Below are 48,406 nucleotides of genomic sequence, written 5' to 3' on the forward strand. Positions count from 1 at the left end.
TGAATGCGGCAGCGATCGTCACTGCTGCGATAGCTGGCCCGGTATTCGTAGCGCCAGCCGTCCTGCTGAGTTTCCCAAGTGGTGGTGCGTGGGTTCCCGCTTCCTTCCTGATAATTTTGGGTCGAGGGCGATCCGGTGTAGTTGATTTCACCGTCCGGCGGCACCTGGCTGCTGCACCAGCTGCTGGTGACGTCATAGGTCGTGCTGATCGTGCTCCAGCCGCTCGTGCTGCCCTGCTGAATGTTCGGGCTGCCGGTTTCGGTTGCGCTGCCCTGGCTCCACGTCGTCGAGGTCGACGTGGTGAACTGCGCCTCGCGCGACTGGTAGGGCCAGCTATCGGCGATGAAGCTGGTCGGCAGCAGCTTTCCGACGTTGACGTTGGTCGCATAGGGCATGAAGCCAAAGCGGATCTGGACCGTGCTGCTGGTCCCGCCGGATGGCGCGCCGCCTGCGCAATTCTCCGCCGTGTCGAGCCGCGCGACGATTTCGTAGAAGCACTTCACCGCCGACTTGAGCGCTTGCATCTTGGTCTGGCTGTCGGTTGAAACCGCCTTGCTGCCCATCGACCCGGTCGTATCGAGCACGAACATCACGTCGGTGTTGGGCAGGCGCATTTCGGCGTCGCAGGTGACGCTGAGCGTTTCGGTCGTCTTGCCCAGCACGCGCATCAGCGTCATCGGCAGCGTGGCGCTGGCGGTGCCGGTGACCTTGCCCGCGCTTTCGGTGAAGCTACGCGTGACCGAGGCTGCACCATAAGGGCTGGCCTGAATGTTCGCGTCAAAGAAGCGCTCGGCCGCAGTCCGCGCCGCATAGCTGTTGAACGCCCAGGTACCGCCGCCCATCTGCTTGCGCCCGGCGAGCGCGCCGGCGTCACAGGCATGTTGCAGGCGCGTCTTGACGATGTACATGCGGCTCAGATCGACACCGCCGCCGACCATGCCCGCCAGCGGGATCAGCGACGCGGCAATGATTGCAAGCGTGTTGCCGCGCTTGTCGCGCGCAAGTGCAGCCATGCTGCTGCGGGCGCTGGTCAGGACGGTTGAGCGCGACGGCATGCTATGGGATCCCCGGTTCCTGGATCCGCTATGCGCGAAATTGGGCTAACGGGGATTGAAGGCGCATGGTTAATGCTGGGGTTACCAATATGTGGCGCGGAGCGGGCCGGTGATCGACGTCGAACGGCGGTTGGTGCTGACCTATATGCCGACGCCTGAAGCGAGGGCGGCGCTGGCGGCGCTGTTCGCGCTGGACGACAAGCTCGCCGAGACACTGCGCACGACCAGCGAGCCGATGTTGGGGCAGATCCGGATGCAATGGTGGCAGGATGCGCTGGCGAAGCTCGACAGCGCGCCGCCGCCGCCCGAGCCGGTGTTGCAGGGCGTGGCGCGCGATGGCTTGCATGCCGGGGTCACCGGGGCGGCGGTGGGAGAGATCGTCGACGGCTGGCGCGTGTTGCTGGAGGCTGAGCTCGATGATGCGGCGCTGCGGGCGCATGGGGCGCGGGGGCGGGCGCTGTTTGCGCTGGCCGGGCGGGTCGCGGGGGCGGCTAAAACTGATCCGCTGGAGCTAGCGGGAGAGGGGTGGGCGCTGGCCGACCTTTCCGTGAAATTGAGCGATCCAGCCGAGGCTCTGGCGGCGCGCAGGATGGCGGATGCGGCACTGGCACAAGCCTGTTCGGCCCGGTGGAGCCGGAATGGGCGGGCGCTGGGGGCGATGGCGCAGCTCGCCCGGATGGATCTGGCAGGCGTGCCGGTCGGAGCGCCGAAGCGGACGCTTCGGGCATTGTGGCACCGGATTTCCGGACGCTGAGCGCTTGCTGCCGCTGGGGAAGGCGTTAGCCTGCTGCTGCGACGGGGGAGAGTCGGGATGTGGCGGTATCTGGCAGGCGGGGTTGCGGCGTTGTTGATGGCGGGAGCCGGGGTGTTCCTGTTTCAGAGCCGGGCGACCCCCGATCCGTTGCCGACACCGCCCCCGGCCCGAACTGCCCAGGCTGCGGCGGAACCGGAGGCTGAACTGGCCGAGGTTCCGCAAGCGCCGGACCGGACCCGGGAGGAAAAGCGGTTCGATCGCAACGACAAGGACAAGAACGGGCTGATCTCGCTCGCCGAACTGCAACAGCCGCGGCGCAAGGCCTTTGCCAAGCTGGACAAGAATGGCGACGGGCGGCTGTCGTTCGAGGAATGGACGGTGCGGACCAGCGACAAGTTTGCTGCCGCCGACAAGGACAAGTCGGGCACGCTGACCCGCGCCGAATTTGCCACCACCGCGCCGAAGCGTAAGCCCAAGACCACCCCGCGCTGCGATTGCCGGGCCGAGGTGGCCAAGGCGCTGGCCGAGGCGGAGGAGTAGCTCAGGCCGCCTTTAGCCATTCCGCAAAGGCCGCGCGGGCGCGGGCGGTGTAGAGCAATTTGCGGTCTGCCTTTTTGGTCCGACCCTCGATCGGGGGCATCAGGCCGAAATTGACGTTCATCGGCTGATAGGTCTCGACCTCCGCCCCGCCGGTGATGTGGCCCAGCAGCGCGCCGAGCGCGGTTTCGACCGGGGGTGGCGTTAGGTCGCGGCCGAGAATTTCCGCCGCGGCAAAGCGGCCAGCGAGCAGGCCGATCGCGCTGCTTTCGACATAGCCCTCGCACCCCGTCACCTGTCCCGCGAAGCGGATATGCGGGCGGCTCTTCAGGCGCAGCGTCGGATCGAGCAGCTCGGGCGAGCGGATGAAGGTGTTGCGGTGGAGGCCGCCGAGCCGGGCGAATTCGGCATTTTCGAGGCCGGGGATGGTGCGGAACAAGCGGACCTGCTCGGCATATTTGAGCTTGGTCTGGAACCCGACCATGTTCCACAGTGTGCCGGTGGCGTTGTCCTGGCGCAGCTGGACCACGGCATAAGGCCAGCGGCCATTGGGGAATTCGTCGCACGCGGTGCGCGGATCGTCGAGCCCGACACCCTTCATCGGGCCGTAGCGCAGCGTATCGACGCCGCGCTCCGCCATCACCTCGATCGGCATGCAGCCTTCGAAATAGGGGACGTTTTCCCAGTCCTTGAACTCGGACTTCTCGCCATCGAGCAGGCCCTGGTGGAAGGCGAGATACTGGTCCTTGGTCATCGGGCAGTTGATGTAATCCTTGCCATTCCCGCCCGGGCCGACCTTGTCCCAGCGCGACTGGAACCATGCCTTGTCCATGTCGATGCTCTCGAAATGGACGATCGGGGCGATGGCGTCGAAGAAGGCGAGGGCGTCGCTGCCAGTCGCCGCGCCGATGCTGTCGGCAAGGCCCGGCGCGGTGAGCGGACCGGTGGCGACGATGGTCAGCCCCTCGGCCGGGAGCTGGTCGATGCGTTCGCGCACGATGGTGATGTTGGGATGCGCCTCAAGCGCGGCGGTGACGCCGGCGGAGAAATGGTCGCGGTCCACGGCGAGGGCGGAGCCGGCCGGCACCTTATGGGCATCGCCCTGCGCCATGATGAGTGAGCCAAGGTCCCGCATCTCCTGGTGCAGCAGGCCGACCGCGTTACGCTCGGCATCGTCGGAGCGGAAGCTGTTCGAACAGACCAGTTCGGCGAGGCCATCGGTGTGGTGCGCGGGGGTCATGGTTCCGCTGCCGCGCATTTCGGAGAGTTTGACGCGGATGCCGGCATTGGCGAGCTGCCACGCCGCTTCGGACCCGGCGAGGCCGCCGCCGATGATATGGACTTGATGGTTACTCATAATGGATAAAGCGGACACTGTCCTGAGCGGAAGCAGACAATAATGCGTGTTGTCGTGCGCGCGGTTGACACTTGTCCGGCGGTGCCGGACGCTTGGCCATGCCTTACGCCAGACAGGGGCTTGTAGGAAAGGGGATGGGATGGGGTGGCTGTTCGGGGCGGCGGTGGTCGCTGGGGCGAGTTACTGCCTGGAGGCGTGGGGGCTGGTCGATCCGGGGGCGTGGGGGCCGGTGTGGAAGACGGGCGGCGTGGCGTTGCTGGCGATCTGGGCGACGACGCGGGCGCGGGGCGCGGACGGGTGGTTGCTGACGGGCGCGCTGGCACTGGGGGCGCTGGGTGATCTGTTGCTGGAGACGCATGGGCTGGTGGTCGGCGGCGCGGCATTTGCGGCGGGGCATGTGGTGGCGTGCGTGCTGTATCTGCGCAACCGGCGGGCGGAGCTGACGCCAAGCCAGAAGGCGTTCGGGTGGCTGCTCGCGCCGGCGACGATCGGGATTGCGGCGCTGTTTGCGGCACCCGGCGGCGGGGCGGTGCAGGCGGGGGCGTATTCGGCGTTTCTGGGCGTGATGGCGGCGCTGGCGTGGACCAGCCGGTTTCCGCGCTATCGTGTCGGGCTGGGCGCGGTGTTGTTCGTGGTGTCGGACCTGCTGATCTTCTCGCGCTTTGGGCCGCTTGAGGGGTCGGTGGTGCCGGGGTTGCTGATCTGGCCGACTTACTTTGCGGCACAGGCTTTAATTGCTTGGGGGGTGAGTCAGGCGCTGTCGTCGGACCAGCTTGTGCCGTAGCGGACGATCGTCGCGCAAATGGCGCCGGTCGAGATCAAGGCGAAGCCGATCGGCGTGGAGGGGGCGAAGTCGAGCGCCATCGCGCCAGCGGCTGTAGTCGCCCCGCCAATGAGCGCCCATGATGCCGGATGCGCCAGTCCAGGGTTGCGCGCTGCGATCCACCCCATCGCGGTTCCGCCCAGCCACACCGGAATCACCGCCAACATCGACCCGAGCACGATTGACGCCGCCATTATCGGCAGCATCACCGCACCATCGGCGGCGGCTGGAGGGAGTGCCATTGGTCGGGTTGCGTCGAGCGCTAGCGGCGCAAAACCTAAGCTCAACAGAAAGATCGGCCCGGCGGCGAGGGTGGCGATGAAACCACCGCGATAGAAGCGGACGTACATTGATGTTCTCCAACAATGGTCTGGCGGGCCTACGGCGCATCCCTCGCGAGATGCGCCGCGCTCGGTCAGGCAATGGCCGGCCGGGCTTCGTGCGTGAGCCAGCTGTTCACCTTGCGGCCGAACTGAGCGATCGCGCCCATGTTAAAGAAATGCATCGCGCCGAGCACGATCACCGCCAGGCCCACCTTGCTGCTGAGGAAGCGGATCGCTTCCGGAACGGTGGTCGGTTCGCTGCCGAGGCTGAGCGTCAAGGTGATGAAGCCGAGGTTGATCAGGTAGAAGCCGACAACCAGCAGATGGTTGGTCGAATTGGCCAGCGTCTCATTCTGGCCGAAGCACTGCATCAGGAACACGATGCCGTTGCGGCTCAGGGTCCGCGCGACCCAGATGGTCAGCGCGATGGTGATTGCGAGATAGAGCGCATAAACGGTCTCGATCATCGTACTTCTCCTTGCTGTTATTTCTGTAAAATAAGAAATTGATGGTTATGCGAATGTCGGGTGAGCAAAGCGATGTTCAGTCCTTCTTGGAAGCCCCCGGAATAAACCGCGCCACTTTGCCGCCCAGCTTCATCAGCGTGACCAGTGTCGGCTTGGGCAGGACGCGGACCTGGTCGTACCAGCCGCCGAGTGTGCCGATGAATTCGTGCATCCGCGTGACGCGCTCGCGGACCTGGGGCGGGGCGCTCTGGTCGGCGGCGAGGCGCTGGGCGAGTTCGCCGAGGAGGTGGACGGTGGGGTCGATCTCGCGCCGTTTGCGCTCGGCGACGATGCGCATGAGCATGTCCCACAGGTCGGTTTCGGCGACGAAATGGTCGCGGCGATCCCCCTCGACATGCACGCGGCGGACGATGCTGTAGCCCTGCAGCTCCTTGAGCCCGGTCGAGACGTTGGAGCGGGCGAGGCCGAGCGTCTCGACGATCTCGTCGGCATGCAGCGGGCGGTCGGCGAGGTAGAGCAGCGCGTGGATCTGCGCGACGGAGCGGTTGACGCCCCAATGCGTTCCCATCTCGCCCCAGTGGAGGATGAAGGCCTTGGCGTCGGGATGCTCTGCGAAACGGGTCATGATGTAATTTCTGTAATTACAGAAAATGATGGAGTCAATGGCTAGGTCGCGTAGGACGCGAATTCAGCCGCTGGCCCATGAGGGACCTGTCAATGCAAGCGACACCGGATATGATCTTCAAACGGTGCCGAGTTGTCGGCGGCCAACGGGGAGGTCTGCAATGTCCTATCAACTGAACATCACTTTTGATGAGGAGGCGCTGCAGCGCGTCTATGCTAAGGGGCAGGCGGTGACCCTAGCCCGGATTGCCGATTCCACGCCGCCGTCGTCGACGACCATCGCATGGTTGATGAACGCGCCCTTCAACAACAACGTGATCAGTTGGGACGAGGCGTATCAGATCTATGTCAACAACAGCACGCTGCTGAAACCCGGTGCCAGTATCCATCTGCTCGGTGTTACGCCGGGCAAGTTGGGTGGCCGATATAGCTTTGCCGACGGCGCATTTGCCGTCGATCCTGCGGGCGCCAACCCTGAGGGATTTGAGTTGCGCAATGAACAGGACGGTCCCGTCGTCCTGGGGCTGGCGTTGAAGGCGCGCGTCAATGGCACCGACGCGCTGGCCGCGACGAGCGCGTTCGAACTGCGCGGCGGCGAGGCGCGGAATGTGTCCCCGGGGACTATGCTGGCGATTTTTCTTGCGACCTATCTGGACGACGGGACGGTGCTCCGGATGATCCCGACCGATGCATTGAAGCTGGACCTGAGCGCGCAGGGGCCGATGATCACAATCGCCTATAACACCGCCACTGATCAGTTCGAACAGTTACCCTCTGCACGCTCTGCTGATGCTTGATCTCCCTGCATTTGGGATGGTGGTCGGTCGCGAGGTGGCCCCTATATAATCGCGATGCGCATCCGCCCGCTCTCGCCCTCGTCCCGCGTCGAAGAGGTTCACGCCGAGTTTCAGCGTGAGGTGCTCGCCGAGAAGGCCGCCACGCTCGGCCGGGCGGGGCGGGTGCTCGAGGCGGCGCTGGCGGCGCTGCGTGACGCCGGGCCGGACGCGGATCGCGTCGTGCTGGTGCAGGCGGCGGCAGATGCGGCGCACCGGTACCTGATCCAGCGCGAGGTGTGCGGTATCCACGGGCTAGGTGCACCGTTGGATGACTTTGCGGTGCCGGGTGAAGTGCGGGTACGGATCGGGGCGCGGCCTCAGCCGGCGACCGGCAATGCGACCGAGCCGTCTTCGCTGCGTTCCAGCGGCGAATAGGCGATCACGGTTTCCAGCGTCAGCGTGCCGTAGAGGTGCGGGAACTCCGCACCGCCGCGTGAGACTTCCCAGCGGATCGCGTCGCCAAGCGCCTCCAGATCGACTGCCGCAACCCACAGGTCCGGCTGATCGGCGAAGTGCTTGTCGACGGTCTCGGTCAGCTGGGCAGCGGTGGAGAGGTGGATATAGCCGTCCTGGATGTCGATCGGTGCGCCTTCGAAACTGCCCGCTTCAAGGTCGGCCATCTGGGGGGAAGTGAGCACCTTGTAGGCGGTGGAGGGGCGGGTCATTCCCCGCCCTCCGGCCCGGCGGCTAGGTCGTCGCCGGGGGTGGCATCGGGCAGAGCGGCGGTTTCGGTTTCGCCGTCGGCCAGGTTGACCTCGGCGTCCTCGTCGCTTTCCTCGATCCGGGCTGCCGAAACGACATGCTCGTTCTGTGCGACGTGGAACAGGCGCACGCCGGCCGACCCACGCCCGATGACGCGCAGCGAGCCGAGCGGCAGGCGGATCATCTTGGCCTGATCGGTGACGAGCATCAGCTGGTCCGACTGGGTCGCCGGGAAGCTGGCCAGCACCGGGCCGTTGCGGGCAATGTTGTCGATATTGGTAATGCCCTGACCGCCGCGACCGGTGCGGCGATATTCATAGGCCGAGCTGAGCTTGCCATAGCCGTTGGCGCAGATGGTCAGGATGAACTGCTCCGCCGCACGCAGCTCCTCGAACCGCTCGGGCGACAGGTCGGGCTCGCCTTCCTTCTCCGCCTTCCACGGGGCGAAGCGCAGATAGGCCTCGCGCTCTTCGGCGGTGGTGCCGACGCGGTGGAGGATCGACAGTGAGATGACCTGATCGTCGCCGAGCAGGCGCATGCCGCGCACACCGGTCGAATTGCGGCTCTGGAACTCACGCACTTCGTCGCCGGCGAAGCGGATCGCCTTGCCCGCGCGGCTGGCGAGCAGGACGTCGTCGCCCTCGTCGAGCAGGGCGACGCCGATCAGGCGGTCATCCTCATCCTCGCCCTCGAACTTCATCGCGATCTTGCCGTTGCTGGGCACGTTGGTGAACGCGTCCATGCTGTTGCGGCGGACATTGCCCTTGGCGGTCGCGAACATGACGTGGAGCTTGCCCCACTCGCTCTCATCCTCAGGCAAAGGGAGGACGGTCGAGATGGTTTCGCCGGCTGCGAGCGGCAGCAGGTTGATCATCGGGCGGCCGCGCGTGGCGGGGCCGCCTTCGGGCAGCTTCCACACTTTCATGCGATAGACGCGGCCGAGGGTGGAGAAGAACAGCACCGGGGTATGGGTCGAGGTGACGAACAGTTCGGTGATCGCGTCCTCGTCCTTGGTCGCCATGCCGGCGCGGCCCTTGCCCCCGCGTGCCTGGGCGCGGAAGGCGTCGAGCGGGGTGCGCTTGATATAGCCCTGCATGGTCACGGTGACGACCATGTCCTCCCGCTCGATCAGGTCTTCGTCCTCGATGCCGTCGGCGGCGGCGGCGATTTCGGTGCGGCGCGGAGTGGCGTAGAGGTCACGGACGGCGACCAGCTCCTCACGCAGCACTTCGTAGAGCTTCGCGCGGTTGGCGAGGATTTCGAGCAGCTCGGCGATCGAATCGGCGAGTTCCTTGAGTTCGTCACCGATTTCGTCGCGGCCGAGCGCGGTCAGGCGGTGCAGGCGCAGGTCGAGGATCGCGCGGACCTGAACGTCCGACAGGCGATAGGTGTCGCCCGAAACCTCGGTCTCGACCGCTTCGACGAGGCGGATATATGGCGCGATCTCGGCGATCGGCCAGTCGCGCATCAGCAGCGATTCGCGCGCCGCAGCGGGGCTGGACGAGCCGCGGATGATGCGGACGACTTCATCGAGATTGGTGACCGCGATGACCAGGCCGAGCAAGATGTGCGCACGGTCGCGCGCCTTGGCGAGTTCGAACTTCGAGCGGCGGGTGATCACCTGCTCGCGGAACTTGACGAACGCCTCGATGATGTCGCGCAGGTTGAGCAGTTCGGGGCGACCGCCGCGGATCGCGAGCATGTTCGCCGGGAAGCTCTGCTGCGCCGGGGTGTTGCGCCAGATCTGGTTGAGCACGACTTCGGGGGTCGCATCGCGCTTGAGGTCGATGACGATGCGCACGCCTTCGCGGCTCGACTCGTCACGGATGTCGCTGATCCCCTCGACCCGCTTTTCCTTGGCGGCTTCGGCGATCTTTTCGACCAGGGCGTTCTTGCCCTGCTGATACGGGATTTCGGTGAGGACGATCGAGCGGCGCTCACCGCGCTGTTCGGTGATGTAGCGGCTGCGCACGATGATCGAGCCGCGGCCCGACTGGTACGCGCTGCGGCAGCCCGAACGGCCGAGAATCTGCGCGCCGGTCGGGAAGTCCGGACCGGGGACGATCTCCATCAGCTCTTCGATCGTGATCGCGCCATTGTCGATGTACGCGAGGCAGGCGTCGACCACTTCGCCGAGATTATGCGGCGGGATGTTGGTGGCCATGCCGACCGCGATGCCGCCCGCGCCGTTGACGAGCAGGTTGGGGTAGCGGGCGGGCAGGACGGTCGGCTCGCTTTCGGAGCCGTCATAATTGTCCTGGAAGTCGACCGTGTCCTTGTCGATATCGTCGAGCAGCGACATCGCGACCTTGGCCAGGCGCGCTTCGGTGTAGCGCATCGCGGCGGGCGGATCGGGGTCCATCGAGCCGAAATTGCCCTGGCCGTCGATCAGCGGCACCCGCATCGCCCAGTCCTGGGCCATGCGCGCCATCGCGTCATAGATCGAGCTGTCGCCGTGCGGGTGATATTTACCCATCACGTCACCGACCAGGCGGGCAGACTTGCGATAGGCGCGGCCGGGGAGGTAGCCGCCCTCCTGCGCCGCATAGAGGATGCGGCGATGGACCGGCTTCAGACCGTCGCGAACGTCAGGAAGCGCGCGCGCCACGATCACGCTCATCGCGTAATCGAGGTAGCTGGTCTTCATCTCGTCGACGATCGAGATGGGGGTGATATCGGAAGGGTCCGCGAGGACGGTCTCGTCGGTCAAGTTGCGATGCTTTCGATGGGTTGTGTCAGTGTTGTGACCGCTCTAGCCGTCCCGTGACCACCTGCCAAGCCCGCGCACCCGCGTGCGCGCGCACGCGAGGACTGGCGGCAGGGCGTCTCATTTCGGGAGCCCGCGCATTCAAAATGCGTTCAGCAGACGGGTGCGAAAGCGCGAACCGCGATACACCGCCTTGACCGGGCGGGACGGATTACTAGAGCGGGTCGAGTCAACCGCTACGCACAGATGCGTGAGGAGAGTTCCGGATGAAGTCTGTTTCCAAGGCTGCGCTTGCCGCGGCGGTTCTGCTGGCCGTGCCCTTTGCCGCGTCGGCACCCGCCGTCGCACAGAAAAAGCAGAAGGAAGAGGCGCCCAAGTACAAGCTGAGCGACGCCTTCCGCAAGTCGGCGACCGAGATCGAGGCGCTGATCAAAGCCAAGGACTATCAGGGCGCGGCGGGCAAGCTGGATGCGCTGGAGGCGCTGGCGACCAATGACGACGAGAAGTTCTTCGTCGCCAATTTCCGCCTGACCACCTCGGCGAACCTGAAGGACAATCCGACCACCATCCGCGCGCTCGACGCGCTGATCGCCAATCCGAAGAGCGATCCGGCGAATCTGGGTCAGTATTATTTTTTCCGCGGCGACATCACGCAGGGCATGAAGAAGCCGGCTGAGGCAATCCCGTTCCTGCTGAAGGCGCGTGAGCTGGGCTATGCGCCCAACGGTGCCAACCTCAACCTGCTGATCGCACAGGCACAGTTTGATGCCGGGCAGCTGGAAGCAGCGGTGAGCAGCATCGACGCCGCGATCAAGGTCGAGGAAGCGGCTGGCCGCAAGGCGCCGGTGGCATGGTACCGCATCGCGGTCGACCGCCTGTATCGCGGCGGCAAGAAGGCAGCGGCGAGCGAGTGGCTGGGGCGTCAGATGGCGGCCCACCCGAGCGCCGAGGGCTGGCGCGCGACGCTGCTGATCTACATGGAGCAGACCCGCGAAAAGGGTGTGCCGATGGACGCCGACCTGCAGCTCGACGTGCTCCGCCTGATGCGCGCGGCAAAGGCGATGGGCGGCGAGTTCGACTATCAGGAATATGCCGATCTGGCGCAGCGCCGCGGCCTTCCGTGGGAAGCGAAGGCAGTGATCGAGGAAGGTCGCGCGGCAGGCAAGATCCAGGCGACCAACGTGGCGATCAACGAGCTGTATCGCTCGGCAGTGGTGCGCGAAAAGGCCGAAGGGTCGCTGAGCGCCGAGGAAAAGACCGCCACTGCCGCAGCCAATGGCACGGCGGCGAAGAATGTCGCTGACGCCTATCTGGGCAGCCGCAACTTCACCAAGGCGGTCGAACTCTATCGCGTCGCGCTGCAAAAGGGTGGGGTGGACGCCAATCTGGTCAACACCCGCCTGGGCATCGCGCTGGCAATGCTGGGCCAGAAGGACGAAGCCAAGGCAGCGTTCGGGGCGGTGACCGCGCCGCCGCGTAATGAGATCGCCCGCTTCTGGACGACCTGGCTCGATCAGGCTCCGGCGGCCTGATTTCACGCTTACACCGAACCATGAGGGGCGGCCGCAGTGCCGCCCCTTTTTGATTCAGTCGACCGGTACGCCCGGCTGCGATTTCGACGTGCGGATGGTGAGCGACGTGCGGACGTGCGCGACATTGGGCGCGGTGGTCAGGCGGGTCGTGAGGAATTGCTGGAAGCTGCTGAGGTCGCGTGCGACGATCTTCAGGATGAAGTCGATATCGCCGTTGAGCATATAGCATTCGCGAATCTCGGGGATCGCGGCCACATGCGCCTCGAACGCCTCAAGATCGGATTCGGCCTGGCTTTTGAGGCTGACCATGGCAAAGACGGTGATCGTATAGCCCAACCAATTGGGGTCGAGATCGGCGTGGTAGCCGCGGATCGCGCCCTTTTCTTCCAGCGCGCGGACCCGGCGCAGGCATGGTGGGGCGGTCAGCCCGACGCGATCGGCCAGTTCGACATTGGTCATCCGCCCGTCATTCTGCAGATGTGCCATGATCTGACGGTCGATATCGTCGAAAGCCATTGATAATTCCCCTGCGCCACATGATTCGGTCGCACTGCGCGGGTTAGACATAATATAATTACTTGCAAGCGCAATTGTCCCACTATGCGACGGCACGCTTTCGGGACGAATTCTCCTGTTTCCACGGGGGCTTCGCGCGGGTTAAGGAATCCTTACCGGCCGATTTCCGGCCCGACTGGGCAGACCGTTTTTTGCGTTACGACGACACCCTGGAGACCGTTCTGGCCGGCGATGTTTCGACATCGTTCGGTAAGGCGTCGGCGTGGCGTCAGCTGGTCGACCTGATCGGTCGGCGCCGGATAGCGGCGGATGCGCGCGCGTTCAACCTGCTGCGCAGGATTCGCGACGATGTGCCGATCGGCGTGCGGGCGGCGAGCGCCCGTGCGCTGGAACATGGCAACCCGCCCGCGCCGCTGGTCGCCCTGTGCGCGCTCGACCATATTTCGGTCGCCGCGCCGCTGTTGCGGACGGCGCGGATGACGTCGGGGGAGTGGGTCGAGCTGTTGCCGCGCCTGTCTGCGGCGGCGCGATCGGTGCTCCGCGCCCGCCGCGACCTCCCGCCGGGAATCGAGCGCGCGCTGGAGACGTTCGGGCCGGTCGATTTCGTGGTGACGGGGACAGTTGCGGAACCGGAAGTACTGGCACCGCACGAGCCGAATGCGGCGGCGTCCGACGCGGATCCTTTGGCAATGGTCGAACCTGACGCGGAACCTGTCGCCGAGAGCGATGCCGGACCGGGGGCGCTGCAGCCGTTGGCGGTCGAGCTCGATCCCGTCGCGGTAGATATGATCGCTGCCCCCGAGCCGGGCGCGGAATTCGACGCCGACCCGGTGGGTGTCGTTGAGCCGCTCACGCCCGTCGTGGTGGATGCGGAACCCGCGCCGGTTGCTGATGCTCCGCTCGCTGCGGTCGATCTGCCGATCGAGCCGGTCGCAGCCGTCGAAGGTTCGGACGCCGCTGCCATCGCGAGCGGCGGATCGGTGCTGGATGCGGTGGCGCGGGTCGAATCGCGGGTGCGGATGCGGTTGCGTCCCGTGCTCGAACCGGTCGAGCCGCCGCAGGCCGCCGAAGTGCCCGCCAACACGCTGCCCTTCGTCTCGGTCGGCGCGGCGGCGCTGGCGATCCCTGTGGTGGCCCGTGCGCTGGAGGGTGAGGGGCAAAGCGAGCCGACCCCCGAGTCCGAGCCGACCCAAAGCGGGACCGACGCCGAACCGTCCGTCGCATTGCCCCTTGCTGCCGAGTCCAGCGACGGGCACGGCTCGCACATGGATGACGTTTTCATTCTGGGTAGCGCGCAAGGCGATACGATTGCGCCGGACACGCCGCACGACGAACCGGCGGGGCCGTTCGAGATCGCCGAGGTCGTCGCGCGGATCGACGCCTTTTACACGTTGCAGCAGGAGCGCGCCGCACACGCGCCGCAACCGTTGCGCGTCGACGGATTCCGCTTCGAGACCGACGAGCAGGGCGTGATCCGCTGGGTCGAGGGCGTGTCGCGCGCGCCGCTGATCGGCCTGTCGCTGGAGCTCAATGCGTCGGACGGCGCTTCGCGCGCCGATGGCGTTGCGGCAGGAGCGCTGCGTCAGCGCGCCGTGTTCAGCGATGCGCGGCTGATCGTAGTTGGCGGATCGGATGCGGCCGGCGAGTGGCGGATTTCGGGTGCGCCGGCGTTTGACCGCGCGACCGGGCGCTTCTCGGGCTATCGCGGCACTGCGCGCCGCCCGCGGCGGGAGGAAAGCGCGGTGCCTTCGACGCCGCCGCCATCCAGCCCAGCGGCGGATTCGCTGCGCCAGTTGATGCACGAGCTGCGCACGCCGACCAACGCGATTGCCGGCTTTGCCGAGATGATCGAGCGCGAGATGCTCGGCGATGCGCCGCCAGTCTATCGCGAACGCGCGGGGACGATCCGAATGCACGCGCGCGCGCTGCTCGCGGCGATCGACGATCTGGATATCGCGGCGCGGATCGAGGCATCGGCGCTGACGCTCGGTTCGAGCGAGGTGACCTTACGGCCGTTGCTGTCGCGGATCGCCGACGATCTGGCGGCGCTGGCGGAGCTGCGTGGGGCCTGGATCGCGCTGCCGATCGACGACCCCGTGGTGCGCGGCGATTCGCGCGCGATCGAGCGGATGCTGTCGCGCCTGCTCGCCACCCTGTTGTCCGCCGCGCGCGATGGCGAACGGGTCGGGATCGCGATTGAGGAGGTTGGCGGGCTGGTAGCGATCGCATTCGACCGGCCCGACGCGTTGGCGGCGTATGAGGGCGACGCGCTGTTCAACCTCGATGACGAGGATGAAGACGCGGCGCTGCTCGGCACAGGCTTTGCGCTGCGGCTGGTGCGCAACATCGCGCGCGAGCTGGGCGGAAGCCTGACGGTCACCGACGACGCGATCACCGTCGAGCTTGCCGCGATGGTAACCAAGTCTTTGGAACAGGCGCGCTAAACCAGCGCCTGTGAAGAACGCAGCGCAATCCCAGCCCGAACCGGGCGGCTATCGGCCGCCTGCACCGCCAGCCGACGCTGCCGTGCTGTGGCCGGACAGCTTCGGCACGCGCTTTGCGGTGTTCGTTGACACCGAGGAAGAGTTCGACTGGTCGCAGCCACTGGCGCGCGAAAACCGGGGGACGCGGGCGATGGATGCCTTGCCCGGCATCCATAAGCTGTTCGCCGATCATGGCGTTCCGGCGACCTATATGATCGACGATCCGATCGTCCGCTGTGCGCGCTCGGTCGATATTCTGAAAGAAATCATCGCGGATGGCGGCTCCGCGATCGGGTCGCAGCTCCACCCCTGGGTCAACCCGCCGCATGACGAGACGGTGAGCCCGCGCAACAGCTTCCTCGGCAATCTTCCGCGCGCGTTGCAGGGGGCAAAGATCGCAGCGCTGACGGACGGGATTGCCGACGCGTTCGGGCGGCGGCCGTTGATGATGCGCACCGGGCGCTATGGCCTTGGCCCCGACACGCTCGGCCTGCTGGCGGCGGCGGGGTATCGCGTCGATACCTCGATGCGGTCGGGTTATAGCTATGCCGTGGAGGGCGGGCCGGATTATCGCGCGATCCCCAACCACGCCTTTGCGACGGGTGAGGGCGATCTGATCGAGATTCCGCTGACCACTATTTACACCGGCGCGTTGCGGCGCGGCGGGATCGGGTTGCATGAGGCGCTGGGCCGGGTGCCGCGCGGGCGGGGCATTGCGTCACGGCTCAAGCTTTCCTCCCGCGTCGCGCTGACGCCGGAAGACATGCCGATCGCGCTGGCGCTCGACGCGATTCGGGTGGCGGCGGCCGATGGGGTGCGGTTGCTGATGTTCTCCTACCATTCGCCATCGGCGGCGCCGGGCTACACGCCCTATGTCCGCGATGCGGCGGAGCTGGCCGGATTTCGGCGCTGGTGGGAGCGGGCGTTTGCCCTGCTGGACAAGCTTGGGATCGCACCGGCCTCGCACGATCAGATTCTCGCGGCGCTTGCGGGGGCGAGCGATCGCCCGTAATCGGCGGGTCGCGCTGGCGGGGCCTGTAGCTCAATTGGTTAGAGCTGGCCGCTCATAACGGCTAGGTTGCGGGTTCAAGTCCTGCCGGGCCCACCAGCGCATTGCCTTTAGGGTCAGACCTGTATAGGCGACCCGCTCGCGTCGGGGAGTGGCGCAGTCTGGTAGCGCGCCTGCTTTGGGAGCAGGATGTCGCAGGTTCGAATCCTGTCTCCCCGACCATTACCGCGAAAGCGTCGGACTTGCTGCACTGGCCGCTCCCGCGAACGCGCGCTATCACCGCCGCCACATCCAGTTGGGGGCATGATGGCACGGGCACCGAAGGCGGCGAATGGCGGGGATTTGGGGTTTGAGGCATAGTTGTTCGCGGCGGCGGACAAGCTGCGCGGCAATACTCTGGCCAGTCAGTATCGTCGCCCGGCTCGGCGAACAAAGCGAGTGGTGACGACGGCGTTGGGGAAATACACCCCTTCCTTCCGCCAGCCGGTCGATGTTCGGGGTTTTGAGGCCGGGCTTGAGGAACCCCATCGTGTCATGGCGCAGGTCGTCGACCAGCACGAAGACGATGTTCATTGGATTGCCCTCACGCGCGCGGGCCGGCGGGGTCTGATCCTTACCAAGGCGCGGTGCGGGCTGGTTGCTCGCCTATGCCGCGGTGGCCAGCAGGACACCCACCGCAAAGGCGGCGGTGCAAAGCGTGGCGCGCGGGCGGGTCATGATGGCATGTCCTCCTGATTGTCTCGGATGATGCAACGAAAGCCGATATGGCTGGTCGAGCTGTCCACCGACTGCGGGTGGCGTGCGGCTGGCCGATAGCGCTGGCAGTAATTGGGGGCGCAAAGATGCGATCCGCCCTTGATCACCTTGCGGCCGATCGGGACGTGCGGGGTGCAGGGATCGAGGCTTCCGCGCTCGCTGCCGCCGCGCGGGTTGGACGGCACGCAACAACTACCGGCAGGCTTCTGTTCGGGCTGGTGCAGCGCATACCAGTCCGCAGTCCATTCCCAGACATTGCCGATCATGTCGAACAGGCCATAGCCATTGGGCGGGTAGGTGCCGACCGGGGAGGTGCGCAGAAACCCGTCGGTCAGCAGGTTCTGATGCGGAAACGCGCCCTGCCAGAAATTGGCCAGCATCGCGCCCTGTGGCGCCAGTTCGTCGCCCCAGGCATAGTCGCTGCGATCAAGCCCGCCGCGCGCGGCAAATTCCCACTCGGCCTCGGTCGGCAGCGCCTTGCCCGCCCAGTCGGCATAGGCCTGTGCGTCCTCATAGGCGATATGCACGACGGGATGGTCCCACAAATCGTCCAGCGTGCTGTCCGGGCCGTGCGGATGGCGCCAGTCGGTGCCGAAGCTGAATTCCCACCAGCGCGCAAAATCGCGCAGGTCGACCGGGCCGCGCGTCGGCATGAACAGGAGCGAGCCGGGCTTGGCGAGTTCGGGGGGCATGCCGGGATAATCGGCCGGGTCCGGCGCGATTTCGGCGAGCGTGCGGTGCCCCGTCGCGTCCACGAACCTGGCGAAATCGCGGTTGGTGACGGGCGTCTCGTCGATCCAGAAGCCATCGACCCGCACCTGCCGGACGGGCTGTTCCTCAGGGTAAAATCGGTCCGATCCCATGGCGAAGACGCCGCCCGGAATATGCCGCATGGCTTCGGTCGATGGGGCGCTGATCTCATTCATCGCAGGCTGGTCCGCTGTTGGTCGCAACGGTCATGCGCTGCTGAGGCGGACCTTATCACCGCAGCTGCTCCAGTCCGCAAAGGGGGATCGACGGGGCTGTCACCGATGAAGCCGTTTATCATGCGGATGCCACCAAAGCTGATCGTTTATTGCGATGTAGCGTCACCTATCGAAGCTTCGGCGATAGTCGCCCGCGTTGGGAGGCGCGATCGATAGGCCCCCAGCTTGGACGCCATAGTGGATGTCATAATGTGGAGCGCATGGTAGAGACGTGCGCACGTCCTTGCGCGGTGTCGCTGGCGGGAAGGCGCGTAACTGGAAGGTCCATGATGTTCGCGGTCGCAGCGCAATCCCGGGTGGATGACGAAGTGCCCCTCCCCGGATTCGCGCCAGAGTTGCGGTTCGTCGTTGCGGCGGCGCGATTGGCGAGTGGCGGTGCGGCAGGGCCCACGCTGGACCGAGCTGGCGCCCAGGTACGCAATTGGGACATCGTGCATCGCGGGCTTGCGCATCATGGTCTGGTCGGTCTTGCCGTTCCCGGGCTGTTGCGCACGCGCGCGGTGCCGGCGGCGATGGCGGCGCTGTTGACGTCGGAGCATGGCGCGCATGTCGTGGGCGTAATGCACCGGATGCGTGAGCTGGTGCGGATCGGGCGCGCGCTCGATGCGGCGGGAATCCGGCATCTGTTCATCAAGGGCATTGCGCTGTCGGTTCAGCTGCATGCCGACCCACTTGTGCGGGGCGGGCGGGACATCGATGTGATGATCGAGCGATCGCGCCTCCGGGATGCCGAGCAAATTCTGCGCGACTTGGACTATGAGCTGCCGATCCATGCGACCCCCGCCGATCCGGACGTAACCGAACCCGCCAAGGAAAGCGGTTGGGTGCATCGGGAGAGCCGCATCCTCGTCGAGCTGCACGATCGGTTGTGCGATAATCATGCGCTGTTGCCGTGGGATTTCGCGACATTGTGGGCGGAGCGCGAAACCGTGACGATCGGCGGGATGGCGGTGCCGACGATGGCGCGGCGGCGGCTGCCCGTCTATCTCGCGGTGCATGGCATTCGGCATGGCTGGCAGCGGATGTTGTGGCTGGTCGATCTGGCGGCGGTGCTCGACACATCTGAAACCTGGGACGTTGCCCTCGACGATGCCGCCGCGCAGGGGCTGGAGGGCATGATGCTGCATGTCGGCTGGGCGCTGCATCACTGGCTCGGTCGGCCGGTGCCAGCCGAGATATCGGCGCGCGGGCGGCGGCGGGTCGATGTGCGGTTGCTCAACTGGCTGGTCGCACGGTTTCAGCACGGACCGGACTGGTATGAGACGCTGCCGCGCAATTCGGTGCGGCGCTTCATCGCCGGAAGCGTGTGGAGTCGGGCGATCACCTATATGATGAAGCCGTCCGGCGGGTTTTGGCGGCGTCAGCTCGCCTTCGATCTCAGCTCGCCGCAAGACCGCGCCGCATTCGCGCTACCCGATCGGCTGAACTGGCTTTATCCGCTGATCCGCCCGTTCGGCTGGGCGATCCGCCGCCTGCGTTGATAAGCTTCGGAGCATCGTGACCCATTTCTACAGCTTTGGCGGCCTTCGGATCCGCTCCGCCATCGAACTCCCGAGCCTGGTCCTGGCCGACCCGGCGGATACGGGCTGGGCGGGTGAACTCGACCTGCGGGTCGAGGTCGGCGCCCCGGTCGAGCACGCCGAGGTCAGCTATGAATGGCGCAACGGGTATCGCATGCGGATCGGCGAGAGGGATGGACGCTGGCTGATCCGGTCGCGGTTCGAGGGGAGTTTCCTGATCGACCGCGATGGGCGCGCCATGACCCTGATCGTCGACGCCTTGCCGCCCACAGTGGCAGCGATCGAGATCCTGTTGCGCCGCGTGCTGACGCGCGTGCCGATGCTGCAGGGCGCGATTGCGATCCATGCCGCGTCGCTGGTGCAGGATGGCGGTGGCATGCTCTTGATCGGGCGATCGGGCGCAGGGAAATCGACGCTGTGCGCTGCGCTGACCGTGCGCGATCGCTGGCAGATCCTGGGCGACGATACCGCATTGCTGTGGCATCCCGACGCGCCGATGCTGGGGGCAGGGGCGAAGAGCGTGTGCCTGTGGCCGGATTCGCGCGACGGATTGGCGTTCGCCCCGAACATGGCGGTGCCGCTGGCCAGCGCGACAGGGAAGGGGCGGTCGCCGGTCGCGGCTGGTGATCCGCCGCCGTTGACGCCGCTGCGCGCACTCGTCTTCCTCGACCGCCGCGACACTGTTTCCGAGCCGCATCTGGAGCCGCTGGACATTGCCGAGTCGATGGCGCTGATCGTGCCACAGATCATCCATTTCAACCCGAGCGGCACAAGCGTCGCGGAGCGCATCCATGCCGTGTCCGGGCTGCGCAGCGTCTTGCAGGCGCGCCCGGCAGTTCGATTGGTGTATCCCAGCGATTATGCGGCATTGCCCAAGGTTGCAGCGATGCTCCGCAGGTTCCTGTCCGAGGTCGCGATTGCTTCGGCGCAGCAGTCAGCTAACGATGTCGCATGACCAACCGTATCGCGCAGCTCACCGCCTTGTTGCCCAAGGTGTCCGACGATCCCCGTGCGCTGATCGCGATTGCGCGCCAGATGATCGCAGCCGGCGACCGGCCGCGCGCCGTTGCGCTGGCGGAACAGGTCCATGCGATGACCGGCGGCCGCGGCGAGGCCGGGGTGACCGCCGCCGAGATTTTGAGCGACGGCGTGTTCAGCTGGCACTTCGTCATTCCCCGCGACCGCGCGCGCAACGATGCGTATGAGCAGGCGTTGCTCCGCGCCATCCGACCCGGATGCCGCGTGCTGGAGATTGGGACCGGCACCGGGTTGCTGGCGATGATGGCGGCCCGTGCGGGCGCGACGGTTGTGACGTGCGAGGCCGACGCCGCCATCGCCTCGGCGGCACGCGATGTGATCGCAGCGAACGGCTATTCCGACCGCGTGACCGTGGTGAGCAAGCATTCGACGGACCTTGATCCAACCCGCGACATGGGTGGGCTGGCCGACATTCTGGTGTCGGAGATCGTCAGCAACGACCTGCTGAGCGAAGGCGTTCTTGGCGCGCATGAGGATGCAGTTGCCCGGCTGCTTGCCCCCGATGGCGTGGTCATCCCCCCGCGCGGCACGATCCGCGTTGCGCTCGCCCGCGATCTGCGCGACCGCGCGCCGCGCCTCGGCGAAGCGAGCGGGTTCGATCTCAGCGCGTTCAACCGCCTCGCCGCGCCCAACGAGTTGGTCCGCGTCGGCATGGATCAGGTCGCGCTGTGCAGCGCGCCGGTCGATCTGTTCAGCTTCGACTTCGCTACCGCCGATCCACGCAAGCCCGAGCGCCGCGAACTCGACATTCCCTCACTCGGGGGGCGGATCGATGGTATCGTCCAGTGGATCGCATTGGAGATGGATGCCGTTGGGCGCTACGAGAATCGCCCGGAATCGGGGACGGCGTCTTGTTGGGGGGCGCTGCTGTGGCGGTTTCCCGAACCAGTCGATACGGAAAAGAGCGATACCGTCACGGTCGGCGGCGCACATGAGCGCGATCGTGTTCGGCTATGGGTATCGGATTGATTCCTGCTCGCTTGGGTGATAGTCTTAGCCCTCAATAAAAGGTGGGCATCATGGATCAGCTTCCGCAGAACGAGCATACCGTCGCCCCGACGGAGGCCGAGGAATGGGTGAAGCCCGAGATCGCCAGCTTCCTTCCCGCAAAGGCAGCCGAGGGCATCGCCTATCGTCCGACCGACGGCCTCAGCAACCTGACCTGAACATGTTTCTGTTGTCCCTGGCGGATGACGAGCGTGAAACCCGACGCGGAGAATTATAATGACCGAGCAGACGCCTCAGCCGCAGGAAATCGCATCCGAAGTGCGCGGTGAATGGGTAAAGCCCGAGATCGCCAGCTTCCTTCCTGCAAAGGCAGCCGAGGGTATTTCCTATCGCCCGACCGACGGCCTCAGCAACCTGACGCCCTGATCCAGGCGGCTTCCCCGTGCTCGATCGGCGCGGGGTCACCGGGATGATCCGTTGACTGAATGTACCGCGTGATGACGGAGTCGGCTGGTCGCGCATCCTTGGTTGCGCCCTATGATCTGGCCTCGGCTGCTCATGACTATCCCATATGGGAGGGCCTGCCACGCCGGACGGTGTTGCTGTGCACCCACCCCCGATCGGGCAGCACCTTGCTCGGCGAAGCGCTCTACTTCGCGGGCGGGCTGGGCTGCCCGCTGGAATATTTCCATGCCGGCTTTCGCCCGTCCTTTGCGCGCCGCTGGGACGCGCCCAACTACGACAGCCTCAGCACGGCGGTGCGTCGGCATCGCACCACGTCCGACGGAACGATGGGGGTCAAGCTGTTCTGGCGTGACATTGAAGAAATCGCGCGGGACGCAGACCCCGAACTTGAGCGCTTCGCCAATATACCGCCATCCGATGTTCCCGCCGATTATTATGCAGCGCTGGCAGGTCATGTCGCGCGGCTGTTCCCCAACCCCAGCTTCATCCACCTATGGCGCGAGGACAAGTTGCGCCAGGCAGTCTCGGCGGTGCTCGCGGTCGAGACCGGACGCTGGCGATCGATCCCCGGTACGACGCAGGAGACGGCCCCTGCGACCGCGCCGTTCGATATCGAGCGGATCGAGCGCATCATGGGCTATTCGGATTTCTGTCACGGCCATTTCCGCAACCTGTTTGCAGCGATGGGTGTGACTCCGCACCGCCTGACCTATGAGGCGCTGACCGCCGATTATGCCGCGACGGTGCGCGCGCTGCTGCGCCATCTGGGCAGCACTGCCGATCCACAGACGCCGCGGATGCGACGCCAGGCGGATAGCGCGAGCGAGGCGATGGTGCTGCGCTATCTGCGCGAGCGGGCGATGCCGGTGCGGCGCGCCTAATGGCTGCCCCGATCCTTCCATATCTGCGCTTCGACGCGTTTCTGGACGCGCCGACGCGTGCCGCGCTGCTCGATTGGACGCTGGCAAATTCCGCGCGGTTCGTGCCCGCGCAGCTGATCCGTGGCGTGGTCAATCCCGATGTCCGCCGGTCACTGACGCTGCGCGACCTCGGCCCGCTGGCGGCGGTGCTCGATACCCGGCTACGCGAAGCGGCGCCGCACTGGTCGGCTAAGCTACGCGCGACGCCCTTCGTTACGAGCGAGGTGGAGTTGGAGTTAGCCGCGCATAATGATGGCGCGCATTTCACGCTCCACACCGACACCTATGCAAGCAATCAGGTTGCACGGGGCGATCGGATGCTGAGCGCAGTCTATTATTTCCACCGCCAGCCGCGCGGGTTCGACGGGGGTGCGCTGCGCCTGCATCGTCTTGGTGCCAAGGCCGGTGACCCCGGGCTCGACATCGCGCCGGACGACAACAGCCTGGTCGTCTTCCCCTCCTGGGGGCCGCATGAGGTGATGCCGGTGCGCTGCCCGTCGGGCGACTTTGCGGATTCGCGGTTCGCCGTGAATTGCTGGATCTATCGCGCCCGGCTCTAGGCTGCGATTTCCAGCACGCCGCGTTCGATCAGGTCCGCGACAAACTCGGTTACATCGCTGCGGCAGGTTTCGGCATCGACCTTGTAGCTGGCCGCCATGTGGTCGGTCAGTGCGCCCAGCGTGTGCGGCTCCTCGACGAACGCCCAGATCTTGGCGGCGGTGCGGTTGAGCTGAAAGAAATAGCCCGAATCGATGTCGAGCAGGATCGCGTCATCGGCAACATCCGCGCCGACCACCGCCGCCTTGCGTCGCAGGATCGTCGTCGCGTCGATTGTCACCGCCTGCACCATGTCGTCACCCTTACGCTTTCAGCCCGAACGCATGCTCCAGCCACATGTCGGTGGCAAGCGTGAACCAGACCGGCCCCCATGCGCCGTCGGGGATCGGTCCTTGTCCACCGGCTTGCCGCCACGCCTCAAACGGTGCGTGCATCGCCGCGATCTTTTCCGGCACGATCCAGCCGAGCTTGACCGCAGTCAGTTCATGCACCGGCTTTTGCCGGAGCAATTCGCCGATTGCATCGACCTGATGCGACACGAAATAGGATTTGGTGCGGCGCTGACGAATCTTCTCGGGCAATGTCCCCTTCATCGCCTCGCGCAGCAGGAATTTGCGCGTGTTGAACTTGCGCAGATGCTCGCCGCCCGCACCCATGAAGAAGTCGGTCAGCCGCCGGTCGTGCAGCGGATGGCGCACCTCGACACCGTGATTCTCGGCAAAAGCGAGCACGCTGTCGATCATCGTGTAGCGCCGCCCGAGCGAAAAGACGCTGTAGCGCGACTGCTGGTCCATGCCGCGCAGGCCGGCGCGCGCGATCTTCTGGTGCCAGCGATCGACCAGCCCGATCCGCTCCATCCACTCGGGCCGCACCCAGTCGGGCCGGTCGAGGCGGAAGTCGAGATGCGGGGTCAGCAGCGCCTCGCGATGCTTGCGGCTGATGATCGGCATGAGGGTGCTATGCAGCGTCCGCCGCGCCTGAACATGCCAGGGCGAGTTGGGCCACAGCTCCGCGCCATGGCGGAACAGCTTGCCCCAGCGCCCGGCCATGAAGCGGTCGGGCCAGTGCGCCAGCGATCCATTGAGCCAATCGTCGCCGCCCTCGCCGGTCCACAGCACGCGCCGCCCGTCGGACTGGAGCGCCTTGAGCACCCCGCCCATCGAATCGAGCACGTTGGGCCGCACCGGCAGCTGGTAGGAATCGGCGCACCATTGCCGCGCGACATCGGGATCGAATCGCCGCGCGCCGACGACCTCGGCGGTGATGCCGAGATGATCTTCGACCGCGCTGCTCCATTCGGTCTCGTCATGCGGCTCACCGGGAAAGCGCGCGGAGATCGCGCCGACCTGATGGTCGAGCTTGCCGGCGCGGAACAGCTCGGTCGAGCGGCAAACGATCGACGAGGAATCGAGCCCGCCCGACAGCTGCGCCGTCACCGGCCCGACGCTGCGGCTGGTTGCGATCAGCGACTGGTCGAACAGATGGTTGAACCGCTCGATATGGTCTTCGAGCGACCGGTCGGACAGATCCTCGAACGGCCCACCATGCCATGCCCAGCGCGATATCTTGCCGTTCTCGAATGCAATTGCGCCACCCTGTGGCACGCGCTCGATTCCCGCCCAGAGTGTGTCGGTCTCAGTCACGAAGCGCGCCGACAGATATTCGGCGATTGCGCCTTCGTTGAGCTTGCGCTCGAACCCCAGCCCCAGGATCAGCGCGCGCGGCTCGCTCGCAAAGCCGAAGGTGGTGCCGTCAAACGCCCACAGAAACGGCCGCCAGCCCATTGGCGAGCGGAACAACTCGATCCGGCGCTTGCGCGGCTCCCACGCGGCGATCGCATAATCGCCCGCCAGCCGATGGACGAAATTGCGCCCCTCGCGCTCGAACAGCTTGAGCGCGATCAGCCCATCCGGGGCGTCGGCCAGTCGTTCGCCATCGGTTCCGAACAGCGCGAGAAGCTCGCCACGATTGTCGAGCCGGCCGTCGAGTAGCAGCGCAATCTGGGACTCTGCGCCGATAAAGGGCTGGGTCTCGCCGCGCGCTTGCGGCGTCGTCGCATGGGCGAAGCGGACAAAGCCTGCGTGGTCGTCATGCCAGCTCTGGACCCCGTCTAATCCCCGGCTGAACGTCGATCCGGCGACCCGGTCCAGTAGTTCCTGCCCGATCGGTCGACCGTCGGTGAAGACGGCACCGGCAATCCCGCTCATGCCACAGCCTTACGCATCGATCAGCAGCCCAAGCTGGAGCGCGTCGGTGATGAATGCATCGACATCGGCCCGGATCGCATCGACGGCAATGCCATGCCGCGCCGCCAGGTCCGTCGCAATCTGCGCGACTGGTGTTTCCGCCGCGATGGCAGTCCAGATCGCCGCCGCCGACGGGTTCAACACATGATATTGACCGTCGCGCGCATCGTAAATGGCGAGTTCGCCCGCGACGGGGGGCCAGGACAGTTCGGAAGCGGGTCGGATCATGCGACTTGCTCGCACGACTAAGCCGCCCGCTTCAAGTGCTTCCGCTACAGAGCCGACTGAGTCACAGTTTGGTCTGGCAGGGAGGTGCAACGGACATGGCGAGAGGTGAAGACGGCCCGACCGACCTGTGCCTGGCGGTTCCGCCCTTCGCATCGGTCAGCTTTCCCCAGCTCGGCCCCGCCGTGCTCAAGGCGGCGTGTGCGCAACGCGGGATCGCGACCCGGATCATCCATGGCAACCTCGCACTCGTCGCACGGATCGGGCTCGATGCCTATGAGGCGGTCGAAGGGACGGCGATGCGCGCGATGGTGGCCGACCATCTCTTCCGCGACTATGCCTATCCCCCTGAAATCGTCGCAGAGCTGCCCGCGCCGCCGCCGCTGACCGCCGATGACCAGCGCGTGTTCGACGCTGCCGCGCCCGCAATCGAACCGATGATCGCCGTGCGCGTCACCTGCCCGGCTATGTCGAGAAGGCCGATGAGCTGAAGGCAAAGGGCGTGGACGAGATCAACATCATGCCGCGCTCCTATCTGACCGAGCTGCTCCCCGATCTTGCCGAGCGCGAGCCGAAGTTGAGCCTGTTCTACGAAGTGAAATCGAACCTGACCCGTGCCGAGGTCGAGACGATGGCGCGCGGCGGCGTCGCGATGATCCAGCCGGGGATCGAATCTTTATCGACTCCGGTGCTCAAGCTGATGCGCAAGGGCGTGTCGGCGCACCAGAATATCGCGCTGCTGCGTGACTGTGCGGCGACGAAGATCGGTGTCATCTGGAACATTATCTATGGCTTTCCGGGCGAAGCCGCCGCCGATTACGCGGCGATGGCAAAGCTGATTCCGTTGCTCTCCCATCTCGACGCGCCCAATGGGCCGCACCGCATCGTCATCGACCGGTTCAGCCCGCTGTATCGCGGGCATGATGCCAATGGCATCGGCGCGGTCACGCCCGTGCCCGGCTATCGGTCGCTCTACCCACGCTCGATCGACCCCGCCGACATCGCCTATCATTTCGAGGGCGACTATGCGACCGAACTGCTCGACGATCCCGCGTTGCTCGGCCGACTGAACGCTGCAGTCGCGGCGTGGCGCACGATCGCGCGCGGCACGCCGCCTCCCGTGCTAGAGCTGTTCGAGCGGGATGGTGTTGCAGTCGTGCTCGACACCCGCCCCGTGGCGTTGCGCCCGATGACCCCGCTTACCCCGGGGCAGCGCGACCTGCTCATCGCGCTCGACCGGCCCCGCACGCGCGACGCCATCGCGCCGGACCAGTGCGCCGACGCCGACTGGCTGGTCAGCCGTGGGTTCGTGATCGACTATGAGGACAGATTGGTCGGCATCGTCGTCCGTCCGGCCCAGGGCGCGGTCGCGCAGCCCGTCCGTCAGGCATCGGGCGCGTTCGCATAGGCGGGTGGCTCGGTTATGTCTTGAGCCTGACGCGTGACGATGCTCAGCAATAGCCCTTCATGTGCAAGGATGTAGTGGCGCGCGATCAGCTCGGCGATCACTGCGGGGTCCACATCGAGATCATCTGCCGCGTGCGGGCGCTCCAGTAAGCGCAACGCTCTGTTCCATTCGGGGGGCAGCGAAATCTGCGCTTGTGTCGCAATGCGGCGCGTGTCGATCACGACCGGCGCTCCGTCCGCACCCACGATCCGCAGCTGTGGGCTCGCACCGATCGCCCATTGCAAGCGCCATAGGCCGATCGCGCGGCCCATAGCGAGGCGGGTGTCGGCATCGTTGATCAGCGCGGTCGTGTAGTTTCCGCGGAAATGATAGGCGATGGCATCCAGCCGCGCGTGGCGCGGAAACAGCCCGCGATAGGCGGCAATCGGCGCGATCCCGGCAATTCCGAATGCCTCGGGCGTATTATGATAGGGGCTGAATCGATCGACGATCAGCGGACTGAAATCATTGGGCGGCTCAAGATGTTCGAGCGCCGGGATCAACGCAGCGACGGGGGCGTAATGCTCCACCTGCTCGCCTGGAAAGCCGTAGAGATAGTTCCACACCACTCCGATCCCGAGCGAGCGGCAATCGCGGAGCAGGGCGATGTTCTGATGCGCTGACACGCCCTTGCGCATCAGCTTCAGAACCGGTGACGATAGCGACTCGATGCCGGGCTGAATCTTTTCGATGCCGGCGCGCGCCATCAGCGCCAGCTGGTCGTATTTCAGGTTCGCCTTCACCTCGTAGAACAAGGTGGGTGGCTCTCCCCGCGCCGCCAGCGCCGGGAGCAGATCGGTCAGATAGCGCAGCGGCATGATGTTGTCGGCAACGGCAAATCGACCGATGCTCCACTTTGCCTCAAGCCCGTCCAGCTCCGCCAGTGCGGTCGCGCCGGGCTTTTCGCGGAACATCATGGTCGCGCCGTTGAGCCCGCAAAAGGTGCAGTGATTCTTCGCGCCCCACCAGCACCCGCGTGACAGTTCGACCGGCAGTGCTTCGGGCAGTGATGCAGGAAGCGCGTCGCCCAGACGATCCAGATCGGCGAAATAGTCGCTGAAATCGGGTGCGGGGCTGCATCGCATATCGGTCAGCGGTGGGCAGTGGACGATGCGCGGCAGATCGGCGCCAGGGTCTGCCAGCAGGTGCGCGCAGAAATCGGGAAAGGCGATGTCCGCCTCCCCCGAGAAGAAATGATCGATCCACGGGAAGATGTCGGCCAGCGCCTCGCCCATTGGCGACGCAGCGTTCGGACCACCGAGCACAATCCGGGTGTCGGGTGCTTCGTCCTTTATCCGCTGCGCGATCGCCGATGCGGCCAGGGTCTGCTGAAAGCTGGAGGTGATGCCGACGATACGGGGCGCGAGCGATCGGATGCGCGTGCACACATCGTCGAGCAGTGGGGCAATGGCCGGAGCCACCGCGTCGTGGGTCGACCGAAGCCGGGGCGGCCACGCGGTCGGGGCATCGAAAGCAACAGCCGGATCGGCACGATAGGCGTGGGGAAGGAACAACCGCTCGCCCAGCAGTGAAGCGACATTGCTCGTTGCAATCTCGCCATAGCAGCCATGCCCGACGCGTGCGGCAAGCATGAGGTTGGCATGCACCACGGTCACCCGCAGCCCGCGCGCGCGGCACGCCGCAGCGAGGATCGCGACCCCCAATGTCGGCGTCTCGACCTGTGCGAAGGGTGGCACGACGAGGCACAGGTCGATCGACATCGTTGCGGCTAAAGCCGGTCTGGCGATCGTGAACAACCGCGTCGGCGGTTCAGGAGATGCTGCTGGTTGGTCCCCGCCACTCGCATGATGCTAAGTCTTCCGGCTCAACTCGCGCATGGCATCGTCCAGCCCCGCCAGCGTCAGCGGGTACATGCGGTCGTTCATCAGCTCGCGCATGATCCGCACCGATTGCGAATAGCCCCATTGCTCCTCGGGGATCGGATTGAGCCAGACGGTTGCGGGATAAGTGTTGGTCACCCGCTGCATCCATGCAGCGCCCGCCTCTTCATTGAAGTGCTCGACCGATCCGCCGGGGTGGCTGATTTCATAGGGTGACATTGATGCGTCCCCGACGAAGATCACCTTATAATCATGGCCGAATTTGTGGAGCACGTCCCACGTGGGAGTTCGCTCCTGAAAGCGGCGGCGATTGTCCTTCCAAACGCCTTCGTAGAGGCAATTGTGAAAGTAGAAGAATTCGAGATTCTTGAACTCGGCGGTCGCGGCGCTGAACAATTCCTCGCACAGCTTGACCCACGGGTCCATCGATCCGCCGACGTCGAGGAAGAGCAGCAATTTGACCGCATTGTGCCGCTCGGGCCGCATGCGGATGTCGAGCCAGCCCTGCCGCGCGGTGCCGTCGATCGTCCCCTCGATATCCAGTTCGTCCGCCGCGCCTTCGCGGGCAAAGCGGCGCAGGCGGCGCATCGCAACCTTGATGTTGCGGGTGCCCAGTTCGCGCGTCGAGTCGAGGTTCTTGAACTCGCGGCCTTCCCAGACCTTCAGCGCGCGCTTGTGGACGCTCTCGCCGCCGATGCGCACGCCTTCGGGGTTATATCCCGAATTGCCATAGGGGGAGGTGCCGCCGGTCCCGACCCATTTGTTGCCGCCCTGATGGCGTTCATGCTGCTCCTCGAGCCGTTTCTTGAGCGTCTCCATAATCTCTTCCCACGAGCCGAGCGACTTGATCGCCTCCATCTCCTCGGGGGTCAGATATTTCTCGGCGATCGCCTTGAGCCAGTCCTCCGGTATCTCTGCGGTCTGGACGCCATAGGTCGAGGCGATGCCCTTGAAGACCTTCGCGAACACCTGGTCGAAGCGGTCGAGCAGGCCTTCGTCCTTCACGAAGGTCGCGCGGGCGAGATAGTAGAAGGCTTCGGGCGTGCGATCGATCACGTCGCGGTCGAGCGCTTCGAGGAGCACGAGATGCTCCTTCATGCTGGCGGGGATGCCTGCGGCGCGGAGCTCATCGACGAAGGAGAAGAACATGGGGGGAGTGTGGCGCGGGCAAACGCGCGCGTCCAGCCTCAGCGCGCGTAGGCGTCGATCAGCGATCCGACATAGTCGGGGCGTTCGCCGGTCAGCTCGCGGGCGGGGCGGGCGCGTGCGATCTTGGCGCCGCCGACGGGGCGGCCATAGATGAAGCCGTGGACGGGGTAGGAGCGCCCGCCGAGCCCGCCATTGTCGCGATACCAGACCTTCACTTGCGTCCAGTCGCCATCGGGGGAGACGTCGAACAGGGTGACGTCCTGTTCCACCTGACCGCGCTTGCCGCCGATGCGCGACCAGTTGGCGTGGGTGACCATGATCGTGCGCGGTTCGATCACCCGGCTGACGACCGCGACATGGCCGAGCTGCAGCGATTCCGATTTCGCGAAGGCCACGACCGCGCCGACCTCCGGCGTCTGTCCGCGCTGATATCTGCTCGCGGCCTGGCTCCACCAGGTCCAGGCATCGCCCCAGATCTGGATGCCCGACGCGGCGCGCGCAAACGGCACGCATTCACCGACATAATTGAGGATCGATGCCGAAGCGGGCGCCGCGACCAGTGCCGCGGCGCCAAGGATCGACAGCATGATCCGGCGGGGGGTCCGGTTCGACTGCATATGGGAAGGATAGCTGCGCCGCGCTTCCGAATGCTTTGCCGGTGCGGTTAAGGGGGCGGTGACCATGTCGGCACGCGGAATCCGCTGGCGCCGAATTGGTTCCCCCGGTGGGGCGATGCCTTTACACCCGCCGCGTCGCTGCCTATCGGCTCGCCATGACACAGCCCGGCGAATCCATCCTCATCGTCGATTTCGGCAGCCAGGTGACCCAGCTGATCGCGCGCCGCGTGCGCGAAGCGGGCGTCTATAGCGAAATCGCCCCGTTCACTGCCGCCGCAGAGGCGTTCGACCGGATGAAGCCCGGTGGCGTCATCCTGTCGGGCTCGCCCGCTTCGGTGCTGGAAGACGGATCGCCGCGCGTTCCCGACGCGATCTTCGACAGCGGCATTCCGGTGCTGGGCATCTGTTACGGCCAGCAGGTGATGATGCACCAGCTGGGCGGGCGCGTGCAGCTGGGCGACAGCGGCGAGTTCGGCCGGGCCTTCATCGACATTGCCGATGGCTGCGCACTGTTCAACGGACTGTGGAGCGAAGGCGAAACGCATCAGGTGTGGATGAGCCATGGCGACAAGGTCACCGACCTTGCCCCCGGCTTCCGCCCGGTTGCGGCCAGCCCGGGCGCGCCGTTCGCGGTGATCGCCGACGACAGCCGCCGTTACTATGCGATGCAGTTCCACCCCGAGGTGGTCCACACGCCGGATGGCGGCAAGCTGCTGGCCAATTTCGTGCGGCATGTCTGCGGGCTCAAGGGCGACTGGACGATGGCGGAATTCCGCCAGACCAAGATCGCGGAAATCCGCAAGCAGGTCGGCAGCGGCAAGGTCATTTGCGGCCTGTCGGGCGGGGTCGACAGCGCGGTAGCTGCGGTACTGATTCACGAAGCGATCGGCGAGCAGCTGACCTGCGTGTTCGTCGACCACGGGCTGATGCGCAGCGGCGAGGCCGATCAGGTCGTGTCGCTGTTCCGCGGCCATTACAATATCCCGCTCGTGCATGTGAACGCGGAGACGCTGTTCATGAACGGCCTCGCCGGTGTTACCGACCCGGAGGCGAAGCGGAAATTCATCGGCAAGACCTTCATCGATGTCTTTGAAGCCGAAGCGAAAAAGATCGGCGGCGCGGAGTTCCTGGCGCAGGGGACGCTCTATCCCGACGTGATCGAGAGTGTGAGCTTCACCGGCGGTCCGTCGGTGACGATCAAGAGCCACCACAATGTCGGCGGCTTGCCCGAACGCATGAACATGCAGCTGGTCGAACCGCTGCGCGAGCTGTTCAAGGACGAGGTCCGCGCGCTCGGTCGCGAGCTCGGGTTGCCCGACGTGTTCGTCGGTCGCCACCCGTTCCCCGGACCCGGCCTCGCCATCCGCATTCCGGGCGAAGTGACCAAGGAACGCTGCGACATCCTGCGCAAGGCGGACGCGGTGTATCTCGAGGAAATCCGCAACGCCGGCTTGTACGACGCGATCTGGCAGGCGTTCGCGGTGCTGTTGCCGGTCAAGACCGTCGGCGTGATGGGCGACGGGCGCACCTATGACAGTGTGTGCGGCCTGCGCGCGGTGACCAGCACCGACGGCATGACCGCCGATGTCTATCCGTTCGACGCCAGCTTCCTGACCCGCGTTGCCACGCGGATCGTCAACGAGGTGAAGGGCGTCAATCGCGTCGTGTATGACTACACCTCAAAGCCGCCGGGGACGATCGAGTGGGAATGATTTTCGCCCCTCCAGAGGGGTCCGAGAGTGCGCAATACTACGACGTAAAGCACTGAAATTAAACACTTCTCATTCATTGACATTCAACGACAATCGGTGGGCAGCGTTCGAAATTCGCGGCCGTGCTGACGGTATCGCCTGCTCTTGCCATCCTGAAAATCGCTCGTTACCGTCAGGGTCACAACAGCCACTGACGGTAAATTTTTCTTGCTAACAATCGGAAAAGCCTGTGCTTTTTCGAGTTGGAGAGGTGCGTTTCGGGCTGACGGTCAAAATGAAAGGAGTATGTGTCCATGCTGACTGATGCAGCCCTTAAAAGCCTGAAACCCAAAGACAAACCCTACAAGGTCACCGATCGAGACGGCATGTATGTCCGGGTCGGGACGAACGGCGCGATTTCATTCCGCTACGATTACCGGATGCACGGCAGGCGCGAGACAGTAACATTCGGGAAATACTGCAATTCCGGTCTCTCACTTGCGCGTGCTCGTGAGAAATGCATCGATGCAAAGCGGATGATCCAGGAAGGCCTGTCTCCCGCAATTGAGAAGCAGCGGGACAAGCGCAGGATCAAGGAAGCGAAGAGCTTCGGCGAGTTCGGCGAGAAGTGGTTGACCGCCGGGCCTATGGCCGACAGCACCCGGGCAATGCGCCGCTCGATCTTCGAGCGCGAGTTAGTGCCGCACTGGCGCAACCGCCTGCTGAGCGAGATCACACCCGGCGATTTACGCGCGCATTGTCTCGCAATCGTTGACCGGGGTGCGCCTGCGACCGCGATCCATGTCCGCGACATCGTAAAACAGATATATGGGTTCGCTATCCTTCATGGCGAGAAGATTGCCAATCCGGCCGATGAGGTCGGCCCCTCGTCGATCGCCACGTTTATTCCCAAGGATCGGTCGCTGTCACCGAGTGAGATACGGGTGCTCTTCCGCTGCATCGAAAAGGTCGCGACGCTTCCGACTATCCGGCTCGGCATGAAATTCTATCTGTTGTCGATGGTCCGCAAAAGTGAGCTGCAGGATGCCGTGTGGGACGAAGTAGATTTCGAGAACGCGGTCTGGTCCATCCCCAAAGAGCGGATGAAGCGGTCCAAGGCGCACAACGTCTACCTCTCGCAGCAAATGCTCGACATTCTGATCGCGTTGAAGACCTGCGCCGGCAATTCGCGTTACCTGCTGCCATCCCGCTATGATGCCGACGCGCCGATGTCTCGGGCCACATTCAACCGGGTCACCTATTCGGTGGTCGAGCAGGCTCGGAAGGACGGTCTGCCACTCGAACCCTTCACGGTGCACGATCTCCGCCGGACCGGCTCGACTCTGCTCAACGAACTCGGCTTCAACAGCGACTGGATCGAGAAGTGCTTGGCGCACGAGGATGGTCGATCCTCGCGCGGTGTCTATAACAAGGCAGAGTATGAGATGCAGCGCCGACACATGATGCAGGAATGGTCAAACACCGTAGATGCTTGGATCGCCGGGCAGAAATACGCTCCTGCTGTTCTGCCGCCGTCTTCGCCTATGCTCGAACTCGATCCGAGTCTCTGACCGGACGGGAGCGGCGATCACGCACATCGACCTGCTTGCCACGCTCGATGGGTCGGCATCGTCGTGACGCCAACCAATCTTCGACTTCGGAGAGGTCCCAAACTACGCAGCGCGGCGATAACGCAAAACGCCGCGGAAACTCCCCGCGCTGCTCCATGCCGAAAATCGTGCTGTCGGCGAGTGGCACCATTTCTTTCAGCTGATGGCGCCGGATGGTGCGAGTAAAGCCATGATCGCTGCCTTTATTCATTTCACCTGTCCTTTGGCCCCGACGCTATTGCGATTGAAAGCGAATGTAGCGGAGTATTGAAAGGACTTTCACTAGTGAGAGAGTGTTGGCGTAAAATCGGTAGTGGGCGGGAGGTTTTGCAAAATCGCTTTAGGACCGCAGCGGTCATGGCAGGCCGGTGATGTACTACGTCACCGAGGAGTCCCACCATGACCAGGAGTGAAGTTAAGCCGTCGATCGCCGCTGTCAAAGAGCTGATGGCGCAGGAAGCTGCGCGAGATCGTGCGCAGTGTCGTCCAGGCGGTGCTCGAAGACAAGATAGACGGTGACAGCGAGATGTCAGCTAGACTCGGTATGCAACTGGAAAATGTTCGCGGCGCTGTGTTGGCCGGACGGGGGAGCTTTTGAAAAGGCTTGATCTGTTCGGGTGCCACATCGGGCGGACATTTGACCGACATTTGTTGCCATACTCCGGTGACCTCGCTCAGAAGAGAACCATCGATGAATACTGCGTTTCGTAAGCCGCTTCCGGGCACCGACCTTCAGTTCTTTGACACGCGAGCGGCTGTCGATGCGTTGAGTCCTGGGGCTTACGAAAAGTTGCCCTATGTCGCGCGAATCCTGGCCGAACAGCTGGTCCGTCGGTGCGACCCCGCGATGCTTGACGACGCGCTGATGCAAATAATCGAGCGCAAGCGCGACCTCGACTTCCCGTGGTATCCGGCGCGCGTCGTCTGCCACGACATTCTGGGTCAGACAGCGCTGGTCGATCTCGCTGGGCTTCGCGACGCAATCGCCGATGAAGGCGGCGACCCCGCCAAGGTCAATCCGGTAGTTCCGACGCAGCTCATCGTCGATCACAGCTTGGCGGTCGAGCACGGTGGTTTCGACCCCGACGCCTTCGCCAAGAACCGGGCGATTGAAGACCGGCGCAACGAGGATCGGTTCCATTTCATCGAGTGGGCGCGGCGCGCCTTCGAAAATGTCGATGTGATCCCGGCCGGTAACGGCATCATGCACCAGATCAATCTCGAAAAACTGTCGCCTGTCGTCCAGGTGCGGGGCGGAGTGGCGTTCCCTGACACCTGCGTGGGGACGGACAGTCATACCCCGCATATCGACGCGCTGGGCGTCATCGCGGTCGGTGTGGGCGGTCTCGAAGCCGAGACTGTGATGCTTGGCCGGGCGTCGATGATGCGACTGCCCGACATCGTCGGGGTGCGACTCGACGGTCGCAGACAGCCGGGCATCACCGCAACCGACATTGCTCTCGCCTTGACCGAGTTCCTTCGCAAAGAGCGGGTGGTTGGCGCCTGGCTTGAGTTCTTTGGCGAGGGTGCCGCGAGCCTGCCGATTGGTGACCGCGCCACAATTTCGAACATGTGCCCAGAATATGGGGCAACCGCGGCGATGTTTTCGATCGACGAGCAAACCGTCGATTACCTGCTCCTGACCGGGCGCACGGGCGATCAGGTAGCGCTGGTCGAAAAGTATGCGCGCACGACGGGGCTCTGGTCGGATGCGCTGAGCGCGGCCGAGTACGAGCGCGTTCTCACGTTTGACCTGTCGAGCGTGGGCCAGAACATGGCCGGGCCGTCCAATCCCCATGCACGGCTGCCGACGGCCGAACTTGCGCAGCGCGGCATCGCGGTCGGGCTGGATAATGCAATCGCCGAAATCAGCGAAGGTCTTCTCCCCGATGGGGCAGTGATCATCGCCGCGATCACCAGCTGCACCAATACATCGAACCCGCGTAACGTGGTCGCGGCAGGCTTGCTCGCGAAAAATGCCAACGCACTCGGGCTGTCGCGCAAGTCGTGGGTCAAGACGTCGTTCGCCCCTGGGTCAAAGGTGGCGCGGCTCTACCTCGAAGAGTCGGGGCTGCTGCCTGAACTGGAAGCGCTCGGGTTCGGCATCGTCGGCTATGCCTGCACGACCTGCAACGGCATGTCAGGCGCGCTGGATCCGAAGATCCAGCAGGAAATCATCGACCGTGATCTCTATGCGACAGCGGTCCTTTCCGGAAACCGCAACTTCGATGGCCGAATCCACCCCTATGCCAAGCAGGCTTTCCTCGCCTCGCCGCCCCTAGTTGTCGCCTATTCGCTGGCCGGCACCATTCGGTTCGACATCGAAAAGGACGTGTTCGGGGTCGTCGACGGCCGCGAAATCCGCCTGAAAGACCTGTGGCCTTCTGACGAAGAGATCGACGCGATCGTCACCGCTTCGGTCAACCCGCAACAGTTCCACGAAGTTTACGAGCCTATGCTTAGCGCCCATCGGGGCGCGGAGGAGAGTGCGAAGCCGCTCTACGACTGGCGTCCGCAATCGACCTATATTCGCCGTCCACCCTATTGGGATACCAGCGGCATCGGCGCGCTTGCGGCGAACCCACGTCGGCTGAAGGGTATGCGACCTTTGGCCGTCCTGCCCGACAACATCACGACCGATCACCTCTCGCCATCGAACGCAATTCTAGCGAATTCGGCGGCAGGCGAATACCTTGCCCGGATGGGGCTGCCCGAAGAGGATTTCAATTCCTACGCGACCCATCGCGGCGATCACCTGACCGCGATGCGGGCGACCTTCGCCAACCCGCAGCTGGTCAACGAGATGGCGGTGGTCGACGGCGAAGTGCGCAAGGGATCGCTGACCCGGCTGATGCCCGACGGCAACCTTGTCCGGATGTGGGAGGCGATGGAGGCCTATCAGAAGCGCGGTCAACCGCTGATCATTGTCGCCGGCAAGGACTACGGCCAGGGATCGTCGCGCGACTGGGCGGCGAAGGGCGTTCGGCTTGCGGGCGTCGAGGTCGTTCTTGCTGAGGGCTTCGAGCGCATTCATCGCACGAACCTCGTCGGCATGGGCGTTCTACCGCTCGAATTTCTGCCTGGCTCGACTCGCTTGACTTTCGGTCTCGACGGGACAGAGACCTTTGACATCGCTGGCGAGCCGGCCGCGGGCGCGCTGGTGACCGTGGTCGTCCATCGTGCCGATGAAAGCATCATCGAAATTCCGGCCAAGTGCCGGATCGATACGGCCGAGGAGGTCTCCATCTACCAGGCCGGCGGGGTTCTCCAGCGCTTCGCCGAGGATTTCCTGTCCGAACAGCCGGAGGCGGCGTGATGGCTGGGGGTGGTCAAGTCGGCATCCCGGCCACATACATGCGGGGCGGGACCAGCAAGGGGGTTTTCTTCCGGCTGGAGGATCTGCCGGAGCGATGCGCCGTGCCCGGTCCCGCGCGGGACAGGCTGTTGCAGCGGATCATCGGCAGCCCCGATCCTTATGGCGCCCAGATCGACGGGATGGGCGGCGCGACCTCCAGTACCAGCAAATGCGTAATCATTTCGCCGAGCGCCGACGCCGAACACGATGTGGATTACCTATTCGGCCAGGTTTCGATCGATTCTCCGTTGGTCGACTGGTCAGGAAACTGCGGCAATCTCTCGGCCGCGGCCGGGGCTTTCGCGATCCATGCGGGCTATGTGAATGCTGCGGAACGGGCGGAAGGCGGCGTATGCACCGTGCGGCTCTGGCAAGCCAATATCGGCAAGACGATCATCGCGCATGTTCCGGTTGACGGTGGGCTGGTCCAGGAGACCGGAGATTTCGAACTGGATGGGGTGACGTTCCCGGCAGCGGAGATCGTCCTCGAAATGATCGATCCGGTCGAGGATAATGGCGAAGCTGACGCTGGCGGCATGTTCCCGACGGGCAATCTCATCGACGAGCTGGAAGTCCCTGCTGATCTGGTCCTTGCCGGTAAACTCAACGCGACGCTGATCAACGCTGGCATTCCGACGATCTTTGTCGACGCGCGCGATATCGGTTATCGAGGCACCGAACTTCGAGAAGCGATCAACGGCGATGCCGCCGCGCTGCGCCGGTTCGAAGCGCTCCGCGCGATCGGCGCGGTCAAGATGGGCCTGTTCCAGTCGGTCGAAGAAGCCGCCACGCGTCAACACACACCTAAGATCGCGTTCGTCGCACCGCCCTGCGACTATGTTTCATCGAGCGGAAAGCGGGTTTCTTCCGCGGACATCGACTTGCTAGTCCGAGCCATGTCGATGGGCAAACTGCATCACGCGATGATGGGCACAGCGGCGGTCGCAATTGCGGCGGCTGCGGCAGTGCCGGGGACGCTGGTCAACATGGCCGCCGGAGGCGGTGAAAGAGAAATTGTGCGCTTTGGTCATCCGTCGGGGACGCTGCGGGTCGGTGCGGTTGCACAGCAGGACGCCGACGGCTGGTCGGTCGCGAAAGCGACCATGAGCCGGAGTGCCAGAATTCTGATGCAGGGGACGGTCTACATCCCCGCTAACTCGTTCTAACTCGATTTCTTGAAGGGTTTCCCATGCCATATTTGATCGCCAACCAGTTGCCCGAAATCAGCGCCGGAAAGCGCTTTCGCGCGGCGCTCGCTCGTCCCGGAATCTACTGCCTGCCCGGTGCCCACAATGGTCAAGCGGCCATCCAGGCCAAGCAGGCCGGGTTCGACGGCTTATATCTCTCCGGCGCAGCCATGACCGCGTCGATGGGATTACCCGATCTCGGGATCATCACGGTTGATGAAGTCACTTTCTTCATCCGCCAGATCGCCCGGTCGTCGGGCCTGCCGCTATTGGTCGATGGCGATACCGGTTACGGTGAAGCGCTTAACGTGATGCACATGGTTCGCGCATTTGAGGAAGCCGGTGCTGGCGCGGTCCATCTCGAGGATCAAATTCTGCCGAAGAAGTGCGGCCACTTGAATGGCAAGTCGCTGGTTCCCGCCACCGACATGGCTGCGAAAGTCGCCGCTGCGAAGAAGGCAAGCCGCGATATCGTCATCGTCGCCCGCACCGATGCGGCGGGCGTGGAAGGCTTCGACGCCGCCGTGGAGCGCGCAAAGCTATACGTTCAGTCAGGCGCGGACGCGATCTTCCCTGAGGCGCTCAACACCCGCGAAATGTTCGAGAAGTTCGCCCGCAAGCTGGACGGGGTGCCGTTGCTCGCGAACATGACCGAGTTCGGGAAGACACCATTCTTCACCGCCGAGCAGTTCGAGGAGATGGGCTACAAGATGGTCATCTGGCCGGTTTCTAGCCTCCGGGTCGCGAACAAGGCGCAGGCGAGGCTCTATGCCGCGATCGCGCAGGATGGCGGCACCCACAACATGGTCGCAGAAATGCAGACCCGGGCCGAGCTCTACGATGTCATCGGCCTGCATGATTACGAGGAACTGGATGCCTCGATCGTCAAGACGATCGTCCCTCAGCCCGTTTCGCCGACTGGCACGTAATGCCAGGCTGCCATTGCATGGACTCGCAAAGGGCAGCCATCAGTTCGGACGATCGCGCTTTCCGGCCTGGATCGCCGCATCCCATTTGGCGAGGAACTGCTGGCGAGTCAGCTGATCCTGCAGAACCAGCAGCGCCGGCCCGACTCTGATCGCACGTTCATTGGTATTCGCCAGACTGAGATGCTCCGGTGCGGGCACGTCCCGACGCACCGATTTCAACTGGTGGTTGGCCAACTGGGCTTGCCCGGCCTGGGAGAGGATGAAGTCGAGGAACACCTTCGCCGCCGCGGGATGCCGCGCGGTTGAAGGGATGATCGCGATGCGTGATGAAACGAGCGTATAGTCCTTCGGCGTGATAATTTTCAGCCGCGGATCTCGCGTGGCTGCGTCGGCTGCGTACGAACCGAGAATATTGTAGCCGAACGCGGCCCGGCCTGATGAGATCTCTTCGATCAGGACATCGGCGGTGCGGTAATATTTGGCATTGTTGGCACCAAGACCGCGAACGGTCCGCCAAACGCTGGGGCTGGCCAGTTCGTCCTGGTACAGGACCAGGTATCCGAACGCAGAGACAGTCGGGTCATAGCTCACCACCTTGTTCTTCATGATGGTGGTATTCTCGAGCATGTTTCGAAACGCGATATGACTGTCAGGAATCTCGGTCGGGTGCAGGAGGGTGCGGTTTGCCAGAAAAACCACAGGCTCGGCGGTCACACCCCAGGCCTGGTCTTTCCAATTCGCCCAAGGAGCCAGGTATGTGCGTTCGGGCGACTCATAAGAGAGAGCATAGCCATCGTTGACGAGCTTCATCTGCGTATCCATCGCGGAGCTGAAGACGAAATCGGCTGAGTGCTTTCCGGACTTAACGTCTGCGATGAAATTGCGATAGAGATCGGCGGTCTCCATCTCGTGGTACTCGATTTTGACCATTGGAAACTTCGTTGCGAACAGGCGAAGCGCGTCACCGATTCGCTCGTTGTCGGTGCTCGACCAGATAACGATCCTGCCTTCATTCTCTGCGGCGTCGATTAGCGACTGGTATCCGCTGGGGTAATAGCTTGGGACTTGGCTAATAGGCGGACTTTCGGTGCAATTGGACACGGAAAGCAGCAGGCCGAGGCACATCATTGATTCGATAATGAGCCGGCGACTGCCTTGCATACCTCCCCCGAAGCACCTCGATCTTGATCTCAAGGCTTCGGTTCGCTCCTACCGGCATAATTTCCCTGCTGCCAGCAAACTCTTTGGTTCGCGGCATCTGGCTCAGGGACAAAGGACGACACACTTCCATCCGACAGTTTGATGAAAGCTTCTCGCGGTAGCATCGGGGAATCAAATTGTGGAAGGGAATGCCTGCTGTAAAGTCAGCGATAACCAGTTGATCGTCTTTCTAATTCGGCACAACAAATCGTATAGCCAGCCGAGAACACCCGGTGGGGCGGCGGCAATCGTTGCGAAGCTCAGTGCGACTCCTCTGGAGACTTGCAGACGAGCCTGGAAATTTTTGCGTTGGGCGACGGCGCCCAGCAAGTGAAACAATATTTGCGGCTCACGTGGGTAGTTGAACCCTGGGCCGAAGGGAGAGTTCGGTATGCTGTCGCTGATCGCATATGCGATGGTTGCAACATTCATGACGCTGATCATGACGAAGCGCATGGCCGCGATGGTTGCGCTCGTCATCATCCCGATCGTCTTCGCCTTGTTTGCGTCTGCGGTGGTCGGCAACTTCGGCCTCGCAGATTTGGGGCCGATGATGCTCGATGGGGTCAAGGAACTGGCGCCAACCGGCGTCATGCTCATCTTCGCCATTCTCTACTTTGGGCTGATGATCGACGTTGGTTTGTTCGATCCGATGGTCGCCGCAATCGTCAAAATCGTTCACGGTGATCCGGTCAGGATACTCGTCGGAACCGCAATCCTGGCCTTGACGGTGTCGCTCGATGGCGACGGCACCACGACTTACATGATCACCACGGCGGCGATGCTTCCGCTCTATCGCCACATGAAGCTCGATGTCAGGATGCTGGCTTGCATTGTCGTGATGTCTGGCGCGGTCATGAACGTCCTTCCTTGGGGCGGGCCAACCGCGCGGGTAATGGGCACTTTGCGGCTGGATGCTGCCGATGTATTCGTTCCGCTGATCCCTGCGATGGCAGCGACGGCGGCATGGGTGATATTCGTAGCCTATCGCTTCGGGTGCAAGGAACGTGACCGCCTCGCCTTGCTTCCCGCCGATGCGATCGACGAAAATGCAAGCGCTCAGGAAATCATCGCCGAAAGCGATAGCGACTACCTCGAAACGCGGCGGCCCAAACTGTTCGTGTTCAACCTGGTCCTGACGCTCGGATTGCTGGTCTCGCTGATCTCTGGCGCGTTTCCCTCGGCGGTTCTCTTCATCGTGTTTTTCGCCATCGCGCTTTCCGTGAATTTCCCGAATCTGGAGCAGCAACGCCAACGCGTTTCCGATCATGCCGGTAATGCCCTGTCCGTGGCGGGGCTTGTGTTTGCGGCAGGGATATTCACCGGAATTCTGTCCGGCACGAAGATGGTCGATGCGATGTCGGCCTCAGTGATCGCGGCTATTCCTGAAGCTTGGGGACCCTACATGGGACCGATCACCGGCGCGATTAGCGCGCCGTTCACTTTTTTCATTTCGAATGACGCCTTCTACTTCGGAATGCTCCCGATTCTCGCTGAGGCAGGAAGCCACTATGGGCTGACGGCCGCTGAAATCGGGCGGGCTTCGCTCATCGGGCAGCAGATCCATCTGCTAAGTCCATTGGTGCCGTCGAGCTATCTCCTCGCCGGCTTTGTCGGCGTCGATTTCGGCGAGTTCCAGCGTTTCACGCTGAAGTGGGCCTGCGGTTCGTTTCTCGTGTTTTTCGCCGCGACCTTTCTTTTCGGGATCGTCCCCTTCGTCTCATAATCGAGGCACGAAATATGTGATTGCGTGCTCAGGTTTAGCGAGAGCCGCGTTCACCGAAGATTATCTCGACCCTAAGCCCGCGACCGCTTTTGGCCGTAGCCAGCGAGAGCTCGCCGCCAATCGCCTCGGCCAGTCCCGCGGCGATGTTGAGGCCGAGCCCGCTCCCGGAACTTTCGCTCGCTTTACCGACCCGACCAAAGCGAACCATCGCGCGGGCTCGGTCCTTCTTCGGAATGCCGGGGCCGTCATCTTCGACTATGAGGGTAGGACGGCCATTGATCAGCGCGGCGCTGACCTCCACCTTGGATCCCCGACCGGCATACAGAATCGCATTGTCGACCAGGTTTCCGACGAGCTCGACGGCGATAGCTTTATTGACCTTTGCAAACACTTTACCAGAGGATCCAGCAATCGAAAGCTCGACATCGGCTCGGATCGCCGGAAGCGCAAAATCGGACACTACCGCCTCGGCGATTGAATGGAGGTCGAGGCGCGTCAACTCCACCGTAGTGGGCGCAGCGGCGTCGGCGCGCGCCAGAGCCAGGAGCTGGACCAGCAGATTGCTCAGCCTTTCGCTTGCCTGATCGATATCCTGGATTGCGGCGGCAGCGTCGGGACTCCGAGGATCGACGCGGCGGTAGTTTGTCAGATGCGTCCGGATGACTGTCAGGGGAGTGCGTAATTGATGCGACGCGTCCGCGGTAAAACGCCTGATTCCGACGATCGCGGCATCGAGGCGAAGCAGGATGCTGTTGAAACTCTTAACCAGACTATGAAGTTCGACGGGCACGGCCTCAAGCGGAAGCGGTGCCAGATCGGCAGCGGCGCGGCTGTCCATATCATTGCGCAGCGCGTCGAGCGGACGCAGACCCCACCGCACGGCGATGGTGATGAACGCTGCGGCAAGTGCGATCAGCGTGAATTCCAGCACCAGCAGCCCCGTGAGCATCTGGTACGAGACCCGCTCGCGGGCATCGAGCGTTTCGGCGACCTGGATCACCACAGGGGAGTCGATCTGGGGGAGGCTACGCCCCTCAGCGACGATGCGGATCGGGCGGTCGAGATACGTTCCGTTGCCGAAAATCACCTGGGTATCGCCGAGGTTGGTGGGCGTGATCGAGGGCAGGTCGTCGTAGCCGCTCAATACCTTACCGCGATGGGTCACGCTGTAGAACACGTTGTCGCGCGCGTTGTTCTCCATCATGCCAAAGATCGCAGGCGAGAGCTCGAGCTGGATCTTGCCGTCGACGACCGTCAGCGAGTCGGCGATTGCGCGCGAAGCGGCCGCTAGAATGCGGTCGTTGACGCCCTCGACCATCTCCTCGATCCACCAGGCGCCGCCAAATCCGAGGACGATTGCAGCAAGGATCATAGGTGCGGCGAGGGCCAGGAGAAGTCGCGCTGTCAGCGAGCGCGGGACGTTCGCCAGCCTGGACCGAGTTCTGATCCCCCCCGTCATTCGTTAGGGTCGAGGACGTAGCCCAAGCCGCGGATCGCGCGGATAGTCGGACCGTCGGGTTCAAGCTTCTTGCGCAGGCGAGCGACATACACTTCAAGCGCATTCGGCGCGACAGCTTCGTCATAGCCGAACACTTCGGAATTCAGTCGCTCCTTCGGAACGACTTTGCCGACCTTCAGGGCGAGACGCTCGAGCACTGCCCATTCGCGGCGACGCAGTTCCACTGAACGACCAGAGATGTGAACCTGACGGCTCGCATAATCGATCTCCATTTTGCCGACGACGACGGTCGAAGACGCTTCTCCGCTCGACCTTCGGACCAATGCGCGCAGCCGAGCCTCGAGTTCGACCGGTTCGAAAGGCTTGAGCAGATAATCATCGCCGCCGGCGTCGAGCCCCGTGACGCGATCTTCGATTGCATCGCGCGCGGTGAGAATGAGCACGGGCGTTGCATTCTTCTCTCGCCGCAGCGTCCGCAGAACATCGAGGCCCGACATATCGGGCAAACCAAGGTCCAGAACGATGGCTGCAAACGGCTCGGTCTGCGCCATCATCAAACCCGTTTCACCATCCTGAATCCAGTCGATGGTGTGACCACTCCCGCGCAGCAGAGCGCAAACGCCTCGCCCAAGGGCGGGGTCGTCTTCAATCAGAAGAATTCGGGCCATCTGGCACGCTGAATGAAGCATGTTGCACAAATCACATCTTGGCGCTGGAGCGCCGCAAAGACAATGGCTTTCGGGTCAGCCATCTTGATTACGCCGCAAGCTTTCTCAGCACATAGTGAAGGATTCCACCATGCATGAAGTATTCGGCTTCATTTGCTGTATCGAGCCGACAAAGTGCTGAGAAGCTGAAGGTGGACCCGTCGTCGCAGGTGACTGCGCCGGGAAGGTCGCTCTCCTCGGGTTCTGCTGCTTGCTTGACCAAGTCGTAGGCGTATTCCTTGTTTGCGACCTGAAGGGTGCTGCGCGCACCAAGCGTGTCTATTCCGACCTGAGTCATCGGCGTGTCTCCTGATTCTAAGGGATCCGCCGACCGAGCGCTTCGCGAACGCAGCTGGGTCGGGTTGTCGGGCATTTCGGATGCGCGCGAAACCCAAGTGCGTCAAGCGAAGATGTCGGGAATTGGCGAAGATTATAGCCGTATTTGCAATGTTAAGGCGATGGAATCGGTCGATTCCCCTGCGACAGTTAGGTGAAAGGTTCGCTTGCTACTTCCTGCTCAGAAAGCCGAATTCGCGATTCGGCCAAGAAGATCGACACATCAAAGGAGAGGGGAAATGAAGTCACTCAAGTTGCGAGTCGCAAACGGACCGTCGAGCATTGCGATTCTCGCGGCCACGCTGGCCGTTTCCCACCCCACGCTTGCGTCGGCCCAAGACGCCGACCCAGCCCAGGAAGATGCCCAAGCAACCGAAGAAGAGTCCCAGCCTGCGGGCGAGATCGTCGTCACGGGCTCACTGATCACGCGTCGCGACAATACTTCATCGAGCCCAATCTCGACCGTCGGTGCCGACGTGCTGGCGCAATCCAGTTCGGTATCGCTCGACAAGGCGATCGGCCAGTTGCCGCAGTTCTCCGGCGCGCAGGGCGCAGCGGAAGTCGGCGACTCCCAGGGCACGATCGGCTTTGCCGGAGGCCAGTCCTACAGCGACTTGCGCGGGCTTGGCCCGAACCGTTCGCTCGTTCTCCTCGACGGTCGCCGGATGATGTCGTCGGCCCCTGATGGCGCGATTGACCTCAATACCATTCCTTCGGCGCTGATCGGCTCGGTCGAAGTGATCACCGGGGGTGCTTCCTCGACCTACGGTTCGGATGCCGTCGCCGGCGTCGTCAACTTCAAGCTGCGCACCGACCTCGAAGGCCTCGAGCTGTCCGCCAAGGGTAGCCTCGCAGAAGAAGGCGACGGCCGCCAGATTGGGCTGAGCGCCGCTTTTGGCGGGAAGTTTTCCGACGACCGCGGACGCTTCGTCTTCGCAGTCGAATATGCCGACCGCAACGCCGTCGCTGGTCGCGATCGTCCCTTCTTTGCGGGCATCCGTAACGTCGCCCGCCCGCCCGAAGGCGTGATCATCGCGGGCAACTATGGCGGCGGCGCGCCGACCATCGCGGCGGTCAATGCCGTCCTCGCCGGCTACCCTGGCACCACGCCGATTGCCGGTACTGGAGCCTATAACGGTGGCATCGGCATCAATGGCGACGGAACGCTGTTCACCAGCATCGCTGGCACCAACTGCGTCCAGAACTATCGCGGCCTGAACGGTAACACCCCTGGCCTCGCGATCAGCCCCAACTGCCGTCAGGTGCAGGTCTCGCTGGGCCAGTATTTTGCTGTCCAGGTCCCGCTGACGCGTTACAATGCCTTCGGCAAAGTGTCTTACGACATCAGCGACGACATCACCGCCTACGCCCAGTTCAACTATCTGAACTCCGAAGCGCTTAGCCAGACCGGTCCTGCCAATACCCGTCCCGCCGTGCCGCTGCTCGTTCCGCAGAACAATCCGTTCGTGACAGGCAATCCGGCGCTGCAGCAAGTGCTGGCATCGATCGCTCCGACTCCGACAGGCAACATCATCGTCTCGAAGCTGCTCAAGGATCTGGGCAACCGCGTCGAGCCGTTCAAGTATAATGTCTGGCAGGCTGTGCTCGGGTTCAATGGCAACATTCCGGGCACCGATCTCAAGTGGAACCTCTACGGATCGTACGGCAAGTCGCAGTTCATCAATGATATGTACGGCGAGGGCAGCCTTTCGGCGATCAACAGCGTGCTCAACGGAACCGCGAACTATCGCGGTCCGGCTGGCACCTGCATCGGCTATGCTTGGAACCCGTTTGGCCTCACCCCGATGAGCGCGGGCTGCAAGGAGTATGTGAGCCGCGTCAATCACAGCACCAACGATCAGACTCAGAAGATCGTCGAAGCGACCATTCAGGGTCCCTTGTTCACCTTGCCTGCCGGTGACCTGAGCTTCGCGCTGGGCGCCGATTACCGCGAGACGTCGTTCAACTATGTTCCCGACTCGCTGCTGCGGACCAATGACTCGATCGCTTACGGCTTTGTCAGCCCGGCGTCGGGCCAGCAGAAGGTCAAGGAAGTCTTTGCCGAATTGCTGGTGCCGATCCTGCGGGACAAGACCTTCTTCCAGGAACTGACGCTGGGTGGCGGCTACCGCTACTCCGACTACGATCAGTTCGGTGGGCAGCACACCTACAAGGCTGACTTGACTTGGCGCCCGGTCGATCCGCTGCTGGTTCGCGGCAGCTACTCGGTCGCCATCCGCGCGCCCAGCCTCGGCAACTTGTTCGGTCCGACCTCGACCGGGGCATTCCCGATCGGCACCGGTCCCAACGCGGGTGATCCCTGCGCGGCTGGCAGCGTTTATCGGACTGGATCGGCCGCAAGCCAGGTTCAGACCCTGTGTATAGCACAAGGCGTTCCCTCGGCGATCTACCCAACCTATTCTTACGGCAGCAACGCGGCCCCGGGAACCGACGGCAGCAATCCGAACCTGACGCCGGAACGCGCGAAGACCTATTCGTTCGGTGCCGTGCTGACCCCGCGTTTCGACAGCAGCCTATTCAGCCGGGTGGCCTTGTCGGTCGACTACTATCACATCGAGATCAAGGACGCGATCGGATCGCTTCAACTCTCGGACATCTTGCCACGCTGCTTCAACTCGGACGGCGTCAGCAACCCAACCTACTCGCTCAACAATCCCTATTGCGACCGCATCACCCGCGATCCCCTCACCGGGCAAATCTCGGACGGACGCCAGGGTCTGTTCAATTTCGCAACCTACACGGTTTCGGGTATCGACGCCCAGCTCAGCTGGAAGTTCGGACTCGATGCGCTGGGGATGTCGGAGAACGCGGGCAGCCTCGAGCTGCGCTCGTCTGCTTCCTACCTGATTGACTACACGGTCGCAGGCCTGCTCGGTTCGCCGACCCGCAACTACACGGGTACCGCTGGCTTCGGCAGTGTCGGTGGCGGGGTCTCCCATCCCAAGTGGAAAATCAACACCAGCTTGACCTACGAGCGGGACAACTTCAACGCGACCCTCGCTTGGCGGCATATTTCGCCGATGATCCACTCGGATCTACTCGCGAACCCCGCTTCGACCACGCCCGGTGTGGGAGCGTACAATTATCTCGACTTCCACGCGGAATTCGACGTGAACGATCGCTTCATTTTCGGGTTCGGTGTGACCAACCTCACCGACAAAACGCCTCCGTTCATCAGCGCGACCCCGCTGACCACGGATGCGGCAACTTACGACGTGATCGGCCGGACCTTCCAGGCTTCGATCAAAATGAAGTTCTGATCAATCTGGTCAGCGGTCGTCGCCGACTATCCCGAACACCACGTCAGTGGCAATCGAGATACGGCAATTGAGATACGCGGTGGCGACCGCTGACACCCAGAGCTTTTCTCGCGCGGCGGCATTGCTCAATGTGAAGCAGATCACCCTGAGCCGGAGAGTGCACCAGCTCGAAGAGCAGCTCGGCGTGAAGCTGTTTGAGCGTTCGACGCGCGGTGCTGAAATCACGGAAAACGGTCGGCCCTTCATCGAGCAGGCCCGTCGCATCATCACCGACGTCGATAATCTGCAGACGACTGCCCGAAATGTCAGCTACGGCCTGCGAGGCCGCATTGCGGTTGGTTACTGCTCTCCGATTATCAGCCCGTTGACGAAGTCGGGTCCGTCTGATTCAGAGAGAGTATTGAAGGACGAGATAGGCTGCAGCGATGGCGATGAGGCGTGATGGGGATGTTCAGCCGGATCTGATCGTGTCCTGGTCGGATGT

At 63.8% G+C, this 48,406-nt stretch carries 46 protein-coding genes and 2 tRNA genes (1 of these 48 cut by a window edge); 27 read left to right on the plus strand and 21 right to left on the minus strand.

What is annotated here, in order from left to right; all coding sequences use genetic code 11:
• A protein-coding gene (locus KYX69_RS04140) for a TadE/TadG family type IV pilus assembly protein (protein WP_300494075.1) crosses the window boundary here: on the minus strand, positions 1-1,055 show its 5' portion. 988 nt of this gene lie to the left of the window's left edge; only the first 1,055 of its 2,043 coding nucleotides appear in the window; its start codon is at positions 1,053-1,055; its stop codon lies beyond the left edge, outside the window.
• Between the two features lie 109 nt (positions 1,056-1,164).
• On the opposite strand from KYX69_RS04140, the gene KYX69_RS04145 reads away from it, so the two are divergent.
• Positions 1,165-1,809 carry a hypothetical protein gene (locus KYX69_RS04145; RefSeq protein WP_300494077.1) on the plus strand — a complete coding sequence of 215 codons (645 nt, stop codon included), beginning with the start codon at positions 1,165-1,167 and terminating at the stop codon, positions 1,807-1,809.
• A gap of 57 nt (positions 1,810-1,866) precedes the next feature.
• Positions 1,867-2,349, plus strand: a complete 483-nt coding sequence (locus KYX69_RS04150) for an EF-hand domain-containing protein (protein WP_300494079.1) — start codon at positions 1,867-1,869, stop codon at positions 2,347-2,349.
• A gap of 1 nt (position 2,350) precedes the next feature.
• Here KYX69_RS04150 and trmFO read toward each other — a convergent pair whose 3' ends face one another.
• The gene (trmFO, locus tag KYX69_RS04155) at positions 2,351-3,703 is read right to left on the minus strand and encodes a methylenetetrahydrofolate--tRNA-(uracil(54)-C(5))-methyltransferase (FADH(2)-oxidizing) TrmFO (protein ID WP_300494082.1); all 1,353 of its coding nucleotides are present in this window, start codon (positions 3,701-3,703) and stop codon (positions 2,351-2,353) included.
• 139 nt (positions 3,704-3,842) lie between these two features.
• On the opposite strand from trmFO, the gene KYX69_RS04160 reads away from it, so the two are divergent.
• Positions 3,843-4,487, plus strand: a complete 645-nt coding sequence (locus tag KYX69_RS04160; RefSeq protein WP_300494085.1) for a lysoplasmalogenase family protein — start codon at positions 3,843-3,845, stop codon at positions 4,485-4,487.
• Here KYX69_RS04160 and KYX69_RS04165 read toward each other — a convergent pair.
• The 3 genes from KYX69_RS04165 to KYX69_RS04175 form a co-directional block, all read right to left on the minus strand.
• A complete protein-coding gene (locus KYX69_RS04165) occupies positions 4,454-4,876 on the minus strand; it encodes a hypothetical protein (RefSeq protein ID WP_300494087.1) in 423 nt (140 codons plus the stop codon). The genes KYX69_RS04160 and KYX69_RS04165 overlap by 34 nt on opposite strands.
• A 65-nt stretch (positions 4,877-4,941) precedes the next feature.
• A complete protein-coding gene (locus tag KYX69_RS04170) occupies positions 4,942-5,316 on the minus strand; it encodes a hypothetical protein (RefSeq protein ID WP_300494089.1) in 375 nt (124 codons plus the stop codon).
• A gap of 76 nt (positions 5,317-5,392) precedes the next feature.
• Positions 5,393-5,941 carry a MarR family transcriptional regulator gene (locus KYX69_RS04175; protein WP_300494092.1) on the minus strand — a complete coding sequence of 183 codons (549 nt, stop codon included), beginning with the start codon at positions 5,939-5,941 and terminating at the stop codon, positions 5,393-5,395.
• 160 nt (positions 5,942-6,101) lie between these two features.
• On the opposite strand from KYX69_RS04175, the gene KYX69_RS04180 reads away from it, so the two are divergent.
• Both KYX69_RS04180 and KYX69_RS04185 read left to right on the plus strand, forming a co-directional pair.
• Positions 6,102-6,737: a hypothetical protein gene (locus KYX69_RS04180; RefSeq protein WP_300494095.1), complete on the plus strand. Its 636-nt coding sequence runs from the start codon at positions 6,102-6,104 to the stop codon at positions 6,735-6,737.
• 54 nt (positions 6,738-6,791) lie between these two features.
• Positions 6,792-7,151: a DUF6665 family protein gene (locus tag KYX69_RS04185; protein WP_300494098.1), complete on the plus strand. Its 360-nt coding sequence runs from the start codon at positions 6,792-6,794 to the stop codon at positions 7,149-7,151.
• On the opposite strand, the gene KYX69_RS04190 is transcribed toward KYX69_RS04185, so the two are convergent.
• Together KYX69_RS04190 and gyrA are read right to left on the minus strand one after the other, a co-directional pair.
• Positions 7,094-7,441 carry a DUF952 domain-containing protein gene (locus KYX69_RS04190; protein WP_300494101.1) on the minus strand — a complete coding sequence of 116 codons (348 nt, stop codon included), beginning with the start codon at positions 7,439-7,441 and terminating at the stop codon, positions 7,094-7,096. The genes KYX69_RS04185 and KYX69_RS04190 overlap by 58 nt on opposite strands.
• Positions 7,438-10,188: a DNA gyrase subunit A gene (gene gyrA, locus KYX69_RS04195; protein WP_300494104.1), complete on the minus strand. Its 2,751-nt coding sequence runs from the start codon at positions 10,186-10,188 to the stop codon at positions 7,438-7,440. Before gyrA ends, KYX69_RS04190 begins: the two co-directional genes overlap by 4 nt.
• A gap of 263 nt (positions 10,189-10,451) precedes the next feature.
• Here gyrA and KYX69_RS04200 point away from each other — a divergent pair, with 263 nt between their 5' ends.
• Positions 10,452-11,717 carry a hypothetical protein gene (locus KYX69_RS04200; protein ID WP_300494107.1) on the plus strand — a complete coding sequence of 422 codons (1,266 nt, stop codon included), beginning with the start codon at positions 10,452-10,454 and terminating at the stop codon, positions 11,715-11,717.
• 54 nt (positions 11,718-11,771) lie between these two features.
• Here KYX69_RS04200 and KYX69_RS04205 read toward each other — a convergent pair whose 3' ends face one another.
• Positions 11,772-12,233 (minus strand): Lrp/AsnC family transcriptional regulator, encoded by a 462-nt coding sequence (locus KYX69_RS04205; RefSeq protein WP_300494111.1) that lies wholly within the window; start codon positions 12,231-12,233, stop codon positions 11,772-11,774.
• Positions 12,234-12,424: 191 nt separating this feature from the next.
• Between KYX69_RS04205 and KYX69_RS04210 the strand changes: the two genes are divergently transcribed.
• From KYX69_RS04210 to KYX69_RS04225, 4 genes are all read left to right on the plus strand, one after another.
• Positions 12,425-14,677 carry a histidine kinase dimerization/phospho-acceptor domain-containing protein gene (locus KYX69_RS04210; protein ID WP_300494113.1) on the plus strand — a complete coding sequence of 751 codons (2,253 nt, stop codon included), beginning with the start codon at positions 12,425-12,427 and terminating at the stop codon, positions 14,675-14,677.
• A gap of 10 nt (positions 14,678-14,687) precedes the next feature.
• A complete protein-coding gene (locus KYX69_RS04215) occupies positions 14,688-15,728 on the plus strand; it encodes a polysaccharide deacetylase family protein (RefSeq protein ID WP_300494116.1) in 1,041 nt (346 codons plus the stop codon).
• Between the two features lie 19 nt (positions 15,729-15,747).
• Positions 15,748-15,824, plus strand: a tRNA-Ile gene (locus tag KYX69_RS04220).
• A gap of 46 nt (positions 15,825-15,870) precedes the next feature.
• A tRNA-Pro gene (locus KYX69_RS04225) sits at positions 15,871-15,947 on the plus strand.
• 54 nt (positions 15,948-16,001) lie between these two features.
• Here the strand turns inward: KYX69_RS04225 and KYX69_RS04230 are convergent.
• Together KYX69_RS04230 and KYX69_RS04235 are read right to left on the minus strand one after the other, a co-directional pair.
• Positions 16,002-16,298: a sulfatase-like hydrolase/transferase gene (locus KYX69_RS04230; RefSeq protein WP_300494119.1), complete on the minus strand. Its 297-nt coding sequence runs from the start codon at positions 16,296-16,298 to the stop codon at positions 16,002-16,004.
• Positions 16,299-16,438: 140 nt separating this feature from the next.
• Positions 16,439-17,374, minus strand: a complete 936-nt coding sequence (locus KYX69_RS04235; RefSeq protein ID WP_300494202.1) for a formylglycine-generating enzyme family protein — start codon at positions 17,372-17,374, stop codon at positions 16,439-16,441.
• A 362-nt stretch (positions 17,375-17,736) separates the two neighbouring features.
• Between KYX69_RS04235 and KYX69_RS04240 the strand changes: the two genes are divergently transcribed.
• The 7 genes from KYX69_RS04240 (at position 17,737) to KYX69_RS04270 (ending at position 22,918) form a co-directional block, all read left to right on the plus strand.
• The gene (locus KYX69_RS04240; RefSeq protein WP_300494121.1) at positions 17,737-18,948 is read left to right on the plus strand and encodes a nucleotidyltransferase family protein; all 1,212 of its coding nucleotides are present in this window, start codon (positions 17,737-17,739) and stop codon (positions 18,946-18,948) included.
• Between the two features lie 16 nt (positions 18,949-18,964).
• Positions 18,965-19,942: a hypothetical protein gene (locus KYX69_RS04245; protein WP_300494124.1), complete on the plus strand. Its 978-nt coding sequence runs from the start codon at positions 18,965-18,967 to the stop codon at positions 19,940-19,942.
• Positions 19,939-20,994, plus strand: coding sequence for a 50S ribosomal protein L11 methyltransferase (locus tag KYX69_RS04250; protein WP_300494126.1), 1,056 nt, complete (start codon positions 19,939-19,941; stop codon positions 20,992-20,994). The genes KYX69_RS04245 and KYX69_RS04250 overlap by 4 nt, the downstream gene beginning before the upstream one ends.
• Before the next feature lie 50 nt (positions 20,995-21,044).
• Positions 21,045-21,191 (plus strand): hypothetical protein, encoded by a 147-nt coding sequence (locus KYX69_RS04255; protein ID WP_300494129.1) that lies wholly within the window; start codon positions 21,045-21,047, stop codon positions 21,189-21,191.
• 58 nt (positions 21,192-21,249) lie between these two features.
• Positions 21,250-21,399, plus strand: coding sequence for a hypothetical protein (locus tag KYX69_RS04260; RefSeq protein ID WP_300494132.1), 150 nt, complete (start codon positions 21,250-21,252; stop codon positions 21,397-21,399).
• A 71-nt stretch (positions 21,400-21,470) separates the two neighbouring features.
• Entirely contained in the window at positions 21,471-22,319 is an 849-nt protein-coding gene (locus KYX69_RS04265) for a Stf0 family sulfotransferase (protein ID WP_300494135.1), read from the plus strand.
• Positions 22,319-22,918 (plus strand): 2OG-Fe(II) oxygenase, encoded by a 600-nt coding sequence (locus KYX69_RS04270; RefSeq protein ID WP_300494137.1) that lies wholly within the window; start codon positions 22,319-22,321, stop codon positions 22,916-22,918. The genes KYX69_RS04265 and KYX69_RS04270 overlap by 1 nt, the downstream gene beginning before the upstream one ends.
• On the opposite strand, the gene KYX69_RS04275 is transcribed toward KYX69_RS04270, so the two are convergent.
• Genes KYX69_RS04275 through KYX69_RS04285 form a run of 3 tightly spaced genes read right to left on the minus strand, consistent with a single transcriptional unit; the run spans position 22,915 to position 25,390 of the window.
• Positions 22,915-23,208, minus strand: a complete 294-nt coding sequence (locus KYX69_RS04275) for a PqqD family protein (RefSeq protein WP_300494139.1) — start codon at positions 23,206-23,208, stop codon at positions 22,915-22,917. The two genes, KYX69_RS04270 and KYX69_RS04275, sit on opposite strands and share 4 nt — an antisense overlap.
• 10 nt (positions 23,209-23,218) lie before the next feature.
• A complete protein-coding gene (locus KYX69_RS04280) occupies positions 23,219-25,123 on the minus strand; it encodes an asparagine synthase-related protein (protein WP_300494141.1) in 1,905 nt (634 codons plus the stop codon).
• A gap of 9 nt (positions 25,124-25,132) precedes the next feature.
• Positions 25,133-25,390 (minus strand): PqqD family protein, encoded by a 258-nt coding sequence (locus KYX69_RS04285; RefSeq protein ID WP_300494143.1) that lies wholly within the window; start codon positions 25,388-25,390, stop codon positions 25,133-25,135.
• A gap of 95 nt (positions 25,391-25,485) precedes the next feature.
• Here KYX69_RS04285 and KYX69_RS04290 point away from each other — a divergent pair, with 95 nt between their 5' ends.
• The gene (locus tag KYX69_RS04290; protein WP_300494146.1) at positions 25,486-25,878 is read left to right on the plus strand and encodes a hypothetical protein; all 393 of its coding nucleotides are present in this window, start codon (positions 25,486-25,488) and stop codon (positions 25,876-25,878) included.
• A gap of 11 nt (positions 25,879-25,889) precedes the next feature.
• On the plus strand, positions 25,890-26,795 hold the full coding sequence (locus KYX69_RS04295) for a hypothetical protein (RefSeq protein WP_300494148.1): 906 nt from the start codon (positions 25,890-25,892) through the stop codon (positions 26,793-26,795).
• Here KYX69_RS04295 and KYX69_RS04300 read toward each other — a convergent pair.
• The 3 genes from KYX69_RS04300 to KYX69_RS04310 all read right to left on the minus strand — a co-directional run bounded on the left by KYX69_RS04300 (position 26,771) and on the right by KYX69_RS04310 (position 30,411).
• Positions 26,771-28,555 (minus strand): RiPP maturation radical SAM C-methyltransferase, encoded by a 1,785-nt coding sequence (locus KYX69_RS04300; RefSeq protein ID WP_300494151.1) that lies wholly within the window; start codon positions 28,553-28,555, stop codon positions 26,771-26,773. The two genes, KYX69_RS04295 and KYX69_RS04300, sit on opposite strands and share 25 nt — an antisense overlap.
• A 90-nt stretch (positions 28,556-28,645) precedes the next feature.
• Entirely contained in the window at positions 28,646-29,824 is a 1,179-nt protein-coding gene (locus tag KYX69_RS04305) for a VWA domain-containing protein (protein WP_300494153.1), read from the minus strand.
• A gap of 38 nt (positions 29,825-29,862) precedes the next feature.
• Positions 29,863-30,411, minus strand: coding sequence for a CHAP domain-containing protein (locus KYX69_RS04310; protein WP_300494154.1), 549 nt, complete (start codon positions 30,409-30,411; stop codon positions 29,863-29,865).
• Positions 30,412-30,596: 185 nt separating this feature from the next.
• On the opposite strand from KYX69_RS04310, the gene guaA reads away from it, so the two are divergent.
• Positions 30,597-32,153 carry a glutamine-hydrolyzing GMP synthase gene (gene guaA / locus KYX69_RS04315; protein WP_300494157.1) on the plus strand — a complete coding sequence of 519 codons (1,557 nt, stop codon included), beginning with the start codon at positions 30,597-30,599 and terminating at the stop codon, positions 32,151-32,153.
• Positions 32,154-32,446: 293 nt separating this feature from the next.
• On the plus strand, positions 32,447-33,703 hold the full coding sequence (locus KYX69_RS04320) for a site-specific integrase (RefSeq protein ID WP_300494159.1): 1,257 nt from the start codon (positions 32,447-32,449) through the stop codon (positions 33,701-33,703).
• Here the strand turns inward: KYX69_RS04320 and KYX69_RS04325 are convergent.
• A complete protein-coding gene (locus KYX69_RS04325; protein ID WP_300494161.1) occupies positions 33,675-33,953 on the minus strand; it encodes an AlpA family transcriptional regulator in 279 nt (92 codons plus the stop codon). The two genes, KYX69_RS04320 and KYX69_RS04325, sit on opposite strands and share 29 nt — an antisense overlap.
• Before the next feature lie 480 nt (positions 33,954-34,433).
• Between KYX69_RS04325 and acnD the strand changes: the two genes are divergently transcribed.
• The 3 genes from acnD to prpB are packed head-to-tail and all read left to right on the plus strand — an operon-like array spanning position 34,434 to position 39,213.
• Positions 34,434-37,058, plus strand: a complete 2,625-nt coding sequence (acnD, locus tag KYX69_RS04330; protein ID WP_300494163.1) for a Fe/S-dependent 2-methylisocitrate dehydratase AcnD — start codon at positions 34,434-34,436, stop codon at positions 37,056-37,058.
• A complete protein-coding gene (gene prpF / locus KYX69_RS04335; protein WP_300494205.1) occupies positions 37,058-38,263 on the plus strand; it encodes a 2-methylaconitate cis-trans isomerase PrpF in 1,206 nt (401 codons plus the stop codon). The genes acnD and prpF overlap by 1 nt, the downstream gene beginning before the upstream one ends.
• A 23-nt stretch (positions 38,264-38,286) precedes the next feature.
• Positions 38,287-39,213: a methylisocitrate lyase gene (prpB, locus tag KYX69_RS04340; protein WP_300494165.1), complete on the plus strand. Its 927-nt coding sequence runs from the start codon at positions 38,287-38,289 to the stop codon at positions 39,211-39,213.
• A gap of 39 nt (positions 39,214-39,252) precedes the next feature.
• Here the strand turns inward: prpB and KYX69_RS04345 are convergent, their stop codons facing one another.
• Positions 39,253-40,338: an ABC transporter substrate-binding protein gene (locus KYX69_RS04345; RefSeq protein WP_300494167.1), complete on the minus strand. Its 1,086-nt coding sequence runs from the start codon at positions 40,336-40,338 to the stop codon at positions 39,253-39,255.
• Positions 40,339-40,804: 466 nt separating this feature from the next.
• Between KYX69_RS04345 and KYX69_RS04350 the strand changes: the two genes are divergently transcribed.
• A complete protein-coding gene (locus KYX69_RS04350; protein ID WP_300494170.1) occupies positions 40,805-42,139 on the plus strand; it encodes a CitMHS family transporter in 1,335 nt (444 codons plus the stop codon).
• A 34-nt stretch (positions 42,140-42,173) separates the two neighbouring features.
• Here KYX69_RS04350 and KYX69_RS04355 read toward each other — a convergent pair whose 3' ends face one another.
• From KYX69_RS04355 to KYX69_RS04365, 3 genes are all read right to left on the minus strand, one after another.
• Positions 42,174-43,511, minus strand: a complete 1,338-nt coding sequence (locus KYX69_RS04355) for a sensor histidine kinase (protein WP_300494173.1) — start codon at positions 43,509-43,511, stop codon at positions 42,174-42,176.
• Positions 43,512-43,594: 83 nt separating this feature from the next.
• Entirely contained in the window at positions 43,595-44,266 is a 672-nt protein-coding gene (locus KYX69_RS04360) for a response regulator transcription factor (protein ID WP_300494176.1), read from the minus strand.
• Between the two features lie 88 nt (positions 44,267-44,354).
• A complete protein-coding gene (locus KYX69_RS04365; RefSeq protein WP_300494207.1) occupies positions 44,355-44,603 on the minus strand; it encodes a hypothetical protein in 249 nt (82 codons plus the stop codon).
• Between the two features lie 277 nt (positions 44,604-44,880).
• Here KYX69_RS04365 and KYX69_RS04370 point away from each other — a divergent pair, with 277 nt between their 5' ends.
• Together KYX69_RS04370 and KYX69_RS04375 are read left to right on the plus strand one after the other, a co-directional pair.
• A complete protein-coding gene (locus tag KYX69_RS04370; protein ID WP_300494177.1) occupies positions 44,881-47,922 on the plus strand; it encodes a TonB-dependent receptor in 3,042 nt (1,013 codons plus the stop codon).
• A 46-nt stretch (positions 47,923-47,968) separates the two neighbouring features.
• Complete coding sequence (locus KYX69_RS04375; RefSeq protein WP_300494178.1) at positions 47,969-48,364, plus strand: LysR family transcriptional regulator; 396 nt, start codon at positions 47,969-47,971, stop codon at positions 48,362-48,364.
• Positions 48,365-48,406 lie beyond the last annotated feature (42 nt).

Origin of the sequence: Sphingomonas sp., from assembly GCF_030145815.1 — a bacterium.
Taxonomy (GTDB): Bacteria; Pseudomonadota; Alphaproteobacteria; order Sphingomonadales; family Sphingomonadaceae; genus Sphingomonas.

Coding starts and splice junctions, on each gene's coding strand:
- KYX69_RS04150 (WP_300494079.1), top strand. CDS start 1,867: ATGTGGCGGTATCTGGCAGGCGGGGTTGCGGCGTTGTTGATGGCGGGA.
- trmFO (WP_300494082.1), bottom strand. CDS start 3,703: ATGAGTAACCATCAAGTCCATATCATCGGCGGCGGCCTCGCCGGGTCC.
- KYX69_RS04160 (WP_300494085.1), top strand. CDS start 3,843: ATGGGGTGGCTGTTCGGGGCGGCGGTGGTCGCTGGGGCGAGTTACTGC.
- KYX69_RS04165 (WP_300494087.1), bottom strand. CDS start 4,876: ATGTACGTCCGCTTCTATCGCGGTGGTTTCATCGCCACCCTCGCCGCC.
- KYX69_RS04170 (WP_300494089.1), bottom strand. CDS start 5,316: ATGATCGAGACCGTTTATGCGCTCTATCTCGCAATCACCATCGCGCTG.
- KYX69_RS04175 (WP_300494092.1), bottom strand. CDS start 5,941: ATGACCCGTTTCGCAGAGCATCCCGACGCCAAGGCCTTCATCCTCCAC.
- KYX69_RS04180 (WP_300494095.1), top strand. CDS start 6,102: ATGTCCTATCAACTGAACATCACTTTTGATGAGGAGGCGCTGCAGCGC.
- KYX69_RS04185 (WP_300494098.1), top strand. CDS start 6,792: ATGCGCATCCGCCCGCTCTCGCCCTCGTCCCGCGTCGAAGAGGTTCAC.
- KYX69_RS04190 (WP_300494101.1), bottom strand. CDS start 7,441: ATGACCCGCCCCTCCACCGCCTACAAGGTGCTCACTTCCCCCCAGATG.
- KYX69_RS04200 (WP_300494107.1), top strand. CDS start 10,452: ATGAAGTCTGTTTCCAAGGCTGCGCTTGCCGCGGCGGTTCTGCTGGCC.
- KYX69_RS04205 (WP_300494111.1), bottom strand. CDS start 12,233: ATGGCTTTCGACGATATCGACCGTCAGATCATGGCACATCTGCAGAAT.
- KYX69_RS04230 (WP_300494119.1), bottom strand. CDS start 16,298: ATGAACATCGTCTTCGTGCTGGTCGACGACCTGCGCCATGACACGATG.
- KYX69_RS04235 (WP_300494202.1), bottom strand. CDS start 17,374: ATGCGGCATATTCCGGGCGGCGTCTTCGCCATGGGATCGGACCGATTT.
- KYX69_RS04240 (WP_300494121.1), top strand. CDS start 17,737: ATGTTCGCGGTCGCAGCGCAATCCCGGGTGGATGACGAAGTGCCCCTC.
- KYX69_RS04250 (WP_300494126.1), top strand. CDS start 19,939: ATGACCAACCGTATCGCGCAGCTCACCGCCTTGTTGCCCAAGGTGTCC.
- KYX69_RS04255 (WP_300494129.1), top strand. CDS start 21,045: ATGGATCAGCTTCCGCAGAACGAGCATACCGTCGCCCCGACGGAGGCC.
- KYX69_RS04260 (WP_300494132.1), top strand. CDS start 21,250: ATGACCGAGCAGACGCCTCAGCCGCAGGAAATCGCATCCGAAGTGCGC.
- KYX69_RS04265 (WP_300494135.1), top strand. CDS start 21,471: ATGACGGAGTCGGCTGGTCGCGCATCCTTGGTTGCGCCCTATGATCTG.
- KYX69_RS04270 (WP_300494137.1), top strand. CDS start 22,319: ATGGCTGCCCCGATCCTTCCATATCTGCGCTTCGACGCGTTTCTGGAC.
- KYX69_RS04275 (WP_300494139.1), bottom strand. CDS start 23,208: ATGGTGCAGGCGGTGACAATCGACGCGACGACGATCCTGCGACGCAAG.
- KYX69_RS04280 (WP_300494141.1), bottom strand. CDS start 25,123: ATGAGCGGGATTGCCGGTGCCGTCTTCACCGACGGTCGACCGATCGGG.
- KYX69_RS04285 (WP_300494143.1), bottom strand. CDS start 25,390: ATGATCCGACCCGCTTCCGAACTGTCCTGGCCCCCCGTCGCGGGCGAA.
- KYX69_RS04290 (WP_300494146.1), top strand. CDS start 25,486: ATGGCGAGAGGTGAAGACGGCCCGACCGACCTGTGCCTGGCGGTTCCG.
- KYX69_RS04300 (WP_300494151.1), bottom strand. CDS start 28,555: ATGTCGATCGACCTGTGCCTCGTCGTGCCACCCTTCGCACAGGTCGAG.
- KYX69_RS04305 (WP_300494153.1), bottom strand. CDS start 29,824: ATGTTCTTCTCCTTCGTCGATGAGCTCCGCGCCGCAGGCATCCCCGCC.
- KYX69_RS04310 (WP_300494154.1), bottom strand. CDS start 30,411: ATGCTGTCGATCCTTGGCGCCGCGGCACTGGTCGCGGCGCCCGCTTCG.
- guaA (WP_300494157.1), top strand. CDS start 30,597: ATGACACAGCCCGGCGAATCCATCCTCATCGTCGATTTCGGCAGCCAG.
- KYX69_RS04320 (WP_300494159.1), top strand. CDS start 32,447: ATGCTGACTGATGCAGCCCTTAAAAGCCTGAAACCCAAAGACAAACCC.
- KYX69_RS04325 (WP_300494161.1), bottom strand. CDS start 33,953: ATGAATAAAGGCAGCGATCATGGCTTTACTCGCACCATCCGGCGCCAT.
- acnD (WP_300494163.1), top strand. CDS start 34,434: ATGAATACTGCGTTTCGTAAGCCGCTTCCGGGCACCGACCTTCAGTTC.
- prpF (WP_300494205.1), top strand. CDS start 37,058: ATGGCTGGGGGTGGTCAAGTCGGCATCCCGGCCACATACATGCGGGGC.
- prpB (WP_300494165.1), top strand. CDS start 38,287: ATGCCATATTTGATCGCCAACCAGTTGCCCGAAATCAGCGCCGGAAAG.
- KYX69_RS04345 (WP_300494167.1), bottom strand. CDS start 40,338: ATGTGCCTCGGCCTGCTGCTTTCCGTGTCCAATTGCACCGAAAGTCCG.
- KYX69_RS04350 (WP_300494170.1), top strand. CDS start 40,805: ATGCTGTCGCTGATCGCATATGCGATGGTTGCAACATTCATGACGCTG.
- KYX69_RS04355 (WP_300494173.1), bottom strand. CDS start 43,511: ATGATCCTTGCTGCAATCGTCCTCGGATTTGGCGGCGCCTGGTGGATC.
- KYX69_RS04360 (WP_300494176.1), bottom strand. CDS start 44,266: ATGGCCCGAATTCTTCTGATTGAAGACGACCCCGCCCTTGGGCGAGGC.
- KYX69_RS04365 (WP_300494207.1), bottom strand. CDS start 44,603: ATGACTCAGGTCGGAATAGACACGCTTGGTGCGCGCAGCACCCTTCAG.
- KYX69_RS04370 (WP_300494177.1), top strand. CDS start 44,881: ATGAAGTCACTCAAGTTGCGAGTCGCAAACGGACCGTCGAGCATTGCG.